The sequence below is a fragment of the Gemmatimonadota bacterium genome, assembly GCA_009841265.1.
Classification (GTDB): Bacteria; JAAXHH01; JAAXHH01; order JAAXHH01; family JAAXHH01; genus JAAXHH01.
The window spans coordinates 57,672-115,342 of the sequence record VXMB01000009.1 but is presented as its reverse complement, the minus strand read 5'-3'; the positions used below and the strand labels follow the sequence as shown (position 1 = coordinate 115,342).

The window sequence follows — 57,671 nt, the reverse complement described above, 5'->3', positions numbered from 1 at the left end:
CGGCGTCGAACCGTCGCTCGCGGTGCTGCTCGGACGCGGAACGTAGATGGTCAGGCTGCGGCCCGCGATGATATCTCCCGGGTTGTTCAGCTTGTTCCAGTCCTGCAGGTTGGCCATGGAGACGCCGTATCTCCTGCTGATGCGCGCCAGCGTATCGCCGCGCCTGATCCGGTAGGAGATGACCTGATGGGTCGCGAGATCGGGCGGCGGCACGTCCCGGGGCCTTCGGTTGGCAATGGATTGATTCGACGAACGGATCGATGACCCGAAAAGCGGTATGGCGAGCACCTGGCCGATCCTCAACCGGTTCGGTCGGCGTATGTTGTTCTCGGTGATGATATCCCCTGTGCGCACGCCGAACCGGCGGGAAATTCGCCCCAGCGTGTCTCCTCGCCGGACCCGGTAAAACGTCATTTCGGAAGGATCGGGTCCGGGCGGTTCGATACCGGCCCACGCGGCGTAGGCACGCTTGGTACCCAGCGGCACGTTGAGATCGAACCCCGGCACGGCCTTCCAGCGCCGCAATTCCGGATTCAGTTCACGCAGCTTCTCGACCTGGACTTTCATGCCCTCGGCCACTTCTTCCAGTACCATGGCGCGCTGCACCGGGACGGACTCGTGGATCACCGGCAGGCCGCCCAGGGGTTCGAATCCGTATACTTCAGGCGACTTGGAGATAATGGCCGATGCCATGACGAAGGCGACGAAGGGGATCGATCGGCCGGGCAGTCTCATGTTCCAGAGACTCAGGTTCCCCGCCCGCTGCACGGGTTCTGACCCGGCATGATGGGCCGCCAGAACGAGGTCCCAACTGCCCAACCGCAGGTAGAGGTCCTTGAACCTCGCCGCCGCCGCGCGTGTGGACTTCTCCGGATCGTAACGCTCGTCGATCTCATCGTTCCGGGTCAGTCCGTAACGTTCCGCGTCCGCCGGAGAAAGTTGCCACAGGCCCGCGCCGCCATCCCGGGAGCGAGCCCGGGGATCGAAACCGCTTTCGACCATGGCGACGTAGACCAGGTCGCCGGGCAGTCCGGACCTGGAGAGTATCGACTGGATCATGGCCCGGTAGCGGTTGGTCCGGCCCAGCCATCCGGCAAAAACGCCGGAAGCTTCGCCCCGCAGGACGTGGATCGCCTTTTTCACCCGGTCGTTGTAGCTGATTGGAACGTCGAAACGGCCGAAATCCGGCCACGGAGGTTCGGGGGCCTCGACGCGGTCGAATTCATCCAGGTAGGGGACGAGCAGAGAAAAACCGGCGGTGCCGGACTGTTCTTCGAGGTCGGTGTCCGCTACAGAAACCGCGTCCGGGACGGCGGAACCGGATGCGAGGCCCTTATCCTCCTCCGCCGAATCAATGGTGATCCCCAGATCGCCTTCAATGGCCGGGGTGTTGGTGTTGGCCGGGGCATTCGCCGTGGCAGTGGCCGTGGTCGCGCTCGTATCCGGGAACTGGAACGGCGCATAAATTAAAACCGACGCTGAAATCGAAGCAGCGTCGGTCGGAGTATCCTCGGCGTCAATGGGGGCCGCATGGAGCAATACGGGAGACGCGAGCAGTAAAAACAGGCAGATCGTCAGCCGGCCCAGGGTGTATAAACTGCTGGTCGGTATACTGCGATTAACTGTGCAGATGGTGCTGAGCATAGTGCGCGCTGTATACGAATAACCGACTGTGTTTGATGAATCACTTCAAATCGATGCGCTGGCCAAGCTGACCAAACTGGCCAAGCTGGCCGGGACCTCGATCAATCCACCAGGGACCGCCACTTAAGGATGAGGTCGCCACCAGCAGGCAGTGGAGCTGAGCGGGATCGAACCGCTGACCTCATGAATGCCATTCATGCGCTCTCCCAGCTGAGCTACAGCCCCTGACGCCGCACAAAATAGGAACGCTGAATGCGACTGTCAAGGGAAACGTTGCGCGGGCGCCAGTGCCGTGGATGGATACGTTTGCAAACAGCACAAGAAACACTGATACTTCTTGCGGTCGAAAGTACGCCGGGTTATCGTCGGGACGATGGTAATACGGTGCCTTCACGATGATTACCGAAAGGAAAGCGGTGCATGTCCAATGTAATAAAAACAAGCCGGACCCACCCGATCCGCGTCGACCCTATACGTCCGAAGGACGGCTACGGCCGCATCGGCGTCACCCTGTGCCCCGGCAAGAAGTACCCCTGGGGCCTCGCGGGGAACTGGGACCGCGACCTGGACCTGGACCTTGACCGGATCAGCAGGTGGGGCGCGACAGCAGTCGTCAGCCTGATTACCAGGGAAGAAGTCCGGGACCTGGAGGTTCAGGACCTCTCCAGGGTGGTCGCGGACCGGCACATGGAGTGGTGGCACCTGCCTATACCGGACGGGCAGCCGCCCGGACCGGAATTCGAAAAGGCCTGGGTACATGCGGGAGCATCCATCAGGGACCGGCTGCGGCTCGGTTTCGACGTGCTCGTCCACTGCAAAGGCGGCCTGGGCCGCGCTGGGACCGTCGCCGCGCGGTTGCTCGTGGAGTTCGGCGAACGACCCGACGTAGCAATACGGCGCGTTCGAGAGGCCCGTTCCATAAACGCCCTGGAAACACGTGAACAGGAGCGCCACGTGCACCAGTGCGAGGCGATGGACCCGGCACTGCCCTCCACGACCGCGGAGAGCATCCGGGACCGCGCGATCGGCGCCTTCCTGGGTCTCGCAGTAGGGGACGCGGTCGGCACGACGCTCGAGTTCAAATCCCGCGACGCGCAGCGTGTGGAAGACATGGTGGGCGGCGGTCCCTTCAGTCTGGCCGCGGGCGAATGGACCGACGACACCACGATGGCGCTGGCCCTGGCCGAAAGCCTCGCCGACTGCGGGGCACTCGACTGCCGGGACCTGATGGACCGGTTCGTCCGTTGGATGAGAAAGGGCGAATACTCCTGTACCGGCCATTGCTTCGACATTGGGAATACCACCCGCGCGGCCCTCACCCGATATGAGCGTACCGGCGATCCGCTTTCCGGTTCCACCGACCCGCACTCCGCGGGAAACGGCTCGCTGATGCGGCTCTCTCCCGTCGCGCTGCGCTACTGGGACGACCGCGCACTGCTCGACGCTACGGCGGCGGAACAGTCCCGGACGACGCACGGGGCCGAAACCGCGGTAGATGCCTGCCGGGGCTTCGCGGCACTGCTGGCGGATGCCATATCGGGAAGGGCGAGGGCGGACCTTCTCGCGCCGAGGCCTTTCGACGGGTCACCGGAGATCTCACGAATCCTGGCCGGAAGCTGGCGGGGAAAACCCCGGGAAGAGATCAGCTCGAGCGGTTACGTCGCCAGCACGATGGAAGCCGCCCTGTGGTCGGTGGCACGCACCTCTGATTTCCGGGGCGCCGTGCTGCTCGCAGCCAACCTGGCCGACGACGCCGACACGGTTGCCGCGGTGACGGGACAGCTCGCCGGAGCGCTGTACGGTCTTGGCGGCATCCCCGACGACTGGCTCGACCGGGTCGCCTGGAAGGATCGGCTGCTGGACGTGGCGGACCGGTTGATCAGTAGGGACGGTTGACGAGCAGGGATGGCTGGCCGGCCGCAAGATTTAACCATTATCCGCCCTCGGAGTCTGCCTCGAACGGCGGTAAATTATACTTGAACAGGGCGGCGTGGCGTGTTATAGTCCTGCATCTCATTCCAACCATTCCGCATACTACGATGTAAGCTCGATCGTTGAATCAGGACGACCATGGCGGAATCCCTGGCAATCGACGGCGGAACTCCTGTCCGCACGGAAAACTGGCCTCCGCTGATACCCGGTGGTGCGGTATACGGGGAAGAGGAAAAACAGGCCGCCATCGAGGTCATCGAAGCCCGTTCGCCCTTCCGATACTACGGCATCGAGCCCCTCGGCAAGGTCGACCGGTTCGAAGCGGCCTATGCCCGGTACGTCGGCACGCGTTTCGCCCTCGCCACCCACAGCGGGAGCACGGCGCTTTCCGTAGCCTTGGCCGCCCTCGACGCGGGTCCGGGCACGGAAGTCATCATGCCGGCCTTCATGTGGATCGCCGACGTCAACGCGGTCGTGCATCTGCGTGCCGTGCCGGTCCTCGCCGACATCGACGAAACGCTGAACCTGGACCCCGGCGACATCGAACGTCGCATCACGCCCCGCACGCGGGTCATCATCGCCGTACACATGGCCGGAACGGCCGCCGATATGCCCGCCATCCTGGAGGTGGCGGACCGGCATGGGATCCCGGTACTCGAGGACTGCTCCCAGGCCGCGGGCGCGCGCATCGGAGGGCGGCCCGTGGGATCCATGGGCACGGCGGGTGCGACCAGCCTCCAGTACAACAAGAACTTCACCACCGGCGAAGGCGGGATGATCACGACGGACGACGACGAGGTCTTCCGCCGGGCGGTTTGCTTCCACGACACGGGATTCGAGCGGGATCTCGAAGGGGTGTCGACCGGGGAGGACTCAGCGTTCGAGACCTTCGGCATGGGCGTCCGCATGGACGAACTCCGCGGTGCGGTCGGCCTGGTACAGTTGGAGAAACTGCCTTCCATCATTGAGGGCATGCAACGCCACCAGGTCAGGCTGCGGGAGACCCTCGGAAAGACGCCGGGCATCCAGCTTCGTCGCATCGTGGACCCCGAGGGCGACAGCGGCGCCTATTTCTCCTGGATCCACGACTCGGCGGAAGCGGCGGCCCGGTTCACCGCGGCGATACGGGCGGAAGGCATCCCGGCCGGCGAGCCCCACGGCGGCATTCACCAGTACCGGTACATGTCCAACCTTCTGAACAAGGCGCCGGTGACGACCGCTGGATGCCCCTGGACCTGCCCATTCAACGCCGAAAGCCCGATGGAATACCGCGCGGGCATGCTGCCGCGCAGCGACGATCTGCTCGACCAGGCGCGCATCCTGCCGCTGCCCGCCCAGTTGACCGATGAAGACGTGGACGACGTGATCCGGGCGTTCCGGAAGGTCGCGCGGGCCGTTCTTTAGCTCAGCCTCTTACCAGTAACAGTCACGGGAGAACCCGCATGAGCGAAGTTACATGTCCAGACCGGACCGATACGCTGCCGCCTCCGGACGACGCATTCTGGAAGGCGATTCGTCGCGACCAGTTCTACCTGGACTCCGAGGTCGCCTTTCTACAGGGCGGATCCGTCGGACCGTCGCCCAAACCGGTCGTAGACCGGGTGACCGAGGCCATCCGGGCCTTCGACAGCGATCCGTTGAAGCACCAACCGAAATACTGGCCGATCGTCGAGGAGTCGAGAGAGAAACTGGCCCGTTTCGTGGGGACAAGGCCGGAGCGTATTGCGCTGGTCCAGAACACCACCATGGCGCTCAGCGTCTTCGCCCAGGGCGTGACCTGGAAGGTGGGCGGCGAAATCCTGATGACGGACCAGGAATACGGGGCGGTCAACGCCTGCTTCGATTACGTGGCCGAACGGCACGGCATGACCGTTCGCAGGGTGCATCTACCCATGGAGATCACCGATACGCAGCAGATCATCGACGTGTTCAAGAGCGGTCTGAACGAAAAAACCGCCGCCATGGTCTTCGGCCACGTGTACTGGTCAACGGGACTGGTCACCCCCGTGAAGGAACTGACCGAAATCGGGCGGGACCGCGGCGTCTGGGTGGTCGTGGACGGCGCCCACGCCGTGAGCATGGTACCCCTGCACCTGGACGAATGGAATCCCCATTTCTACGCGTCCAGCCTCCACAAGTGGACGCTTTCCCCCAAGGGCACGGGCATGCTCTTCGTATCGGACGACGCCCACGACCGGGTCGAGCCGCTCATCCTGGGATCCAGCGCCCACCCAAACCCCAATGCCAGCCGGTTCGACATGATGGGCACCCGGGACCAGACGCCCTTCATCGGATTGGGCACGGCCCTCGACTTCCAGCAGGAGATCGGCTGGGATCATATCCGGACCTACTGCCGCGGCCTGGTCGACTACATGCGGGAACGCCTCGGCCGCATCCGCGGTGTGCGCTTCCTGACGCCGCGGGACCCCGAGATGTCCGGGTTCATCACGACCTTCACCATCGAGGGGGCCGACCTCCAGAAGATCCGGCAGGAACTGTGGGACGACGAGCAGATCGAGACCGTGGCCTTTCACATCAACGACGTGCCCGTGTTCCGGATTTCCACCCACTTCTACAACAGCCGGGAGGAAATCGACCGCATGGTCCGAGCCATCGAGCGGCGGCTGTAGAAACTTGCGGTACGCATGGTCCGGGCCATCGACGACGGCTGTAGGCGGCTGGGATCGGTCCGGGTAGGAGAGGACAGAGCAATGAACGAAGAGCAGGGATTCATCACACGCTCCATCCACGCGGGCGAGGCGGAGAACACGTCGGCGACGCCGATCTATCAGGCGGCCACAGTGGACGGTGCCTACCTACGGGGAAGCAATCCCACGTTCACGGCTTTCGAGGAGAAGATGTGCGCGCTCGAAGGCGGTGGCCGCAGTATCGCGACCGCCTGCGGCATGGCGTCGGTCACTCAGTCCGTGATGACGCTCATCAGAGCGGGTTCCAGGATCGTCAGCCACCAGACGACCTATGCCTGGACCCGGCGCTTCATGTCCGAAGAGTTGCCACGACTCGGGTTCGATGTCGAGATCATCGACATGCGCGTTCCGAGTCAGCTCGACGCAGCTCTCGAGAAACCCGCCGATGTCGTCTACTTCGAGCCGCTTGCCAATCCCACCCTGGACATCATCGACACGCCCACCGTAATCCGCAAGGCCCACGCGGCCGGCGCGAAGGTCGTGATCGACAACACGTTCCTTTCTCCCCATCTGTTCCGGCCGATGGACCACGGAGCCGACGTCGTGCTGCACAGCGCCACAAAATATCTCTGCGGTCACGGGGACGCCCTGGCCGGGATCATCACGACCCGTGACCCCGATCTCGGCGAAGAGATCGTGCGCACGCGGAACACCTACGGCGGCATCCTCAGCCCGCTAAACGCCTTCCTCCTGCTCAGGGGGATCAAGACGCTGTCCATCCGCATGGACCGGCACGTCGAGAACGCCGGGGCCGTGGCGGCCTTCCTGGAATCCCATCCTCGGATAAGACGGACCTGGTATCCCGGACTTCCCTCCACGCCCGGGCACGAGGTCGCGCGGTCGCAATGGACAGGCTACGGAGGGATGGTAAGCTTCGAGATTTCCGAGGGAACCGTCGATCGGTTCCTCGATCGAGTACGCCTGTGCCGGCCCTGGGTGAGCCTGGGGGACGTGGGCTCGCTGGTCACCGGAGACCGCGAGGGCCAGCGCGTCCGGATGTCCGTCGGCCTTGAAGATACCGATGACATCATCCGGGATCTCGAGCAGGCACTGGAGAGTTAGATTCCGATACCCGGTCATTCGTACACCGCATCCAGCACAGAGCACAGGAGCCGCATCATGTCGAGAAAGCGTGTTTTTATCGGAGACCTGACGCGCAAGGAGTTCAGGGAAGGGATTGATGGCGGCATCATCCAGGCGGCCATCGTGCCCACGGCGGCGACGGAGCAGCACCTCGAACACCTGGAGATGATCCACGACACGGCCAGCGTCGCCTACATGGCCGAGAACGCGGCGTTGAAGCTTTATCCTCACGTCGTGGTCGCTTCGCCCATCGCCATAGGGGTATCGGAGCACTGGATGGAGCACAGGGGCACATTGACCGTGCGCGCGGAGATATTCACCGAATACGTCTACGACGTGTGCGACGCCCTCAAGCGGGGCGGCATCACCAATATCCTCATCCTGAACGGACACGGCGGCAATGTAGTCCCCATGATGAACCGGATCGACGCGTTCAGGGAACGGCTCGGTGTCAACGTGCGTTTCAATTCATACTGGGACACCTACCCGGCCGAAGTCGTCTACCGGTATATGGAACAGGATCGGCTGCCGGGCCATGCCGACGAATACGAGACCTCTATGGCCATGGCCCTGTTCCCCCACCGTGTGCATGAAGACGACATGGAAATGGAGAGTTCCGCGAAATACGGGACCAAGGAGAAGGGCGAGGCTCTGGCGCCCGTGGCGGTGGACGGCGTAGCCGACCTGCTCCGGAAAATGATCGCGGGAGAGGACATCGACCTGGAGCCCCGCACGTTCCGGCCGGACGGCGCCATGTCCATGCTGCGGGATCATACAATCGAGGAGAGGGCAAATGACAAGGGATAGCGCACGCAAGTCGAGCATGTCGAACAAGATGAGCATGGAGAGTATGGCGAACATGGAGCGTACGGAGCGAACGGAGGTATATGAGCGCCTGGCACCCAGTATGCGTTCATTCTCAGTTACGCTGATCGCCTGGACCTCGGCGATAGGGTTCGCCGCGGTGATAGGCCTGGGTGCACTGAGCGGATGCGCAAACGACCGGAGCGACGGCGAAGATCACAGCGTGTCCGAAGAATCGGGTACAGAGCACGGCGGGACCGAAAACTTGGAGATCGAGTCGGACGACGGGGAAGAGTCGGGGGTTTCCTTGGCCCTGGACGACACCTATGATGTCATCCGTAAAGGCGCCCGGCTCATCCTGCGTTACGACGCCGAAAGCAATGCGTTCGTGGGAACCGTGCAGAATACCACGGAAAGCGTGCTGAACAGGGTCAGGGTCGAAGTACATCTCTCGAACGGCACCGAACTCGGTCCTACGACGCCGGTCGATCTCGCACCAGGCGAAACCACTGATGTCTCACTGGCCGCTACGGAAGAATCGTTCACCGGATGGACGCCTCACGCCGAAGTAGGAGAAGGCGAGCACGGGAGCGGTGGTGAAAGCGGCGAGGGTGGAGAGCACGGATCAGGTGGCAACGGCGGCGAGGCCGGTAGTGAGCACGGATCGGGAGGCGAGGGAGGCGGTGAACACGAGGGAGGCGGTGAAGACGGTGAGAGCAGTGTGGGCGGTGAGCATGGTTCCGGAGGATGACGGAAGTAGATGGAGGTAAAAAACCAATGCGACCAACGCCAGCCGAACCGGGCTTAAATCAAGTCCCGCTCCTGACCACGAGCCAGATCGCCCGCTTCAAGCGCGACGGTTTCCTCGTGCTGCCCGCCGTGCTCGACCTTGAACTATGCCGCCAGGCCAGGGAAGCACTGTGGGACGCAGTGGAGACACACCACCCCGCTATGAAACGCGGCGATCCCACCACCTGGGCGCCTTTCAACGACGAAGTAAGCGGTCAACTTAATGCGAAGCGGCCCGAGATCGGCGGCGACCCCTATTTCTTCACCGAAGGCCACCGCTTCTATGTCCGCAACGGCGCTGAGCCCTTCATGCTCGACCTGGCCCCCCGGGCTCTTTGGCAGGTGGCCGAGCAATTGCTGGGAAAGGGCACAGTGGTCTGGCCCGCCGGAGTGGATGACTCCGGCATGACGACGGGGCCGTGCTTCATGTCCGACGACATGGTGGGCGGGCTGGCCACCCACGGGATCGAAGAGACCGGGCGATGGCCCGAGAAGGGATCCTTCACCACGGAAGAAGCGCTGCTTCTGCCCAGGACGGGTCCGGTGTGGTCCACCGGGCAAGGGACGCGTGGCCTGTACTGCACCCTGCCGGGCAGCCCGTCTCCTGGTCCGGACTACCGCGGCGCCCATACGGACGGCGCCTGCTACGGACGCGTCCGGTTTCAGGTGACCGCCTATGTCGACGACCTGCCGCCCGACTCCGGCGGCTTCACGGTTTGGCCGGGAAGCCACAGCCGGATCTGGCGCGCGCAGTGGCAGGCCTTTCTCGAAGGCGCAAAGCATATGGACGAACACCTGGCGGGACGCAAACCCGGCTACAACGATCCCGTCATCCAGCGCATCAAGCGGGATACCCGGCCCGTCGATTGTCACGGTCCAGCCGGCACGGCGGTCCTGTGGCACACCAAGATCCTGCACATCGCCGGGCAGAATACGTCGGCCGACCTCATCCGCCAGGCGACCATCTACGGCTTCCTCAAAACGCCGGAATCCCTCCCGGATCCGCTCATGACGGACCCCACGAATATTGACATCTGGCGGGACTGGTCCGATGAGGTGCGTGGCGTTGACAGCTACTAGAGACGCACCAACGACCGTCAAGGAACCGACGTGTTATCGGTTATCATCCCGATATTCACAATACAGGTTCATGTACATTTTAGATAAACACAGCACGTTCCAGAAACTAATTGCGGTTTTTCTGATATGAGGCCGTAGATACCCAAATTACCTCTACGTAAGCACGATTCATTACCTTCGAGTTCCCTTCCGACCTCTTAAACGATCTCCAATCTCCTTTTCTCCTTGCCTCAGACAAGAAACACAGTATATTAATCTCTATAATTGACCAACTACGATTTTTTATTGACAAATCAACTCCGGTATATACATTCTGTATTCATGAAATATCATTTATTACATAAGCGCGTTGGCGATATTTGTTCCGTCCATAGCGGGTACACAGCCCGTGGCCGCCTTCAACCTGCAACACATAGCGGTTCGCTGGCAATACAACTGGGCGACTTTCCGCAAAACGGCAAGATAGCGCCCGCAAGATTGACCCGTGTCGAATTCAAAGGTCAAACGGACAGATTCTTAGTCGGTCAAGGCGACGTGCTGTTTCGATCCAGGGGTGATAGGAATATAGCTGTAGCGCTCGATGGACGATTCACCGAAAGGGCCGTGGCCGTGTTACCGCTTTACGTCTTGCGCCCTATAACAGACCTCATCCAACCCGAATACCTTGCATGGATCATCAACCTAACCCCATCCCAGCGATACTTCGATCGTGTCGCTTTGAAGACGACCATACGCATGGTGTCGCGGTCCAGCGTCGAGAGTCTGGAAATCAAAATCCCTTCGCTTGAATTGCAACGCAAGATTACGACCCTGGACGGTCTGGCAGAACGCGAACACGCGTTGACCGTACTCGCTGCGGACAGGCGAAGAGACTTAAACCGATTGCTTCTCAAAGGATGTATTGGAGATCAGATAGCAGATAACGAATCAGGCTTGATTGAGGAAAGGTAGAAAAAATGACAAACCAGACCATGCAGCAGCGGGTCAACCAGACCGCCTGGGCCGCCTGTGACACCTTTCGGGGCGTCGTCGATGCCGGTCAATACAAGGACTACATCCTCGTGACGCTGTTCCTCAAGTACATCTCGGACCTGTGGAACGACCATGTGGAAAGCTACCGCCAGCGATACGGGGACGACGAGGTTAGGATCCGTCGCAGACTGGAACGCGAGCGTTTCGTCCTGCCCGACGGCGCAAGTTTCTACGATTTGTATGAACGGCGCGGAGAAGCGAATATCGGCGAGTTGATTAACATCGCCCTGGAGAAGATCGAGGACGCGAATCGTTCGAAGCTCGAAGGCGTTTTCCGCAACATCGACTTCAACTCGGAAGCCAACCTCGGTCAGGTGAAGGACCGTAATCGGCGCCTCGTCAACCTCCTCGAGGATTTCGCCAATCCGGCTCTCGATCTGCGCCCGTCGAAGGTGTCCGAAGACGTAATAGGGGAGTGTTACCTCTACCTCATATCGCGCTTCGCTTCAGACGCCGGCAAGAAGGCCGGCGAATTCTACACGCCGGCCGCTATATCCCGGCTGCTCGCCGGTCTTGCTGCCCCGAAACCCGGCAACACGATATGCGACCCGGCCTGCGGTTCTGGTTCGCTGCTGATCCGCGCAGCCAACGAAGTCGATTCGGGCAACTACGCCCTCTTCGGTCAGGAAGTCAACGGGGCGACCTGGGCCCTGGCACGGATGAACATGTTCCTGCACGAGAAGGACGCCGCGCGCATCGAATGGTGCGACACGCTCAACAGCCCGGCCCTCGTCGAGGGAGATCACCTGATGAAGTTCGACGTAGTGGTGGCCAATCCCCCCTTCTCGCTGGACAAATGGGGTGCGGAGAATGCGCCGAACGATCCCTTCGCCCGGTACTGGCGCGGCGTGCCGCCCAAGTCGAAGGCTGACTTCGGCTTCATCACGCACATGATCGAGATCGCCAAGCGGGGCAGCGGCCGTGTCACAGTGATCGTTCCGCACGGCGTGCTGTTCCGGGGCGGCGCCGAAGGCCGGATCCGCCGGGCGCTGATCGAAGGAAACCTGCTCGACGCCGTGGTCAGCCTGCCCGCGAACCTCTTCACCACGACGGGCATTCCCGTGGCCATCCTGGTCTTCGACCGGTCGCGTGAGGAGGGCGGAAAAAACAAAGACCGGAAGGACGTGCTGTTCATAGACGCCAGCAAGGAATTCATCCCGGGCAAGACGCAGAACGTCATGGATGAAGGACATCTCGAAAGGGTCTTGGAGACGTTCCGGACGCGGACCGAAACCGAGAAATATGCCCACGTGGCCAGTCCGGAGGAAATTGTCGAAAACGATTTTAATCTCAATATCCCCCGCTACGTCGATACCTTCGAGCCGGAGGAAGAGATCGACGTAGCCGCTGTCCAGAAGGAGATCGACCAGATCGAAGCCGAACTGGTCGAAGTGCGCAAGCGGATGAAGCAATATCTCAAGGAGCTTGGTGTTGAGGTCTGAGGGCGAAGTAACCGAATGAGCAACTCGGTCGGAGATGCTTACAAGTTCGGATCGAGGCAGATGTAAAGGATTACCTGACAGCGCAAATCGAAGGGAAACTTAAGGTCGAATATGGAAAAGGTTCCAATACATCGAGAAGGTAGGATTTGCCTGTCAGACCTGGGCAAGTTCATCAAGGGACGCGGCATAACCAGAGCTGATCTGGTTCAATCTGGAATTCCCTGTCTGAGGTACGGCGATCTCTACACGACCTACGGCGACGTGACCGACGAACTTACCTCGTTCGTATCCGAGGATACGGCAAGAAGAGCGACGCAGTTGCACCACGGCGACATCATCTTCGCGTCTTCGGGAGAAACCGCCGGGGAAATCGGCAAGTCCGTCGCATGGTTGGGGAATGGTACCGCGGTTGCAGGAGGAGATACGATTATCCTACGCGGACATGGACAAGATCCGACCTTCCTGGCCCATGCGCTGAATGCGGATGACGCGGTCAGGCAGAAGTCGAGGTTGGGCAAGGGGCACTCTGTTGTTCACATCCACGAGGCGGAGCTCGCCAGGGTCTCGGTGTTTCTACCGCCAGTTTCCGAGCAACGTAAGATTGGGGAAATACTGCGAACGTGGGATGAGGCGACTGAGAAGTTGGAGGCATTGAGGCAGGCCAAGACAGTACAATACAGATTAGTCAGCCAAGGTTTTTTTGATCCCTGCCATCCTTCCTCTCCGGGGCACCCTAGAACTTGGCTTGAGGTAGAGTTGGGTGATCTGTTCCGTGAGCGCATTCAAACAGGTAATAGTTGGGATACGTTATTAAGCATCACTATGTCTGAAGGAGTTATTGACCGTAACGAGGTCGACCGGAAAGACACTTCTACCAAAGATAAGTCACGGTACAAACTGATTTTGCGGGGTGATCTCGGATATAACACTATGCGAATGTGGCAGGGAGTATCAGGTCTTTCAGCACTTCGTGGAATCGTCAGCCCTGCTTATACTGTCGTCACACCCGATCAGAGTAAGATTATAGCACGCTATGCTTCCCATCTGTTTAAAGCCCGTCGAATGGTATTCGATTTCCAACGGTATTCACAGGGCCTAACGAGTGATACATGGAATTTGAAATTCCCCGCATTTTCGAAAATCAGAATCTTCTTGCCACCTATTAAACTTCAGGAAAAGCAGGCTGACTTACTCGACGCTTTTAAGGATGAAATTAAGTGTGTGGATAAAGAGGTACGTGCTCTGAAGAATCAAAAACGCGGACTAATTCAGATATTGCTAAATGGGAACAATAGCAGGTAATGATGGATGATGGGTACGAACGATAAAGGGAGTTCTATCGTGGCAACAAAACAGATTGTAGGCTTCAAAGATCCGATCTGGATGATGACTGGGTTAGATACAGCTTTGGAGAAAGAGCAAGAAAAGTACAAGAAATGCCCTGTGACTCCTGATTTACTACCTAGTCATGAGGTGGCGCAGGCTTGGGGTTACGTTGTCGCTGGTTATTTCCTCGTTGAAGAGTCGTTCAAGGCACTTTTGTATGTACGTGGCAAAAAAAAGTACCACGTAAACACTCGTTGACTATCCTGTTCGATTTGTTCGAATCGGAAGACAAAGAAACGTTGCGTGAGTACTATTCCGATTACAAGGCATTTGTGGGGAAGACGTTTCCGTTTAAGACTTTGCAGGACTTCCTTACAAATCTGGATGGCGACCCAAACAAGATAGGTGATGATTACATTGGTTCGTTCGACTGGAGATACTTCCTAATCGAAGAACAACGAAGTTTTAAGATGCCCTTGGTAAGTGTGGAATTCTTGCACGAAATCGTATTTGGATGTGTCAGAATGATCGAGTTCGCGCATTATGGTAAATTTGAGCCATCGCGATATACATATAGTAAGCGACTTAGGTGGTAGTGCGAACGCAATCTCAATTCTTGATTCGTTTTTAAACGGGTGCGGTACCAGTCGATCTATGTCAACGAATGTCCTATCGTACCAGCAGATTGGAAAGTAATAGTTCGATATTACATCAAATATCCGCTGTTACGAAGTTATTACCTTAAGGAGGCAATATAGCGATTTGACCGTGGAAAGCCGACAGACTGGTTGCTTAGAAACCACGGCAAAACACTACCGTCTTTCTCAGCGCAATCGATCGGAATTTAGAAAGCCGTATTCAGCGGTTATTGTGACATAGGCAAGCTGATCTCAATTCGGTCCTAAGGGATAAAACACAATAAGCCAATTGAGAGTGCTAAACCATTCTAGTCGCTAGCGCACCTTTAAGGGCAAGTGGCATGCAACAGACTTTAAGACCAACCCTCAGGGACCTCGGAATGGAATGTGTCCTGATGCAGGCTTGGAAGAAAACATCTTCCTATCTGCGGTCTCATAGCTGGTACGCCGATACTCTTGGGATCGATATGCAATCATTGCGCGTATCCTCGTTCCTAGGTGAAGTACAGGCTCGTCTGCAGAAGCCAGATCAGTGGGAACCTCGACCCTTGAGGTTCGTACCCGCTCCAAAGAACCAACGATGGGAGATCGACGAGAACGAAAGATGGAGACCGGAAAGGGTAAAGAAGATAAGGTCAAAATCAAATCCTATGAGTCAGAAGGATCAGAGGAAAAAGGACTACATCCGTCCACTTGCGCACGTTGATCTGGGAGATCAGGTTGTGGCGACTGCTATTTTGCTCTGCCTTGCGGACCGAGTTGAGACTAGGCTTGGTGACCCCCGTCTGGACGTGACAAGGGGCAATAATCGAAAAAAGATCCTCGCGTACGGCCACAGGCTACTTTGCGATAAAGTCGGGGAATCCAACCTGAGGAACCGCTGGGGAAGTTCTAAACTGTACCGCGGCTATTTCCAAGACTATAGGAAGTTTCTGGAGCGACCAAGGCACGTAAAGAACGAATTGAAGTCGCGTGAAAACAAGGACTTGGATGTCGCGGTAGTTCAATCCGATTTATCGAAATTCTATGATCGGGTGCGTCCCTCAATGTTGCACCCAAAACTACGAGAGTTTCAAGAATCATCGGATGAAAGTTCTTTCTTCGATCTTGCTGAACGTGTTTTGAATTGGCGCTGGCATTTCTCGGATCGAGACAGAGCACTAAGGTATGCCGAAGCGAATGACATCGATGATGGATTTATGGAGGTGGTTCTTCCGCAGGGACTCGTGGCCAGTGGGTTCTTCGCGAACATCGCACTTATCGATTTGGATCAAATACTTAAAAAGAAACTCGTTCAACAGAAACTAGGTGATGTAACTGAATTGGAACAATTGTATCTGGAAGATATCTGTTACTACGTGGACGATTTTCGACTGGTCATGAGTTTTCCTACGAGTTTGTCAATTAACGAAGAAGATGTACGACAACACGTAATCAGGACGATGAATGATCTTCTTTCTTCGGAGGCACACGGTCTTGAAATTCCGGACGATGAAAAGACTACCGCAACAATCGAGACCAGAGAAAATCGTCTGCTCGTTAAACAATCGCAAGAAGCTGCGCGGATTCAGAAACGGGCTTCCGGTGTATTTGACGCAACCCTCGGAACCGAATTAATCGGTGCCATAGAAAGCTTCTTCTACAGACAGCAGCACTACGCTACTTCGGAAATAGGTAAACTCGATGAAACTCTGGACGGGGTTCCCGACATGCCGGATGAAACGGTAGCGCGCTTCGCCGCCGGGAGGATGAGACGCACGTTTCGCTCCCTGCGGCCGCTTTTACCGGATGAGGAAATTCCTGAATCCATGGATGAAGACCAGGATACCACGGAATCTGTCCCGAACTTTGCACTTACGAAATCTCAATTGGATGAAAGGGGGAAAGCCTTTTCATCTCTACTCATTGGTGAGTGGATAAGGAATCCAGGGCATGTACGCTTACTTCGTATTGCTCTTGATTTCTATCCAAGTCACCAGTTCTTGGATAAAGTACTACAATTGCTCCGACAAGGCTGGAAATCGCCAGAAACTCGAGGGTCGAGACGGGAGATCATGCTTTATTGCCTTGCGGAACTCTTTCGAGTAGGAGCGACGGAAACCGGTATGGTCCCAGATGTAGAAGTTGATTCTCTGCCAAGCGAGGTTTCCATTGAGAAATACCATGAAAGGCTTGTCAGAGAAGCAAAGTCTATAGTCTCTGCATTCATTACGAAATCTAGGTCCGGTACACGATTTCCTTGGTATTTAATGCAGCAGGTATTTCTCTATCTCGCTACAAGAAATCAAATTCCAGAGACCGTGCCCACAACAGATACCCGAAAAGGGGGAGTCTTACTAAGCGACTATTGGAGACTTCTCAAGTTCATTCGCAGCAGTGTTTCCTACGACCTAGAGCAGCGTTCGATATTCCTGGTAGAGACTATCACGGCATTTGGAATCCAAGAACCTGATAAACTTGTGTCTACCAGTCGGGTTTCTCGAGATTATCTGTTGAAAGTGAATTCGATTTCACCCTCGGTCGCGAAGAAGCTCTGGACAACAGCCAGCCATGGATCAGGGAAAGATGTTAGACGACTTGCCATTCACCTTGGGCTCGAACCGTCTGAAAACAACGGTCAGTCTATAATCCCACTTGATGGAGAATCTCCGAAGAAGCAGACATTATCCGATCTCTCCCCCGATGCTGAAAACCCTTTTCATGAGGAGGAGAATCTCCTGTTACTGGCGGAATACCTACTCGGTCAAGATTCGACTATATTCGCTGAGCCGTTAGTTCCTGCCGGTATTTGGTTCTCTCTGAAGCATCCAAAACCTAAAGGCTATGAATTCGGTAAGATTGAAGATGATTCGATTGAACATAAGTCGATCATTGAATATATGACTCCGTTCTTCAATTCACCCGATTGGTGTGTAAACACAGAAGATCGCCAACGATTCAATACAGGACTCCTTCTTCGTTACGCTCTTCGAGGTTCGAACGAATTTCTTTTCAATATATCTAAAACTCGCAGCAGAAGCTATCCGAGATATACCAAGCCAGTCTCGCACTGGGAACAGCAAAGATATGCCGGCTATCAAGGACGAGATGCGTTTGGTCCAGATTGGCTACCAATCTCGCAGTTCACAGAGAATCTGCTCTTCGATCTGTTGCGCTGGCCAGGGGCGGGGGTGGGACACGATATCGTCCCGGTCCACGAACTACTTAGTACAGTGTCATCCCAACTGGAACACATCAGGAAAAAAAGGGGCCAGTATACATCCACAACGATTCTGGAACAGTCAGCACCATTGCCACACCGTCCCCATGAAATTAGACGCGATCGCGCCCTCCGCATAGGGATCGTTCAGTCTGTGGTTCCCAGTTTCGAACATTACAACCTGCACAGCGATAAACCGGAACTCTGTGCGCATGAGATACGGTCCGAGTGCCGGAAACATCTATCTGCGATAATGGCAGGTGTCTACCAACAGTTACGTGTACGCGAGTCACATATAAGCAGCCCTAATGAAAGGGGCATCAACCTTCTTGTGTTCCCCGAACTTTCCATTCATCCTCAAGATATAGATACGTATCTACGGCCATTTGTGCAGCAGTACCGGTGTATTGTGTTATTAGGTCAAGTTTATCACCACAGAGAACAACATCCAGGTTCTCCGATAATAAACAGTGCTCTCTGGTTAATTCCTGACAAGAGCAGATCAGATGGACTCCAAATCAAACGAATCGAACAGGGAAAAGCACATATTACGGAGGCTGAACGTAACCTAAATCCTAAACCAGTGGGATTTAGGCCTGCGCAATGGCTGATCAACTACCATTGGCAGAAAGAGGCCGAAGAAGAACAACCACTTCGTCTGACAGCCTCAATCTGCTACGATGCGACCGACCTAGCGCTTGCCGCGGATCTCCGTACGAGAAGCGACCTTTATATCATCTGTGCGCTAAACAAAGATGTTGGCACGTTCGACCGAATGGCTGAAGCGATTCATTACCACATGTTCCAAGGATTTATCCTGGTAAACAACGGTCAGTTTGGCGGAAGTAGTTTCTTTATGCCGTTCAAGAAACCTTATGAGCGAGAAGTATTCCACCTGCACGGACAACCGCAGGCTTCGATAGCATTTGCCGAAATCGATCCTCTAAAACTGATAAAACGTCCAAGCCAAGACTTTCGCGACAAACCACCCAAAGGAAAATGGAAAACACCGCCAGCAGGCCTTTATAACTGCGAGCGTACGGACAGTTCTAGTAACGATCTCTTCAAGGAATAGTGGTATGTTGATATATCTATTAGTAGACCCCGATCTTCTCGAACAGGCGATGCGCGTCAGTGGTGGGCAGACGAAGACACGACTCTCGAAAAGGCCTTGCGGGAATTCATTACACGTCGAGAGCAAAAACGGATTCTTGATCTGTTCGGCAAACTCGAATGGGACGAAGGATACGATTATAAGACTGATCACATGCGACGGTAGATCTTTCATAGTCGCTGCTACGACAGGATTCCTTCCATGGTTACACACGATATTCTGTATATCAAGTAGCTCGATGCTAGCATAAGAACTTAGAACCGATTGTCTCGGTTTTCAAACTGCTAGTAGGTCGTACGACACCCCAACTGTTGACTCCCCCATGATCTTTGACGCCACTGAAAAACACCAGTCCCAGATACCGGCCCTGCATCTTCTGGTTGCGATGGGTTTTACGCCACTTTCTCCAGAAGAAGCGTTGCGGTTACGCGGAGACAGGTTGCGCAACGTCACGCTCGATGACGTACTGGCTGATCAACTTCTGAAGCTCAACCGCTTTACCCACCGGGGCAAGGAGTATCCCTTCAATCTCGAAGATGCCCACGAGGCGATGCGACGACTGAAACCGACGCCGGACCGGCTCAAGGGGCTGCGCGGAACCAATCAGGACGTATACGATACGCTGGTACTCGGCACGACGATCACCAAGACCATCGACGGCGATTCGAAATCCTATTCCTTCCGCTACGTCGACTGGGAGAATCCGGACAACAACACCTATCACGTGACGGCTGAAATGACGGTGGAGCGGACCAGCAGTACCAGGACCCGCCGATGCGATATCGTCGCCTTCGTCAACGGGATCCCCTTCATCGTAATCGAGAACAAGCGGCCGACGGAGCGTCTGAAGAAGGCCGACAGCCAGTTGATCGGATACCAGAGAGAAGACGAGATTCCACACCTGTTCCACTTCGCGCAGCTTCTGTTGTCCATGAACCGACGGGAGGCCCGTTATGCGACGGTGGGCACGCAGAGTAGGTTCTGGCAGACCTGGCGGGAGGAGGAGACTACCGTTGAGGGATCGCATGCTACCCTGCAGAACGAATTGGAGGATACTGAAATACTGCCACCGGATGTAGTGTTCGATCCGGACGAACAGGCGGAGTATCCGCCCCGGGATCCCCTTCGAGATCTCGTCGATCGACCCCTGGCTGTGGCCGAAGCCGAAGCGGTCTACTCGGGCAATCTCGCCTCTGCGCGGTCGCACTACGAGGCTGCTATCGCCGGAGAAGGACGGCAGGTCACCGAGCAGGACGAAGCGCTTTACGCCCTGTGCCGACGCGAGCGCCTGCTGGACCTTGTGCGGCGTTTCACCGTGTTCGATGGCGGTGAACGTAAGATAGCCAGGCACCAGCAGTACTTTGCCGTGCGCAGAGCCGTGGAACGGGTCAGGCAGTTCGATTTGCAGGATGTCCGCAGGGGCGGTGTGATATGGCACACGCCCGGGACCGGTAAGTCGCTTACCATGGTCATGTTGGGCAAAGCGCTGGCCCTGGAAGAGACGATCTCCAACCCGCGCATTGTCATTGTTACGGACCGTGACGATCTAGACCGGCAGATCAAGGACACCTTCAAGTCGTGCGAAATGGAACCCGTTCGGGCCACGACCGGCACACACCTGATCTCCCTGATTCAGAACAAGACGCCGCTGGTTACGACAATCATCAACAAGTTCGACACGGCTTCGCGCGTCGGCCAGGTGATCGATGAGGATCCCAACGTATTCGTACTGGTAGACGAAAGCCACCGTACGCAGACGGGATCGCACGGTGGGTTCGGACAGTTGGCCGGCAAGATGCGACGTATTCTTGGAAAGGCCTGTTACCTTGGTTTCACGGGAACGCCTCTTCTGCAGAGGGAGAAGAACACCCTGACCACCTTCGGAGGACTGATACACAGATACGCGATCGACCAAGCGGTCCGGGACGAGGCGGTCGTCTCCCTGCTTTACGAAGGAAGGATCGTCGAACAGCAAATCAACCCAGAAACCATCGACTCCTGGTTCGACAAACTGAGCGAAGGCCTGAGCGAGCAACAGCGGGCGGATCTGAAGCAGAAGTACTCCCGCTTGAACGCGCTGGCACGCACCGAACAGGCGATACACGCCAGGGCGTTCGACATCTCCGAACATTACCGGCAACACTGGCAGGGCAGTGGGTTCAAGGCGCAACTCGTCGCACCATCAAAGGCAGCTGCGTGCCGGTACAAGGAGATCCTCGACGAGATCGGCCATGTGACTAGCGAGATCGTCATCTCGCCTCCCGACGACCACGAGGGCAACGAGGACGTGGATCACGACTCCAAGAGCGTGGTCGGCGCGTTCTGGGAGCGCATGATGGACCGGTACGGGACGGAGGGCGAATACAACCGTCAGATCATCGACGCGTTCAAGCACTCGGAGCATCCGGAGATCCTCATTGTCGTCTCAAAGCTCCTGACCGGCTTCGACGCACCTCGGAACACGGTGCTGTACCTCTGCCGCTCGATCCGAGAGCACAACCTTCTGCAGGCGATCATGCGCGTGAACCGGCTCTTCGAGGAGGACGGCATCGAGAAGGAGCACGGATTCATCATCGACTACGAAGGTCTGCTCGGAGAGTTGGACGGTGCGCTAAACGCCTATAGCGCCCTCGAGGGCTTCGAATCATCCGACTTAACCGGCACGATGGCAAACGTCAAGGAAGAGATCGATAGGCTTCAGCACTTGCACGAACGCCTTTGGGATGTGTTTAAATCCATCCGGAACAAAAGGGATATGGAAGAGTTTGAGCAGTTCCTGGCCGACGAGGCCAAGCGCCAGGACTTCTACGAAAGGCTGAGAGTATTCGGCCGGTGCCTGCGGGTATCCTTGTCCTTTGAAAAGATCCACGCCGTGTACGACGATGCGAAGATCGACGAGATGAAACGCGACTGGTTGACATTCTCCGAACTCCGGCGCTCGGTCCGCCTACGCTTTCAGGAGACGATCGACGTCAGGGAATTCGAGCCGCAGATCAGAAAGCTCCTCGACGATCATGTGGTCGCCATGCCCGCGGAGACCGTCATCGAGCCCGTCAACATCAACAACCCCGACGCGCTGAAGGCTATCGCCGAAGAGTCGGGAGTTACCGAAGCGTCCAAGGCCGACCGAATTGCCAGCGCTACGCGCCGCACCGTCACGGAGAAAATGGATGAAGACCCCACCTTCTACCGGCGATTTTCGGTACTATTAGAGGAGACGATCCGTGATTACCGGGAGCGCCGGATTTCCGAGCGGGTATACCTGCAGCAAGTTCTGGATCTCGCCGGGAAGGTGTCGCGCAAGGAAGACCGCGGCCAAGAGATGCCCGAACCGGTCAGGGGCAACGATGACGGCGAGGCTTTCTATGGCGTACTTGGAGAATCGCTTGCGGAAGCGAATGGCCAGGCTGACGCCAAAACCCTCGACGAGTTGGAGATTGCCAATGCTGCTCTCGACATCATCGAGATCATCAAGAAGCACCACATAGTCGACGTATGGTCAAACGAGATCGCACAGAACGAGATGCGTAACGCCATTGACGACTACTACTATGACGTGCTTCGGGAGCAGAAGGGGCTCATCCTTACGGACGCGCAGTTGAATGATCTCGAAAACAAGGTCATGAATCTGGCCAGAGCGAGGTTTCCGGATTGACGATGGAACGGTACTGGATTCAATACGGCGAGCATCGCATAACGTTCTCCGTTGTGCGCCGTGAACGGAAGACGCTGGAGATTGGCGTCGAACCAGACACTACTGTCGTCGTCGCTGCACCTCGTGACGCGTCGATAAAGGTCATCTCCGAAAAAGTTCGCAGACGCGCGGCCTGGGTGCGCCGTCAACAGCGGTTCTTCTCACAGTTTCTACCGAGGATGCCCGAACGACGCTTCATCTCTGGAGAAACGCATCTCTACCTCGGCAGACAATACCGACTCAAGGTGATTGCTTGCGAGAAACCCGGCGTCAAGTCGATCCGGGGCTTCATCGTTGTGCGAAGCCGCGAACCCGGTCGTAGCGAGTTGACCCGTAGCCTCGTTGAAAAATGGTACCGGGACCGGGCGCGGGTCAAGTTCACCGAAAGGATCGAAGTCAACCTGCTGCGGTTCGCGGATCCGGAATCATTCCGACCTCGGGGACTGATCATCCGCACCATGCGTCGCCGTTGGGGATCCCTGTCGGCCTCTTCGCGGCTGGTTCTAAATCGTCGGTTGATCGAGGCGGCCGTCAATGGGATCGACTACGTGATCACCCACGAACTTTGCCACATCGCCGAGCCTCATCACGGATCTCGATTCTATGTGTTGCTGGATGGAATTATGCCGGACTGGCGGAGGAGGAAGGAACAGTTGGAGCGGAGTGTTGGTGGGCGAATGTGACGGCAGCTGTTGTCATTTCTGCAGCCTGCCAGGTGGCCGGAAGGGTAAGTAAAGCGATTCACACTTCTGTGCATTGTCCGTTCAAGGAGTATGTTTTCTTTTTTTTACGAGAAAACTGAGATTGACTGCGACTGAACTGAAATGTTGGTGTGGAGGTTCGGAGATGTCAGGGGATGCGTTACAAAGACCGAACTCTATGCATGCTCGTCCTACGGAGTTCCATTTCGTCAGAATCGCAAACCTTCTTGATGAAATCAAAATGCTCAAACGCGAAAATCGGTAACCAGACCCGCCTGTCGAATGATGCGACAGGGAGACTGTCCATGGGGATACAGATTAACTGGAACGCCGTAACGGCTGTATGCGCGATTGGCGTGACGCTATACACGGCAAGCGGATGGTTGACCGACGGGTTAAGCGAGGATATCAGGGACCTGCGCCTGGAGATGCACGAGGGGTTCACCGCAATGCGCGAGGAGATCTCCGAGATACGCGTGGACATCAAGGAGCTGCAACAGGACGTGGCTTATATAAAAGACCGAAACCTGCCGGATCAGATGATAGACGGTAATGTGCAGCGTCCAGATTCGGGGAAACAACGGAACCCATCTTGAACCTGATTTCCTAAGGGGGTTTGCTGTTGAGGTAATTCAAGATGGCTACCTTGGATCTCGGTCCGTATAGTATACGCGAGCGTCTTCAATCGCACGCAGGATATCCTCGGCAACTTCATTCACCTCAGCCGCAACACGTGCGTCCAACCCTTTTCGTTTTTGCAAAGCTACAACGAGAGGACTAAGCACTTCAGCCTTCTTTTCGTCACTTAACAAGATATCCAGCACATCAGTCTCAGAAGCTCCAGTCGTGATTAATTGCACGACACTCCAGATCATCTCATGCAACTTAGCTTGGTCGTCAAGGTCGGCGGAAGCATACAAAGAGTGGAACAATTTCATAGCAGCGGTATGGTCCTTTTGAATCAACATTACACTTATTCTGATCCAATGCAGTTGCCGTCTTGTTTCCTTGGCCACGTCAGTTTCCAGATTGTCCAATGATTCTTGAATCGCTTCGTAAGCACACTGTGCTTCTTCCGCACTTCCGTTTCTGATATGGATATATGCCAGGCTGACCCATGCTTTGGCGACTATTCCCTTGAACCATGGGCCTTCAAAAGCACCCGCGCGTTCAATTACCGCGTTATAGGTCGTCATACTCTCCGATTGATTATCAAGTTCAAGTTGGTAAACCGCTTTGTTTAGCATCGCCATCAACACGACTTGTTGAAACTCCACCGTTCTGTTATCCCCGAAACAATCTACAATACGATCATAGGTTTCTATGGATCCTGCGTAGTCACTGTGGTTTCGCAGCGCGACACCTTTATTGATCAATGTCTTGGCAATCCATAACTGAACTCGGGAATCGTTGTTACTTCCAAAGCGGTCTATCACTTCATCATACGTTGCGATCTCCGTTTCAGAGCGCCCGTTTTGTCCTTGCACCATTCCTTTATTCAGAAAGGACTTAACGACAACCTCCTGAAGTTCCGCCAATTCACTGGATCCAAATCGTTCTATTACCAGATCGTAACTTGAGATTGACTCAGTCAGGTTATCAAGATTCCATTGAGCAACTCCCCGGTTGATCATCGCAGTGGCGACCTGTACCTGACGGTTCAATCTGTGGTCATTGTCGACCAAGGCAATAAACTCATCGTAGGTTCTAACTGAAGCCTCTACATTGCCTACTTCATACAGCGTCTCTGCTTTGTAGAATAACACGTCGACTACCATATTCTTCAGTGGCAATTCATCAAAAGCACCAAAGCGTTCTACAAACTCATCGTAAGTCACAATCGCCGACTTTGTATCAAGTTCACGTTGTGTCATCGCCTTGCTAAACAATGCTCTCGCGACCCATTCCCGGACATTCATATCTGAGAGCGGATCGAATCGCACGATAGCGTCTTCGAATGCCTCTACCGCTTTTTCTAAATCACCTAGCTTAAAGTAAATCATTCCTTTTTCGACTAATGCTCTGGCAGTTGGGATTATCAGCTTTGCATCTTTGTTCGAATCATAACGTTCTACAATCTCATCAAATGTGCCGATAGCTGCCAAAGAATGGTCTAGTTCAACTTGTACATTCGCTTTGAGGATTAGCGCGTCAGCGACTATTTTCCGGATCTTAGGCGTGTCAGAGTCTGAGAACCGTACAGTAATAGATTCTAATGTAGAATTCGCGTCGCTGAGTTGGCCGAGTTCCCTCTGTACAAATCCTTTATTTACCAATGACTCGGCCAGCAACAACTCGATCTGTGGTATTTCGCTTGTATGAAAGCGGTCTTCGATCAAATTGAAGGTTGTAAGCGCCTCAGAAAGTCTACCCATCCCGCCTAGTACCATACCCTTTAGAACCATAGCTTTGGCAACCGAAAATTGGATTCTGGGAGATTCTCGACCTGAGAACCGATCTACGACCGAATCAAATATCGAAGTAGCCGCTTCAGGTTCTCCGCTTCGGACTTTGTCGTCTGCTTTTCTTATTAAGTCTTCGGCGGCCTTCGCTAATTCATTCAGTTCTGCTTCTATATGTTGGGAACTGGTCGGCTTACGGCTGAATGTTACAGGTTCCATACTTGAATCGGTAAACTGACTGAACAACTGTTCAATCTGTGGTACATCTAACCTCGCCCGCTTGAACCCTTCACGTATTGATTGGAACCGCGTTGCCTCCACGCTGAACATTTTTGACATCTCCGTCAGTTCGTCCTCGCTGTAGAAAACCGCCATAAAATGGATTAGATTGTGCACGACTGCCGCCTCATCCCGTTCACGTCTCATTTTATAGTATATGCTGTACAGCCGCTCTGCCGCTGCGTACTCACGTTTCCTGGATGTTCCGTCGTAAGTAACGGCTCCACGATCAATCAGTCTGCCAAGCAGGCTGGACACGCTTCGGACATCCATACGTGCTCTGGCTGCAATCTCGCCAGTGGTCGAAGGTTGCCAGAGGTCAATAACCGCGAGATAGACCCGACGTTCCGTTGGCGCTAAAGCTTCTAAATGTCCGCGGAAGTACTCGGTATGTTCATCGACGAGCGTCACCAATTCTTCCATCAACTGGTGTAACGACCGGTGGCGGGCGAATTCCGCGATGATGACCAACAGTCGGGGATTGCCGCCGGTCAGTATCTGAAGGGGTCTGATGCGGCGTTCCTGAAAATCATCACCGCTTACCACCTGCCAGAGCCGTCGGCAGGCTTCGGTGTCTAACGGTTTGAGATCAAGTATCCGGAACAGTTCGAAGAAGGGTTCTCTTACGTCATCCAGACGTTCGAAACGACTAGTGGCTGTGCCAATCAGGATGATCTGGGGCTCGGTCTGCAACGTCTCCCGCAACTGCCAGCCGAAGTTTTCGTCTACATCATCGAATAACGTCTGCATGTTCTCGATCATGAGCACGAGTTTTTTACCCAGACGGTCGGACGCGTCCAGCACCGTAGCTCTGGCTCGTTCCGCCAGGAATCCATCCCTCCATTGACCCGTCAGATCGGCATGGACGGCCTGTAATTCCCGTGCGAGGTCTGGATCAGGACGCACAATCTCTTTTGAAAGATAGAAAAGCGTTTCAAGCCAGAAGTCGGCGATGTCGAATACTTCGTGGCTTTCTTCCATGAATCGCACAGGAAGCATGCTCTGTGACAGTTCGTTTTCGTTTCGCAGTTCAGCAGCGACGCGGGCCAACAACATGGTCTTGCCCCTGCCTCGGGGCGCTACCAGAAGGACATGCTGGCAAGAAGGGGTTTCGATATTTTCGTGTAGGACATCAAGTACGAGTCCCAGTTCGCGTTTCCGTACCACGAATTGCCGGACCACCTCTTTATCAGACTGGAAGGTACCGGGATTGAACTTTCGTATCGTAGGAGCATTGAACTCAGATGCGTCCATGATTCTCTCCTCACTCGTTTCGGACTGCGAAACCTAAACTCTGTTCGTTTCGGACGGGGCTGCGCTGTTCAATGGGTGAGTAATGGTTACCAAATCGCGCAGCCCACCAATCCTTCAGCAGATTCGAGGGAAATCGGTATTCAGCGTCACACGTGTCGAGATACCCGTCATGAACGAGGATACCGAGGACTTCGGAAATTCGGCCGGCGACATTACCGATTCTGGGCGCGTAAATTTGCTCTAGACCTCGCCGAGCTAGGGGGCCGAATACATCCTGCGTGGCAGCCTCTGACAGGATGTCCTTGGCTATGGAATAGTCCAATTCGTCGGCCAGCCCGTCCTCGAGACGCGTTTCGTAATGCGCCAGATCGCTCTGGCCCACCGGCCCCAGCAGTACACTATGGTAGACTTCATCCACGTCCGACACAGCCACCCCTTCTTTGTCGTGCATGTGTGCGTGCTCAGTAAGTCGGGCGAAGAAGTACTGCACGTGATGTGGAATACCCATACCGAGCTTGTCGTACACCGCCTCGGCAACTCCACTTTCTACCTGGACTTCAGAACTCAGAACGAGTCGATCGAAACATTCGATGCAGATTTCGCGGTTCCAGGGACCGAGCCGAAACGGATAGAGGTAGTTGATTCGGTCGGGGATTCCCAACCGTCGTACAAGCGGAGCAAGACCTATACTGCCGGATACCATAAGGACTGGAGTACTTCCGTCGTGTCGTTGTAGAGCGCCACGCAGCCAACTCAGAAACTCGTCTACCTTTTTATGTCCCTCGTCGTCACTGAGCATCCGTTTCAGGAAGATCGGCAGTTCATCAATGACAAGCAGGACAGGTTGATCGTGGTCGGCGCAGTCGCGAATCAGCTTTTCGCCGAACCGACGCCAGTTGCCTATATTCAGCTCTGCCCTGAAACTCACTCGGAACTGCCTTGGACCTATTCCCTTGATTCTGTGTGAAAGTCGGTTCAGTAGACTTAGAGTCCCGGTGGTGATCCGGGATTTCAGGGTTCTAACCTGATTTGCAGCCTCTGCGACGTCTGCGATCACATCTTCCGGACAGGTAGCGTCTTCGACGTCTACGAAGAGGAACACCCACTCTTGGGCCTTGAGTCGGCAGCCTAGCTCTCGAGCCACGCTGGTCTTGCCCATGCGGCGCTGGCCTGTCAGAAGCACGTGGTTACCATTTCGGATTCGCCGCTCCAGTATGTCCAGTTCGGATTCACGGTCGAAGAAGTCGTCGCCGCTCACCCAGGGACCAGTAACTGATCTCATTATGGCTCCTGTGAAATCGGGTTGATAGTGACCTTGAAATCTGTTGTTGCTATGACTAAAATAGTATTCAACAAGCTTGTTGTCAACAGATTTGTTGTAAAATTGCGATAGGTTGATTGTTATGTGTTTTCTCGATAGATGGCCTGCGTAACAAGGCCATCATATATAAAAGAAAGTTTGTAGATTTGAACTTGACAACCAGACGAAATGCGGGCAATTGTTAGGCGACATCGCTTCACGATACTGATTCCGACAGATCCTATTTCAAGCACTCGTATTCAGGCGCATTTCAAGCTGAACGATCGGAGTCAAAATGTCTACCGAGCAAGCCACGGATACCGACACGGACAAAGGGGACGCGTCGACAATGGCCGTCGAGCATTCCACCACTTCCAGCCCCACCCCCTCCCCCATGACCGAAGAGCAGAAGTTCTTCTTCGACCTGAAGGGCTGGATCCTCGTGCCTTCCGTGCTGTCGGAGACCGAGATCGAGGAGATGAAGGCCGAGGTGTATGCCGCGGTTGAGCCGGACAACAAGGGCAAGAACAGCGGTTTTAAAAGGGGTTTCCAGGGCAGGCTGGCCGATCTGCTGGATCACCCCGCGGTCGTGGGCATTCTCAACGAGATCCTGACCGAGCCGCCCTTCGTGGGGGACGACTACTACGGATTCCGCTGCGAAAACTCCTTCCTCATGGTGCGGGAACCCGGCTGGGAATCGACGGTGCAGGGTACGGGCCTGCCCCACGTCGTGCGTCCTCCCCAGCAGGCCAACGCCATGCGTTACCAGGTGCAGGGTGGCAAGATCTTCGCAGGACTCACCCGGGTGGTCTGGGAGTTGGAGGAGGTCAGGGCGGGGTACGGCGGCACTTCCTTTCTGAGCGGCTCGCACAAGGCCCATTTCAACTACGGCGGTCCGGACCGGTACCGCCCCAATATCAGCGAATCTCCCTGGGAGGAAAGTCTCTACGCCGCCATGGAAGATTACAGTTGTCCGCCAGGATCGATGCTGGTCTTCACCGAGAGCCTCATCCACGCGGCGAACGACTGGACCAATCCGGACAACCGGCGATGCGCCGTGTTCAACTGCTACAACTCGATCTGGGCGCAGTGGCACCGGCTCAACCTCGACCATCAGATCATCGACCAGATGCCGCCAAAACGGCAGTCCCTGTTTCGCGGCACGTGGCAGCTAGGGGGCGATGGAAACCGAACCTACTCGCTGGACAACCGGTCGGTGTAAAGAGGATGGGCAGATGACCGAAATCCCCGGTGGCCTGGACGCCGTCTCGCCACACCCCCCTTCCGTCCCGCGAAGTTCCGACCTGAAGATCACGGCCGTGGAGACCCTCATCCCCGACGACGTCATGCCGGGGTTGATCCTGCTGCGGATCCACACCGACGCGGGCGCTGTCGGCCAAGGCGAGTCCTACTACGTCCCCCAGGCGGTGGCCGCAGTCGTCCATGACTGGCTAGCCCGCCGGCTGCTGGGCAGCGACCCTCTGTCTATCGAGCACCACTGGCGGTTCTTCTACGAACGGTTCAGCGCCTTCGGCTCGCGAGGCGCCGAAATGCGGGCCCTCAGCGCCGTCGACCTGGCCCTCTGGGACCTTCTGGGACAGGCGAGCGGACTTCCCGTCTGGCAACTGCTGGGCGGAAAGGCCCGCGAGACTGTCCGGGTCTACAACAGCTGCGGCGGTCCGACCTATGGACGCCGTCCGCCGGGCGCGCCTGCCCAACAAGGCTGGCCTGGCCACGGCGACATCGGCAAACCCGGTCCGCTGGAAGACAACTGGGCCGCCCACCACGCCGCGGGCGACCTGGCGGAGGAACTGGTGGCGGAAGGCTACACGGGCATGAAGTTCTGGACCTTCGACCGCGCCTACCGGGCCCACGGCTCAAGCTATCTGCCCATGTCCACGGTCCGGGAATGCGTCAAGCCCCTGGAGGAGGTGCGCAAGCGCGTGGGCGACCGGATCGAGATCCTCCTGGACGGACACGGATTCTTTCAGCTTCCCGCCGCCCTGCGCATCGCCGAGGCCGTGCGGGACCTGAACCCGATGTGGCTCGAGGACGTCATGCGCCTGGACAACGTGGACACGCTCAGGGACTTCCGCGAACAGTCGGGCGTGCCTCTGGCGGTCAGCGAAATGTACATCAGCAGGGAGGACTACCGCCATGTACTGGAGAGAAACGCCGCCGACTACCTCATGGTCGATCCCACCTGGGTGGGCGGCATCAGCGAGACGCGGCGGCTGGCCGAGATGGCCCAGGGCTACAACATTCCGGCGGCCATGCATGACTGTACGGGTCCGCTTACGCTGATTGCCGGCATCCACGTCGCCACGGCCGTGCCCAACGTCGTCATCCAGGAGTCCGTCCGGGCCCACATCAGGACCTTCTACGATCTGCTCATCGAGCCCAACATCGTCGTGGATCACGGATTTGCGCGACCGCCGGAAGGACCGGGCCTGGGTACCCGCCTGCGGCCGGAGCTCTTCGATTCCAGTCACCCGGGTTATCGAATCAGCAAGGCGTAGGCGGGCGGCTTGCTGCCCGGACCCCAGGTCAGCAGGGCATAGGCCTGGCCGGGCGTAGGCGGCCTGGCCGGGCGTAGGCGGCCTGGCCGGGCTTATTCCAACTGTACCACTTCACCATCTGTAAATAGCGAGATCATGTTAAAAGTCGACCTACTTGAAGCGAACGAGATCGAGCGCGCCGCCGCGATTTTCCACCGGGACGGCTTCGTCTGCGTGGCGAATCCCCTGGACGCGGAGCAATTCGCCCTTAACCGGTCGGGCGCCGAGCGCGTGATGGCGGAGCAGGAAGCCGAGTTCGGGCGCGAGAAAATGAACCGGGGCTACGCGCGCCACTCCTTCGGCAGCCAGATGCACAACTGGGAATGGTGCATCCTGATCGACCTGCCCACGATCCTGCCGATTATAGACGCGATCTGGGGGAGCGACGACTATACCTGCACGGGCGCGGGCGGCGACTATTCCCTGCCCGGCGCGAAGATCCAGCACCTGCACTCCGATCGGAACGCCGACCTCTTCAACGATCCCCTGGGCCGGGTAACCCACCGGGACGTCCCGGCACCGTTCATCGTCATCAACTTCACTATGGTGGACTTCACCGTGGAGAACGGCGCCATCCGGTTCATTCCCGGCACCCACCGGTCCCGCGCGCCGATCCCTTCGCTCGAAGAGGAACCGGAATGGATGCGCACGAACCATCTCTGCGCGCCGGCGAATACGGCCGTCATCCGCGACGTGCGCTGCTGGCACGGGGGCACGGCGAATCAATCGGACATGAAGCGGCCCATGACAAGCGTGGGCTTCCACGCGCCGTGGCACCGGGCCGTCGAAGAGAAGTCTCTGCCGCGGGGGCATTACGACCGGCTGACCGCGCGGGGCCAGCGGCTGTGCAGGCATCTCGCGGCGGGGTGAGTATGATTACCGGTCTCGTCCTTATCCTTATCCTTCGGTATCCTTTTGTGAATGTAACGCCCGACCCATGAAAACCCGCGGCTGGGGTGTGTGGAAACTGTTGACAAAATGCATACATTGTACGATAATTGACGTATGGACATTGGCTTCGACTGGAGCACCGAAAAGAACCGGCGGCTCATTGAACAGCGGGGAATCTCGTTCGAGCGCGTTGTCGTTGCCATAGAACAAGGCGGTCTGGTGGACGTGCTCGAACACCCAAACCGGGACAGCTACCCGGACCAGTTAATCTACGCCGTGGAAATCGATAAATACATTCACCTCGTGCCTTTCGTGAAGCAGGCCGACGGCACTCACTTTCTGAAGACGATCATTCCCAGCCGGAAGGCAACGAGGGACTACAGAAGGAGACAGAAATCGTGAAGGACGAATTGAGTGCAGAAGAGCGCGATGTTCTTGATCGATTCGAAAGGGACGAGTTGCGCACCGCCCCCGATGCCGAACGGGAGATCAAGGCCGCCCGGCAGGCGGCTCGCAATACGTTCAATAAAACCAAACGGGTGAATCTCCGGGTGACCGAGCGTGACTTCAATCTTGCACACGCGCGGGCCAGGGAAGAGGGGATACCCTATCAGACGCTGCTGTCCAGCGTCATCCACAAATACCTGTCCGGACGCCTTACAGAGAAGAAGTAGGGTGACAGGGCTGTGTCCGCATTTACCCTCGACCAGCTTAAACACCGATTCCCGTCACCTGTGAATAACGAGGCATTTTCATGTCCGGCCTTTCTCTCGTCCGGCCGTCCTTATTCGCCAGCCAATTTCCTATTCGTTATTACTAATTTATATCTATTGGTATTAAATTACGTAGTTAGATACACCGTCACGATTCTCTGATGTGGTCATTATCGAACCGGACCAATAAAACATGACGGAAGCTACTAAAACCACATTCTCTACGTTGCTATGCTGCCTGTGAACATTATATTACGGTATCGACGATATTACGCCGTCGATACCTCAGCCGACACCGTGGATGAACTCATGGGACGGGACCCCAGGATAGTTCACCGATGACAAAGACCCTGTGGATGGCCACTGCGGCAGCGTGGTGGTGCCTGGTAGCAGCAGCGATACATTCCCCGCCAGCAGCCAACGCACAAGAAGTCGCCCAGACCAACGCCCGGGCTGTCCATCAGACCGACCCCCAAATCAACGCCCAGGTTGACACCCAATCCGATGCCGTGGCCACCGCCCTGGTCGACCCCCAAATCAACGCCCAGGTGACCGAGCATCGGCTTACCCTTTTCCACACCAACGATCTGCGGGGTGAAATCTACAACGAGGAAGGCTTTGACGAGGCGGATCTGGCGGAGAATCAGGGTCCTGAAAACGCAGCAGACCGAGGCGGCCTGGCCGCACTCGTATCGATGATCCGTGCCCATGAAGGGACCAGTGGCGTTTCGACCCTGGTCCTGGACGGCGGGAACGCAATGGGCGCGACGCCCGCCTGCGACGTGGATGGCTGCCGCACGTTGATTCAACTCATGGACATGGCGGGATTCGATGCCATGGTCGTGGGCGGACACGAGTTCGCCTACGGGCTCGACACGCTCTTAACCCGCGCAGGCCAGTCAGACTTCCCACTGTTGGGCGCCAACCTGGAGATCGGTGACACGGTCCATGGGACTGACGAAACGGTCCATGGGACTGACGAAACGGTCCATGGGACTGACGACTCGGTCCAGGAGGCCATCGCTCCGTTCCTGCTGACCGAAAGAAGCGGATTGCAGATCGCCGTCATGGGGCTCGTTTCGTCCCGGATGGCTGACGATCTTTCATCTGTGGACCCCGCGGCCCTGGATATCCAGGGTCCGCGCGAGACGCTCGAATCGCTCCTGGCCGGTCCCGCGGGCCGCGCGGACGTACGCATCGCCCTGGTCAACATGAGCATGGACGAGGCAAGGGACCTCGCGCTGGCCTTTCCCCAGGTACAGCTGTTCATCGCGGGAGGCACGGCTGCCGGTCCCGAACCGCGCCCGACGGAACACGTGGTCCGATTCGTCGATGGCAGATACCTGGTGACAACGCCGGGACGGGGGACCCATCTGGGAAGGCTCGAAATCACCTTCCGCAGGGAAGGCGGCATGACGGCCATTTCCCGCCTTAGTCCGGTCCTGGTACCTGCCGGTTCGTCCCTGCTGCCGAACCTCGCGACCACGACCGATTCGCCCGTTCCGATGGATCCCGTGGTATCAGCTGTCGTCGCCGGACACAGGGAAATCGTGCACAGGATCTACGACGTCCGGATTGGCAAGACGCTGGAACCCATCGAGGATACGGGATCCTGGATCGCCGACCTGGCGCGCACGAAATTGGCGGCCGACCTCGCCGCGATCGACCGGCACGCCTTGAGGCCCATGCGTCTGGACGGAGAGGTCCGCTTGAGAACGGTTACGCGGCTGATCCGCGACAACGACGTGCTCGTACGCGTTTCCGTATCGGGCCGTCAGTTGCGGGCATGGGCCGGCAGGCTGCCGCGGGAACACGACGTAGTCTTCGCGGGGTACGATGCGAAATCCGGCGCGGTCGACGGTCAGCCGCTGAATCAGGCCAGGACGTACGTGATGGCCATCCCGATGATCCTGGCGGATCCGGCCCTGATCCGGGAAGCCAGAGATTTCCGAATGTCGCGCGATTCCGGTACACGTATCGGACTGAGGGAATTGGTGACGGACCATGTACGGGGTAACGGTACCCTCGACCGATGGGAGGGCATCCGGCGCGGTCCGCGCAGTGCAATGGAGGGCAGCACGCGGTTCAACGGCTCCCTGTCGCAGACCACACTGGAAGGACCTGCCGAAGAGTACAGCCGCGATCCGTTCCTGAGTGGCGAGGAATCTCTGACCTGGCTCGTTCGCGTTGCGCACCAGTCTACCCGGTACACCCCGGTGGGATCGATTTCGGCCCAGCTGAGGACGGGCTACGGCAGGTTGAACAATAACGGAAGCCAACGGGAGGCCGTGGACCGGATCGACGGCGAGTTGCTCTACTCGCTGCCGTACGCGCAACTGTCCCAGTTCGTCGGACTGGACGTCAACACGGTATGGACGGGTGACGAAGGACAGAAACACCCCGTCGTGTTTCGGTTCAAGGGAGGCCTTCGGACGGAACTGGGTTCACAGGCGAACGTACGGGTCGGCCTTGCCCTGGAAAGAGACCGGATCACCGCGATAAACGTCGTAGGCGTCGAGGTGGCGCCCGAGTTCCGGACATCTCTTCTACCAGGCAATTCGCTGTCGTCGCAGGCCCGGGTTTTCTGGGGCACCGGACAACGCCAGACCATGTCAGTCCAGCACTTCAACCACCTGCGTTTCCGCTTGCTGGACGATCTTGCCGCCACGCTCGACGCGAACCTCTTCCTACACCGGGACAGCGACATCGACCGGGCGGCCGTCAAGTTTGAACTGCAGGTCGGCCTCGGCTACGATTGGCGTTACTACCGGTGAGTGTGGAAGCACCTGCCCCCCCTTACCGCTCCCACGTCCTCTTCATATCATCTGCGCAGGTAATGGTCAGCGCGGGTCCCAGCTTGTCGATACTCAGGCGCAGACTGTCGCCGTCCTGCACGGGACTCAGGGCGTAGTGGTGCGTGCCTGTGGAGACGACATCGCCGGGCTCGAGGGTGACCACGGCGGTCACTTCGGCCAGGAGTTCGGGGATGTGCCGGGCCATCTCGCCGGTGGAGAAGTCGTGCTTGAGGTTGCCGTTGATCCACATCTTCGCGGGCAGGTCGTTGGCGTCGCCCACCTCGTCGGCCGTGACCAGGGCGGGACCCATCGGGCCGAAGGTGTGCCAGCTCTTGCCGAGGAAGAAGCCGCCGGGCAGGCCGCGGGCCGAGACGTCGATGAACTGGGTGTAGCCGAAGATGTGGTCCAGGGCCTCGTCCGCGCTGAGCTTGCTGGCCCGCTTGCCGATGACGATGGCGAGTTCGGGCTCGAAGTGAAAGACCGAGGCGTCCGTGTCGGGCAGTTCCACGACCGCGTCCTGGCCCATTACGGACGTGTTGGATTTCAGGAAGGCGTTGAAGGTTTCCTTGGTGGGGTGATCGGGTTCGATGTAGTTCCCCGCCAGGCAGAGCAACTGTCCCGGTCGCGGTAACGGCGCCCTCAGGCTGACCGCGGAGAGCGGCGTTCCGGCCTGTCCCTGCACGGCCTCTGCGATGCGGCCGCCGTAGGTATCCCAGCCGCTGATGACCGCTTCGATCTGAGCCTGGGGACTGGACGTCCCGGTATCCTTCGCGGCGGCCGATACGTCGATGATCGTGTCGTTCTCGATGACGCCCAGGGTGTAATTATCGTAGTATGCCAGCTTCACGTCGTCCTCCCGTCTGCGGGTGAATGCGCAATCTCATTTGAAATAGCGTACATAACTATCGTGTTTATAGATAAAACAACGTTTTTAGTCCAGAAATGGACGAACTAATATAAACGGACCCGGTGTTCCGTCAACTCCATTAAAACGTATACCTCACCCCGGCCTGCACCTGCCAGCGGGACGAGAGGTTGGTGGTCTGGAACACGTCCTCGCGGTCTACCCTTCCGTCTTCGTTGGCGTCCCGGACCCGGAGGTCCAGGTCCGGCCTGCCCTCTTCGTCGTACCCGTCGAAATTGAACAGGCCGGCGGCGTCGAACCGCACGTACCGGCTCTGTCCCCAGTCGCTGTTGATCAGGTTGGTCAGGTTCAATACGTCCAGCGTCAGCTCGAAGTGCTGGTCTCGTAAGGTGGGAAGTTGCTGGATCAGGCGCAGGTCCAGCCGGTTCCGCCAGGGCGAACGGCTCGCGTTACGCCGCACAATGCCGCCCCGGGCCGCGCGCAGCGTGGGGTCGGAATCGATGAAGGCGTCGATCGCCCGCCACTCGTTGTCGGCGACCTCCGCGCTCACGTCGCTCCTGCTCGCCGGGATGTAGGCGAGGTCGTTACCCCGGATGCCGTCGCCGTTCACGTCGTCGCTATACATGTAGCTGTAAGGATCTCCCGCGCTGCCTTCGTAGAAGACGGAGACCGTCGTTGCCAGGCCCTGTCCGATCTCGAACTTCCAGGACCCGCTGGCCAGGACCCGGTGCCGGACCTCGAAATCGGACGTGGCGGTCGTCTCTCCGTTGGGGTCGTCGGTCTCGTTGTACTGCCAGTTGGAGATGGCGCGGCTCGACCTGCCGCTGTTGATGTCCTCCGCGTCCTGGAACACGTACGCCACGCTGCCGAAGAGTCCGGGCAGGAAGGTCGTGTTCTGTCCTTTGCGCAGCCGCAACGTCAGGTTGAACTGGCGGCCCCTGTCCGTGTTCTCCAGGAGGATGACGTTGGTGAAATCCCCGCTGACCTTCCTGCCGCCGTAGTCGGGCCTTCCGTCCGGCGTCACACCGGTCGGCCTGCCGGCGTCCCCGATGTTGAGGTTGCGGAACCGGACGTCGTCGAGGTTTCGGGCCAGCAGGACTTCCACGGTACCGACCAGATCCAGGGGCAGCCTGCGGTCGAGGGCGAGGTTGGTGCGGAAGACCCGGGGCAGCCGGAACGCCGGATCGATGACGTTGACCTCCGTGGTCTGCGGCGCGGAGAGATCTGCTCCCAGCGGTAGCGGTTGCGCGAAGGGGTCGGCTACGAACGCGGGGACGTCCTGGTCCCGAAAGGTCGCGAGATCGATGCGGGTGAAGTCCACGCCGCTGTTGCTGTATGCGTTGGAAAGCCAGACGGCGGGCGGCAGTCCCGCGAAGACGCCGGCGCCACCCCGGATCTGGGTCCCGCGGTCCCCTCCGGCGTCGAGATTGAACCCGAAGCGGGGAGACCAGAGTACTTGACCGCCCGGGGTCCGGTCCGTCCGGTGGCCGGCGAACTGGCGGGCGAAGCGGTCGTTGGCCAGGGGCTCGTCCGGAAGGATCGGCACGTCGGCCCGCAGCCCGAAGTTCAGGCTGAGCCGCGGGCTGACTTTCCAGTTGTCCTGGGCGTAGAATCCCAGCTGCACGTAGTCCCATGCGGCGCGAGGCTGTTCGACGCCGGGTACGCTGGACCGGCTCAGGAGGTAGCGGGTGGGGGTGCCCCGTTCGAAAGCCTCGATACTGTCGAACTCGTAGGCTCCGTAGTAGTCCTGGATGAACAGGTTGTCGAAAGAGACGAATTCGTTGTGGGTGCCGATCGTAAAGGTGTGATCTGCTCGGAACAGATGGAGGTCGTTGGTGAACTCGAAGGTGTCCTGGTCCAGCGAGTTGGCCTGGGAGAACCGCTCCACGCCGAGCCGGACCTCGCCGAGGAACGCGCCGCCCGGTTCCTCGAGATCGATCCGGACCTGGGGAAAGGAAGCAGACAGCGGCGACCGCTTGTCCCGCACGCGGCTGTAGGATATCCGCGCTTCATTGGCCAGGCTGCCGGAGAAGGTGCTGTTGAGCTGTACGACCGACGACTGGGTGACGTTGTCGCGCTTGAACTGGTTGCTGGTAAGCGTGAAGAGGGTACGTCCCCGGCTCAGTCCGTCGTCGAGGTCGCCGTTCACCAGGTTGTGGCGCAGGGTGAGACGGTGCCCGGGCGACAGGTTGACGTCCAGCCGAGTGAAGATCTTCTCGTTCCTCGTATCCCGTGAGAAAGGGTCGTATCCGCCGGCGTCGTAACCGTATCGGTCGCGGGCGACGTCCACGATCCGCTGCAGATCGGCCGAGCCCGCCCCGAAACGGATGGGCTGGTCCGAGTCCGCCGGGCCCGCGCTCGAAGGGCTGGAACGGCGCCGCAGCTCTCCGTTGACAAAGAAGAATGCGCGGTTCCTGGCCACGGGGCCTCCGAGCCTGAATCCGAGCTGGTAGTCGGTGAAATCCCCGAATTCGTCCCCGTCCAGGTCGCCCACCAGGGATTCGTTCCGGCCGAACCAGTACAGGGAACCCCGGAAACGGTTCGTTCCACTGCGCGTCACTGCGTTGATGAGCCCTCCCGCGAAACCGCCGGAGCGCACGTCAAAGGGCGCCACCTGCACCTGGAATTCCTCGATGGCGTCCAGGCTGATCGGCTGGGCGTCCACCTGGCCCGTGGGCAGCCCCTCGCCCGTCAGGCCGAAGGCGTCGTTCAGCACCGCGCCGTCCACCTGGAAGTTGTTCAGGCGGTTGTTCTTGCCCGCGATACTCTGTCCGCCCGCCTTCGACGCCGCCTCGGGCGCCAGCCGCGTGTAGTCCTGTATGCTCCGCGCGATCGAGGGCAGACGGGCGATCTCGATCGCCGAAACGTGGGTCTCGGTACCGGTGTTCGACGCGTTTAACACCTCGTCCCGGTGGGCCGTGACGGTGATCTCCCCCGCCTCGATGAGGTCCCTGTCCAGCCGGAAATCCGCCCGCAGGCTTTGGCCCATGGTCAGCAAAATGTCCTGACTGACAGCGGTGCGGTACCCGATGTAGCTGACCCGGATCTCGTACGGTCCGCCGGTCCTCAAGCCCGCGATGTTGTACCGCCCGTCGGCACGGGAAAAGACACCCGAGGTGACGCCCGTGGGCTCATGTAAGGCAACCACGGTGGCGTCGGGAAGCGGCGTACCGGTGTCGTCCAGAATCCTGCCGTAGAGGGCCGCGGTCGTAATGCCCTGTGCGTAAGACGGGACCGGCTGAATCAGGACGGCGCACAGGACGAGGATCAGAGCGAGGATGGGAACCGGCCGGATCAGGATGCGCATGGACCACAAACTCCTTTTCGATAAATCGTTTCACAATCCCGGGAACGTCGAATATAATACCCCACAAGTCCGAATACGAAACGGAAACTTTCATCTAGGAGCCTCCCATGGCGCTCATGGAAATAGAACCCGGTCTCAAGATCGCAGGACAGATGTCTCCCGAACCCACGCAGGAGGACCTGCAGTTCGCCCGGCAACTGGGTATCGAATACGTCTGCCTCTGGACGGACGGCGAACACGCCAACTACGACTATTTCATGAGCCGCCGGGAGATCTACGAGAAAGCCGGCATAAAGATCTACGGTTTCGGGAACAGCGACGTGCACAACCAGGACGCCATCGTACTCAACCTGCCGAACCGGGACGCGAAGGTGGAACAGTACAAGCGCTACATACGCGACCTCGGCAGGGCCGGCATTCCCTATACGACGTACGCTCACATGGGGAACGGGATCTGGAGCACGGAGCGGGAAACGACCCGCGGCGGTGCGCCGGCCCGGGGATTCGACCTCGCAAAAGCCGAGGAAGGCCACTGGGGCGGGCGGATGTTCAGGATGCCGCTTACCCACGGGCGGGAGTACAGCGAGGACGAAATCTGGGACAATTTCGCCCATTTCATCGGAGAAGTCGCGCCGGTCGCGGAGGAAGCGGGCGTCCGGATCGGCATCCATCCGGACGATCCTCCCCAGCCGGAACTCGGCGGCATCCCGCGTTGTATCTTCAGCAGTTTCGACGGATACTACCGGGCCATGGAAATCGCCGACAGCCCGAACGTGGGGCTCTGCTTCTGCATCGGCTGCTGGCTCGAGGGCGGATCGCTGATGGGCAAGAATGTGGAGGACTCGCTGCGCCATTTCGGCGAACAGGGCAAGGTCTTCAAGGTCCACTACCGGAACGTAGACCAGCCCCTGCCCCATTTCGTGGAGACCTTCATCGACAACGGGTACTTCGACATGTACCAGGCCGCGCGGGTCCTGGAGGAAACCGGCTTCTACGGGGTCATGATCCCCGACCACATCCCCGAGATGGCGGGAGACGGCCGGATCGGTTACGCCTACTCCATCGCGTACATGAAAGCCCATGCCGACCGGGCACGGGCGGAGTGCGCCGCCGCGTAGGCACACAGGCCGGCGGGACGTGTTGACCGTGCAAGTGAGATGCCTCGTTCCTGGCCTTGTCCGGGGAAGGACCGCCGCGCGTCATGAATGAACTGAACGATTTCCTCACCCACCTGCTCATCGAACGGGGGCTGTCGCCGAACAGCCACGAGGCGTACCGCCGCGACCTGACCTCCTACAAGAACCACCTCGACCGGCGGGGGATCGCTGCCTTTTCGGACGCCACGCGCCAGGACGTCCAGGGGTTCATCGCGTACCTGCGCCGGCGCGGGCTCGCGCCTTCGAGCATCGCGCGGCACGTATCGGCGGTACGGATCTTCCACCGATTCCTCATCGGCGAGGGACTGGCCACGGCCGATCCCACCGAGCACGTCCGCGTCCCCAAGCAGCCCCGCCGCCTTCCGGTCGTCCTGAGCCGGGAGGAGATCAGGACGCTGCTCGAGCAACCCGATCATACGACGTCGCTGGGACTGCGCGACCGGGCGATCCTCGAGTTCATGTACGCCACCGGCCTGCGCGCGTCCGAACTGCTGGATTTCAGGCGGCCCGATCTCCTCTTCGAAACCGGGTTGGCACGCATCTTCGGGAAGGGCGGCAAAGAACGCCTGGTCCCCGTGGGCCGCCAGGCGATCAACGTGATCCGAAACTACCTGCACAAGGTTCGGCCCGCACTGGCTTCATCGAAGAGCGGCGAATTGCTCTTCCTGAACGCCCGCGGCGGCCGGCTGTCCCGCATGGGCCTGTGGAAGATCATGGATACCTACGTGGAACTGGCCGGGCTCGAAAAGAAAGTCAGTCCCCATACTCTGCGCCATTCCTTCGCCACCCATCTCCTGGAAGGGGGCGCCGATCTCCGTGCCGTCCAGGAAATGCTGGGCCACGTGGACATCGCCACGACGCAGATCTACACCCACGTGGACCGCGAATACCTCAAGGACGTGTACACCCGGTACCATCCGCGAGGGTGATTTGCGGCCCGGTAGTCTGGCCGGTCCGGACAGCCCAATTATCTGGATTTGCTTCTGAGGAGAATGACGGTCCTGCTGCCCGCCAGGGCTGCCGCGACGACGGCCAGCACGCAGCAGAGGAGGGCGAACACGTCGCCGTAACGGGTGTAGAACGTGAGCCCGCCCCGGTTCGGATGCACGTTCTCGACGGTGGTCGTGGCAACCAACATGGGTGTGGTGCCGTAAACGGCGCCTGTAGCGGAGATGAACCCCGATATTCCCGTGTTCGCGGCGCGGATGATCGGCGTGCCGTTTTCCACAGCGCGCAGCACCGCCATGGAGAAATGCTGGGCGGGCGCCGATGAGGTTCCGAACCAGGCGTCGTTGGTCATGACCACGAGCACGTCGGCGCCGTTCAGCGGGAATCTACGGACCAGATCCGGGAAAATGGATTCGTAGCAGATGACCGTGCCGACACGCATATCCTGCCCGGTGAGCGGCATCACGGTCAGTTCGTCCCCGGGCGTGAGATTGCCGATCGCGCCGGTCAATCCGGATAGAAAGGAGAACAGACTCGGAAACGGCAGATATTCGCCGAAGGGCACCAGGTGCATCTTGCTGTAGGAACTCACGATCCCCCGGTCGGGTAGCAGAAGGAAGGCACTGTTGTAAACATCCACTTCGCCGGATCGGTAACCCAGCGCGCCGGTAAGCAGCGGAACGCCCGCTTCCTCGGTCAACGCGTGCACCTGTTCGTTGTATTCTTCATCTGCCGGGCTTTCCAAATAGAAAGTCATCGCCGTTTCGGGAAACACGATGAACTCGGGTTCCTGGGGCAGTATCGACCGTGTCAGATCCCGGTAGACGTTCACGGTCCGTTGAAGCTCCTCCGGCGACCATTTTATGCCTTGTTCCTTGCTGCCCTGGACGACCGCCACCTTCACCGGGGGGGTCATCCGCTCCAGGTCGTGTGCCTGGGAAATTGACCACCATCCGTATCCCGTCGCACCGATCAGGACCAGCCAGGACAGCATCATGGCGAACACCGGCGCGCGCCAGGCGTTACGCTCGCGAAGGGCGATGAAGACCATGGCCAGCGTCGCGTTCAATAGCATGACCAGGAAGGTCACGCCGTAGACGCCCGTGAAATTCGAAATCTGTATGACGGGAAGGACCAGGTACTGCGAGTATCCCAGCAGTTCCCAGGGGAACCCCGTGAAAACATAGGTCTGGATGTATTCCAGCGCCGTCCAAAGGGCGGCCGCGAACAACGGGAAAAGGGGGGACTTCCAGTCGGCCCGTGCCGCGTACAATCCGAAAATGAAGGCGTACAGGGCGACGACAAACGCAACGCCCGCCATACTGACCAGGCCCAGCGCCAGGTTCAGGCCGCCGTAATTCATGACGGTTTCGCGGATCCAGTACACCTTGGCGACGCCGGAAACGAAGGCGAAAACCAGGGAAATCAAGGCCACCCTGGTCAAGGACCCGTTTCGCCCGGCGTCGTGCAACGCGACCATGACCGGCACGAAAGCGACCCAGGCCAGGGGCCACCAGTCGAACTTGGGTATGCTCAGGTAAATGAACAGGGCAGAGCAGAGGGCGAGCCCGAACCCGGCGATCGGCGATGTGACGTGAAGCCGTTGCAGCAGGACCATGGAGGTCGTCTCAAGTGGGATACACAGATCGTTTTACGTGACTGAAATCAACACGCATTCCGGGAGACTGTCAACTTAAAGAAGAGGCGCAAAGCCGGTATGCCGGAGCCAAAGAGGTTGACCGTTCGCCGGGCCGGCATCTACATTCCAGCCGTCTCTCGGCCGGCGTCTCCCGGCCGGAACCAACCGCTGCCGTGCAGGCCTTGCCGGCTTTCCAGCGGCGGGCACCGAATCGACACTTGAACAGCAGGCAGGCTAACAGACACCACACAGGATGACAGGGAGTCTCCGCACTTGGACGACTTGCGAATGGCCGTAATCGGCGTTGGACGGCTCGGTGAAGCCCACGCCCGGGTGCTTTCGGGCATGCCCGGCGTGCGGCTTTCCGGTGTGTACGACATACGCGAAGAACGGGCGGAAGAGGTTGCCCGCCGCTACGATACGACAGCACTCGGTAGCCTGTCACGCGTCGTGGAAGAAGCCGATGCGGCCACCGTGGTCGTACCCACCACCGCGCATTGCGAGGTGGCGTCGTTCACCCTTGCAGAAGGTCTGCACACCTTCGTGGAGAAACCGATCGCCGCGACCGTAGCGGAAGCCGACCGGCTCATCGATCTGTCGGAATCCCGGGGCCTCGTGCTTCAAGTCGGACACATCGAACGGTTCAACGGCGCCTTCCGCGCCCTCGAAGGCATGGACATTGCCCCCGGATTCATCGAAGCACACCGCCTGGCCTCCTTCGACCCCAGGGGAACGGACGTGTCCGTCGTCCACGACCTTATGATCCACGACATCGATCTCATCCTGCGACTCGTCCGATCGGACCTGGAGTCGGTGGACGCCACGGGCGTCGCCGTGATTTCCGACCAGGTGGACATCGCCAATGCCCGAATGCGGTTCGCCGATGGATGCGTGGCCAACGTCACGGCCAGCCGCATCTCGCTGAAGAAAATGCGCAAACTGCGGATCTTTCAGCGCGACCATTACGTTTCGATGGACTTCCTGGCGGGCGAGAGCGAGATTTACCGGCTGATCGACGATCCCGGTCAGGCCGGAGCACGGGGATTGAAAATACCGGTAAACACCGGCGATGGACGCGTCCGCCATATCACGCGGCAGAAGACCTCGAAGGACCGGAGCGAGCCGCTCGAATCCGAACTCGCCTCCTTCGTCGCGGCGGTGCGCGGTGATGCGCCGACGCCGGTGACCGGCTTCGACGGCCGCGAAGCCCTTCGCGTCTCACTGGCGGTCATCGAACAGATCGAAACCAACAGCCGGTAACGCCGGTAGACCGGCCGGCAGGCCGACCGAGCAACACCGAGGAGGTCCAGCTTCAACATGGATATCCGCGCCGCCGTCTTCGCGGCCCGAAGCTATACGCCGATCCCGCTCCTGATCGCGGTCCTGATCATGGCCGAACCCGGTCCGAAGACCTTCATTACCGGCGGGCTGCTGGTGCTGATCGGGGAATCCATACGCCTGTGGGCGGTCGGTTACGCGGGCTCCGCCACCCGCACCCGCCACGTCGGAGCGCCAGCGCTCATCACCAACGGGCCCTATGGCCGGGTACGAAACCCGCTGTATGTCGGTAACTTCGTGCTGAGTCTCGGCCTGTGTGTCATGGCCTGGGCCTGGATGCCTTACATGATCGGGATCTTCGTGGCCGCCTTCGGAGTACAGTACGGCCTCATCGTATCGCTGGAGGAGGAAAGCCTGCGGAAAACCTTCGGCGCGCAATACGAAGCATACCTCGCGGCGGTACCTCGTTTTCTGCCCCGATTCACCGAATACACCGCGGGGAAACCGGCGCCTTATGATTTCGGCGCCGCCCTGCGCAGCGAAAGACGCACCTTTCAGTCCACGGCCGTGGTTGTGGTCGCCATCGCTATGCGCTGGTACTGGGGCTAGTCCGGATCGGACCAGGCGGATGTTAAGGGTTCGTTTCCACGCGGCTCATGCCGTTCAGGGACCGTTCGTGCATCGTGCACCGAAGGGGATCGCCGTTTTTCCCGGACGGTCCGGGCGGACCGGACGGCCCTGTTGACGTCGGAGGTGCCGACGGCTCAGAAGGTGCGGACGGTTCGGGTGGTTCGGGTGGCTCGGCAGCGGCGCCCGCGCCTTTCTGCTTGTCGGGCAGCTTCTGGACGCTTACGCCCGTGGTCCCGTGCAGCAGGCTGAGCAATGCGACGAGTGCCACGAGGAGGACGACCGGCCACCAGGGCACGTTGGACAGCATCCGCACCGAGTCCGGTCCGGACTGGAACAGCAGTCCGTAGAGCAGGATAGGACCGAGGATAATCAGCAAGGCAACTCCCACAACGCATACCACCTGGGACCAGCCCGGGTTGCGTTGAAGAAACTGCGATATGCTCGATACTCCGTGTGCTCTTTTCATGGGTCGTTCCCGTGTAGCAAAGGTGTATATTGGCATCCCTTTCCCATCTCTCACCGGGGTGGATGCACATAGGTTTAAAAAGACAATCGTTAAGACCGGATGAAGGTTCGCTGGGCCCTGAAAGCACGGCGGTTCGCAGACCGGAACCTCTTGACAATCCAGATCCCCGCGTCTACTGTAACAGGTCGAACCTGACGCCAATCGATTGAACGACTTTCGGCGACTCGCCATCGCATAGAGGAATACGTGCCTCGCACCGCCACGGTAACGCGCGAAACCCTGGAAACCCGCATCGAACTGACCCTGACCCTCGAGGGCGTAGGAAACCTCGCCGGAGAAACCGGCATCGGTTTCTTCGACCACATGCTGGGCAGCTTCGTCAAGCACGGCGGGTTCAACCTCGATCTCGCCTGCACCGGCGACTTGCATATTGACGATCATCACACGGTGGAAGACGTAGGGATCTGCCTGGGTCAGGCCATCTCCCGGGCGGTCGGCGACGGATCGGGCATTACACGGTTCGGCCACGCCTACGCACCCCTGGACGAGGCGCTGGCACGGGCCGTCTTCGACGTAAGCGGTCGCGCCCACCTGGAGTTCGACGCCGATTTCTCGCGTTCCTCGGTCGGCGATTTCAGCACGGAAATGGTGCGGGAGTTCTTCGGAGCCCTCGTGCATCACGGTCGCGTCACCCTGCACGTTGCGCTGCTCTCCGGCGTGAACGCCCATCACCAGGTCGAGGCTATCTTCAAGGCGGCGGCCAGGGCCCTGCGCCAGGCCGTGGCCATGGATGAACGGGTATCCGGCGTGCCGTCCACCAAGGGCAGCCTCTAGTCCCCATAGCATACACGGGTAACCATGCACATCGACGAGCTGGACACCCCGGCCTACGTGGCCGATCTGGACCTGATGGAACGGAACATCGCGTCCATGGCGGAGCACTGCCGGAATCTCGACATCGGCCTTCGATGCCATACCAAGAGCCATAAAATCCCGGAAATCGCCCACCGGCAGGTCAAGGCCGGCGCGATCGGCATCTGCTGCCAGAAACTCGGTGAGGCCGAAGTCATGGCCGCCGCCGGCATCGAGAACATCCTGATCCCCTACAACATCGTCGGTCCCCGCAAGGTGGAACGTCTGACGCGTGTCGCAAAGCGGACCGAGATCATCGTGGCCGTCGATGACGAGATCACGGCACAGGGCATTTCGGACCAGGCCGAAAAAGACGGCTGCCGGGTCAACGTGATCATCGAGCTGGATACGGGCACGCAGCGTTGCGGCGTGCAGTCGCCCGAAGCGGCGGCGACGTTGGCCGAACGCATCACGGACTTGCGCGGACTCGTTTTCAAAGGCGTCATGATCTTCCCCAGCCATCCCGAGGCCAGGGATTTCCTGGCGGAAACGATAAAACGGATCACCGGGAAGGGCATCCCCGTCGAGATCATCAGCGGGGGCGGTACAGGCGGCGAAGAAAACTCCAAAGCCATGGGCTGCACCGAGACCCGTAGCGGTTCCTACATCTGGGAGGGCATGGAGCGTCTCAGCACTTCCGCCATGCTAGATCCCCAACGCTGCCCTTGCCGCATGATCTGCACAGTGGTGAGCGCACCGACCCCGGACCGCATCATCATCGACGGCGGCATGAAGACCTTCGCCAGCTATCCGCCCACACCCTACGGCCATATCATCGAACATCCCGAGGCGCAGATCTACGGCATGTCCGTGGAACACGGCCACGTGGACGTGTCCCGCTGCGCGCACCGGTTCAAGGTGGGCGAGCGCCTGTCGGTCATCCCCCTGCACCAGGAGATGGCCCTCAACCTGCACGACGAGCTCAACGGCGTACGGGGCGACCAGGTGGAAGTCATCTGGCCGGTGGCCGGGCGGGGCCGGGTCAAATAGACCCTGTCCGTCTGGAAACACACGGTCCGTCTGGATAAACTCTGTCAGACTGGAAGGAGTGCCGGATGTCCTTGAATAACGTAAGGGAAGTCTGGAAAAGCCGCCTGGGACTGATCATGGCCATGGCCGGCAACGCCATCGGCCTGGGCAATTTCCTGCGGTTTCCCGTGCAGGCGGCCGCCAACGGCGGCGGCGCCTTCATGATCCCCTATTTCGTCGCCTTCCTGGTCGTGGGCATCCCCATGATGTGGGTGGAATGGAGCGTGGGACGGTTCGGCGGGAAGCACGGACATGGTACGACACCTGGCATCCTGTACCGCCTTTGGAAACACCCGGCGGCCAAGTACATCGGCGTGCTCGGCATCGCGGCGCCGGTCGCCTTCGCCCTGTACTACTCTTACGTGCAGTCGTGGACCCTGGCCTACAGCTTCTTCTCCCTGACCGGCCAGTACTTCGGTATAGAAACCCAGGCGGAGATGGGCGCGTTCCTGAGTAGCTTCCAGGGCGTCACTGAGAGTTCCTACTTCAGCAGTGTCGCCACCGCCTACATCTTCTTCCTCATCAACCTCGGCATCGTATTCTGGGTACTGAGCCGCGGCGTGGTGCGGGGCATCGAGACCCTGGCCAAGTTCGCCATGCCCATGCTGTTGATATTCGCCATCGTGCTCGTGGCCCGTGTACTGACCCTGGGCACGCCCGATCCGGCCTTCCCGGATCGCAGCGTCATGGCCGGTTTCGCCTGGATCTGGAACCCGGACCTCAGCCGTCTGTCCGAGGGCAGTGTGTGGCTCGCGGCCGCGGGGCAGATCTTCTTCTCCCTCGGCATCGGCATCGGCAGCATGCAGTGCTACGCGAGCTATGTCCGCGCCCGTCAGGACGTCGCCCTGACCGGGTTGACGACCTCCATGAGCAACGGGTTCGCCGAAGTGGTGCTGGGCAGTTCCATCGCCATACCGGTGGCCGTGGCTTTCTTCGGCGTAACCGCTACCGAGGCGATCGCGACGGGAGGCTCCTTCGACCTGGGCTTCCAGTCCATGCCGCTGATCTTCCAGCAACTCCCACTTGGTCAATTCATCGGCACGCTGTGGTTCGGTCTGCTCTTCTTCGCGGGGATTACGTCGACAGTGGCCCTTACGCAGCCGCCCATGGCCTTCCTGCAGGACGAAATGGGATGGCCGCGGAAGAAAGCGGCCCTCTTCGTGATCTCTTTCCTGTTCATATTCGGCAACTTTATTGTCTTCAACATCGAACACGGCGTCATCGACGAGCTGGACTTCTGGATTGGGACCGTGGGGCTGGTCGTCTTCTCCTTCCTCGAGATCATCATTTTCGCCTGGATCTTCGGGATGGACAAGGCCTGGGAGGAGATCAACGAAGGCGCGGCCATCCGGATACCTCGGATCTTCTACTACATGATCAAGTACGTTACGCCCGTATCGCTGGCGATCCTGCTCGTCGTGTGGACCTACCAGGCTGGATTCGACCTTCTACTGCTGCGCAACGCCAATCCCGAAGACATTCCCTACCTGCTGCTCACCCGGGGAATCATCGTGTTATTGATCCTGGTCGGCGTGTTGCAGGTAAGACGGGTTTCGAAGAACTGGAAATGAGATCGAAATCGTGGTATTGACGGTGTAACGCCGCTATGAGCACGGACAACGAAGCCTATCGGAGCATCGGTCTTCCTCCCGGCATCATCCGCCTGAGCCGGAACGAGAACCCCATCGGGCCTTCCCCGTCCGTCATCGAAGCCGTCAAGGCGCGGTGCGCCCGGATCAACCGGTACGAGGACCCCGACCAGATTGCCCTCTTCCGCAAACTGGCCGAACTGCACGGCGTTCCCCACGATGAGAAGCTCGCCCTCCACGGGGCTGGTTCGGACGGCGCCTGGATCCGTGTGGGCGACGGTTCCGAGCACCTGATGCACGCCATGGCCCGTGCTTTTCTTTCCCCGGGAGACGAACTCATCGAACCCCAGCCATCTTTCGGGTTGATGTCCCGGTACGCGGAGGAATCGGGTGCCCGCGCCGTGCGGACGCCTTTGACGGCCGATTACGTTTACGATCTGGAAGCCATGACCGCGGCCGTCAATGAGCGGACCCGCATGGCCGTCGTCACCAATCCCAACAATCCCACGGGTACCATCGTCACCCACGACGCGCTGTCACGCTTCGTCGCCGGCCTGCCGGAACGGGTGATCGTCCTGGTGGACGAGGCCTACGCGGACCTGGCGGAGGACGAGGCCTGCGCCGACGGCGCCGGGCTCGCGCGGGAGTTCGAGAACGTCCTGGTGGTCCGCACCTTTTCCAAGGGTTACGGCCTGGCGGGATTCCGCTTCGGCTACGGCGTTGCCCAGCCTCGAATGATGAAGCGTGTCCGCGCGTTTCACGGCGGATCGCCCAGCGCCATGGTCCTGACCGCGGCCATCGCCGCCCTCGACGACCCGGATCACGTAATACGCACCCGGAACACGGCGAGCGCGTCCAAGGCGACCTATTACGCGGCCTGCGAGGAACTCGGCCTCGAGTATATCCGCAGCGAGGCGGCCTTCGTCCTGATTGAGGTGGACGACGCCGCGGCCATTGCCGACGGCTTGGCCGAACGCGGCATACTCGTCATCAACGCCGAGGCTTCCTGGGGTCTGAAGGGCATGATCCGGGTCTCCTACGGCAACGAGCAGGAAAGCCGGATTTTCGTCGAGGCCCTGCGGGAAATCCTTAGCTGAAAGGCACGCAATGCCCGCATCCGAACTGTGCTTCACTCCCGCGACCGATCTGGTCCGCATGATCCGCCGCAAGGACGTGTCCGTGACAGAGGTCATGGAGGCCCACCTGGCCCAGGTCGACCGGGTGAATCCCGCCGTGAACGCCATCGTCACCTATCATCCCGACCAGGCGCTGGACGGCGCCCGGAAGGCCGACGAGGCCATCGCGCGAAACGAAGCGCGTGGACCCCTCTTCGGCCTGCCCATCGCCCACAAGGACCTGGTATTGACCAAGGGCGTCCGGACGACCTACGGCTCGCCGATTTTCCGCGATTTCGTCCCGGGACAGGACGAGCTGATCGTGGAGCGGCTGAAGAAGGCGGGGGCGATCTCCTTCGGCAAGACCAACGTGCCGGAGTTCGGCGCGGGATCCCAGACCTTCAACCCGGTATTCGGCGCGACGCTGAACCCATACGACACGGACCGGACCTGCGGCGGCAGCAGCGGAGGCGCCGCCGTGGCCCTGGCCTGCGGCATGCTGCCCATCGCCGACGGCAGCGACATGGGCGGCTCGTTGCGCAACCCGGCCAACTTCTGCAACGTGGTGGGGCTGCGGTCCGCGCCGGGACGCGTGCCGAGATGGCCGTCCGTCAACGCCTGGGGCAGGCTCAGCGTCCAGGGTCCCATGGCCCGGACGGTGGCGGACGCCGCGCTCATGCTCAGCGCCATAGCGGGTCCCGATCCCCGTGCGCCCCTGGCCATTCGGGAGCCGGGACAGCCCTTCGCCATGCCGCTGGAACGCGACTTCAAGGGCGTGAGCGTTGCCTGGAGCATGGACTTCGGCGGGCTGCCCGTGGATCCCGAGGTCACCACGGCCATCGAGGCAAAACGCGGGGTATTCGAGGACCTGGGCATGACCGTAAAGCCGAACCAGCCCGATTTCGCCGAGGCCGACGAGGCGTTCAAGACGCTGCGGGCGTGGAGCTTCATCCAGGGATACGGCGACCTCCTCGAGACCCACCGCGATCAGATCAAGGACACGGTAATCTGGAACCTCGAAGCCGGATTCGCCCTTACGGGGCCGCAAATCGCCCGCGCGGAGGTGGACCGGACCACCCTGTACCACCGGGTCCGCAGCTTCATGGAACAACACGATTTCATGGTCTTCCCCGTCAGCCAGGTCCCGCCCTTCGACGTGAACACGCCCTACCCCACGGAAATCGACGGCGTGCAGATGGAGACCTACATCGACTGGATGAAGTCGTGCTACTACGTCACCGTCACAGGCCTGCCCGCCATTTCCGTGCCTTGTGGATTCACGTCCTCGGGCCTGCCCGTGGGACTGCAGATCGTCGGACGGCACGAGGACGAACTCGGCGTACTTCAACTCGCCCACGCCTTCGAGCAGGCGACTGGAACCTGGAAGAGGCGCCCGTCCGTAGTCGAGGCATGAGCATGTTGGCGCCACCCGCTGCCGAGGCATGAGCACGCTGGCGCCGAGCGCGGCCGAGGCATGAGCGCGCCGATCGGCTATACCTCGGCAGCCAGGCCCGCCTGACGCCCTTACCCGAAGAGAACATCCATGTCCACCAGGGCGGAAATCGTCATCTGCGGTGCGGGCGTGGCCGGCGTGTCCGCCGCGTATCATCTCGTCGTTCGCCGCGGCGTGCGGAACGTCGTGCTCGTCGACGAAAGACCGCCGCTTTCCCTGACCAGCGCGTACGGGACCGAAGCCTACCGCAACTGGTGGCCCGACCTGCCCATGTTCCGGTTCATCAGCCGGAGCATCGACCTGCTGGAGGAAGTGGCGGCGGAAAGCGGGAACGCGGTCCGGATGAACCGAAGGGGCTACGTCTTCCTGACCGGTGACCGGCGCCGCATCCCGGAGCTCGAAAAAGAGGCGGAAGCGGTGACCGGCCTGGGTGGCGGTGCCCTGCGTATTCATCGCGACGGCGGGTCCTACATGCCTTCGCAGCCGGAAGGATTGCAACCGGATCTGACGGGCGCGGACCTCGTACTGGATACGGAGACGATCGGAAGGCTGTTTCCCTTTCTCACGGACGATACCGCCGCCATGTTGCACGTGCGCCGCTGCGGCTGGATTGACGTCCCCTCGCTGGGACGGTGGATGCTCGACTGCATCGCCTCCGGGGGCGGCCGGATCGTCAGGGACAGGATCACGAGCTTCGACACGAGGAACAACCGGATCACGGGTGTTGGACTGGAATGCGGATCAACGATCGAAACCGGCAAACTCGTCCTCGCCGCGGGACCACTTGTCGGGGAGGCCGGCCGGCTGCTGGACCTGGATATACCGGTCTTCATGGAACTGCACGGCAAGATCATCGTGGAGGACACGGCCGGCGTCCTGCCGCCCGATGCGCCCATGTTGGTCTGGACGGATCCGGTCGAGCTGGTCTGGGACGAAGAAGAAAGACGGCGGCTTTCCTCCAGCGCCGACACCCGCTACCTGATCGAGCCCTTTGCCGCGGGGCTCCACATTCGTCCCCGCTTCCGGGACGGAAAACAGACTTTCCTGGGCATCTGGACCTATGACGTCGCGCCAAGAGAGGCGGTGTTCCCGCTCGTGTTCGATCAGGCCTACCCGATGATCGTACTACGCGGGCTCGCCCGGATGGTCCCCGGCATGAGGGCGTATTTTGATACGTCGGACGCACTGCCGGTCGACGGCGGCTACTACTGCAAGACCCCGGACAACCGGCCGTTGATCGGACCGTTGCCCGTCGAAGGCGCATACATCGCCGGAGCGTTGTCCGGCTACGGCGTGATGGGTTCGCAGGCGGCGGGGGAACTGGTCGCGGCCCATGTCACCGGCGCCTCGTTGCCGGACTACGCGCAGAACTTCTCTTTCGATCGTTTCGACGGTCTATCGGCCGCCGATTTGGCCGACATGCGGGATGCGACGAGCGGGCAGTTGTGACGGATCGGTGTGACGACACCTGCGGACCGTGTGACGGACAAACGTAAGGCCAACCACGGACCGTTGCAAGCAGACCGGTATGACGCCGCCCGCGCACCGTAGGCGGTAGGTAAGCTCGGAACGGGTATGCGCTGTTTACCTCGGAATGGCGGATCGCGGCGCATGTACCATTGGAATCCCGATGAACGCTTTGATGATCCAGGGCACGGCCTCGGGCGTAGGCAAATCGCTGCTGACTGCGGGGTTATGCCGGTTGCTCGCCCGTTCCGGTGTGAAAGTGGCTCCTTTCAAACCGCAGAACATGAGCAACGCGTCTTCCGCCTGTCCCTCCGGCGGCGAAATCGGGCGTGCGCAGGCCCTGCAGGCCTTCGCATCCGGTATCGAACCCACCGTGGACATGAACCCCGTCCTGATCAAGCCGGAGGCTGACAACGTGGCGCAGCTTGTCGTGTGCGGCGAGGTACGGGGCAAGCTCATGGCTGGTCGGTTCAAGGAAGACCGGGGCAAGTTGATGCCCGAGGTGCTGGCGGCGTTCGACCGGCTTCGCCATTCCCATGATTGGGTCGTCGTGGAAGGCGCGGGATCGCCGGCGGAACCCAATCTCCGCGAAGGAGACATCGCCAACATGGGTTTCGCCCGGGCGGCCGGTATCCCGGTATGGCTGGTCGGAGACATCGACCGCGGGGGCGTTTTCGCCGCGCTGCTCGGTACGATGACGGCCCTGGAAGCGGAGGACCGCAGGCTCGTGGAGGCGATGATCGTCAATCGATTCCGGGGCGAAGCGTCCCTGCTGGGCGACGTATTCCAATGGCTCGAAACCCGGGCGGGTACGCCCGTACTCGGCTGGTTGCCGTATTTTCAAGATCTGGGACTCCCGGAAGAAGACACCCCCTACACGGGCATGGATCGCTCGCGGCGTGCCGCGAATCCCGGCGATGGCCTCAAGTTGCGCGTCGCCGGCATCCACTATCCGAGAGCGAGCAATACGACCGACCTGGATCCCTTCCTGCACGACCCGAGGGTGGATTTTGCCTGGCTGCGCGACCCCTCGGAACTGACCGGGCCGCATGGATGGGACCTGGTCGTCCTGCCCGGCTCGAAGTCCACTTCCGCCGATCTCGCATGGCTGAGGGAGCGCGGCTGGACACCGGCCCTCGAACGGCACCTTCGATACGGGGGATGCTTACTGGGAATCTGCGGCGGGGCGCAGATGCTCGGGAGACGTATTCTGGATCCCAGGGAGATAGAAGGACCCGCCGAAACGGAAGGACTGGCCTGGCTGCCGATCGAAACCGAGATGCAACCGGACAAGCGGGTTCATCCGTTGACGGCCCGGGCGAAATGGCCTGCTGATTTGCCGTTCACCGGGTACGAGATCCGGCACGGACGCAGCAGCGAGGATCCCGACCTGTTCCCCTTCTTCGCACGCTCAAACGACGGCAGGATACTGGGCACGTTCATCCATGGACTCTTCGATGATGGGAAGTACCGTGGCGCGGTACTCGAATCCTGGCTGAACTGGACGAGCAGTTCCGAAGAGCATGTCACGGCCCGGTGGATCCGCGACCTGGACCGGATCGCCGACGCCATGGTTGAAAACCTGAACCTTTCGCTCCTCGCGGGCAGGATCGGGATCAGTCTGGGTTGAAGGGTTCCTACCGGATGATTTTGTATTGGTCCAGTATCGGGCCGATGGTATAATCTCTCAGTTCGGACTACATGCCATGTCCGATTTGAATGCCATGTATAATGTAAACGCCGCACCCATACCCCGACGATGGTGAAACTCGTCCAAAACGAGAACTGAGGCCCCATGTCGACGTATGACTACGACCTGCTCATCCGGGCGGGCCGCGTATTCTGCGCGGAAACCGGCCTGGACGGACCAGGCGCCGTGGCGTTGAAAGACGGGCGCATCGCTGCGTCCGGTCCCGGAGTCGAGGGTTCCGCCGCCATGACGTTCGACTTCCCCGACGCTGTGGCGATGCCGGGACTGGTGGACCTGCACGCCCATCCGGCCAAGGGCGGTTCGCGTTACGGTGTCGACCCCGACGTCCACTTCTTGTCCCGTGGCGTTACGACCGTCATGTCCCAGGGCGACGCCGGCGCCAACAACTGGCCGGCCTACCGGGACCGAGTGATCCGGGCATGCAGGACGCGGGTGATCCTCGCCATCAACCTCTCGATGCACGGTGAATCCCATCCGGATGCCTGCTTTCCGGACCTGGAGGCCGCGGATGTGGAGGCCTGCGTTTCGGCCATCGAATCAGGAGGAGACGCCATCTGGGGCATCGCGGCCAATACAGGCCCCAGCAATCCCACGCCGCCGAGGGAGATCATGAACCGAGCGCTGGCAGCCTCCGAACGGACCGGAAAACCCCTGCTGGTCGGAACGCGCCTGTCCAGTGACTGGTCCCTCGACGACCAGCTGCCGCTGCTGCGCGCCGGAGACGTGGTCACCTACTGTTTCAATGATTTCCCCGAGAGCGTCGTGAAGGACGGCAGGATCCGGCCCAGCGTCCGCGACGCCCGCGAACGGGGCGTCCTCTTCGATATCGGCCACGGCATGCGGTCCTTCAGCTTCCCGGTCGCCGAGGCAGCCATCGCCGACGGATTCCTGCCTGATACCATATCCACCGACCAGTATAGCCGCCACGTGGGGAGCGACCCGCAGCACAACCTGCCCCGGACGCTGTCCAAGCTGATCGCGGCCGGCATGCCGGAACGCGACGCTTTCCTCCGGGTGACGAGCCGTCCCGCGGAAGTCCTGGGTTTGCAGGGCGAAGTCGGCACCCTGCGCGCCGGCGCCTGCGGCGACGTGGCGGTGCTGCGTTGGAACGGTGACGCGCCGCCGCTGCGCGACGTGGACGGGGTGCAGCGGCCCGGCGGCTGCTGGGAACCCGTCCTCACGGCCCGGGCGGGCATCGTATGAAATCGAGCGACGAGGTACAGATCCAGCGATTCCAAGCGGATCGGTTGGCGGTCTGAAACCGGTTACGCGGTTCAGGTCCATGTTCAACCCGGGAGACTTCAACATGGTATACGGATCGGGAGACTACACCTACGAACTTGTCGAGGGCTGGGGAGGCGGACCCGCCGGCCGGGACCTCGGCGTGGTATCTTCCATGGCCGTGGACTCGCAGGACCGCGTGCACGTCATCGACCGGGAACCCCATCCCGCCATCGTCGTCTACGACCGCGACGGCCGGTTCCTGTACGACTGGGGTCAGGACCTCTTCAAGGTGCCCCACTCTATTTGGATCAGCGAAGACGATATCATCTACATTACCGAAGTAGAACTGCATACGGTCATGACCTTCACCCTCGATGGCAAGATGCTCTCCATGCTCGGCACGCCCGGCAGGCCGGGTGAATTGGGCCAGCCCTTCAACAGCCCCACTTGGGCGGTACTCGGCCTTGACGACGACCTGTACGTGACCGACGGCTACGGCCAGCACTACGCGCACCGCTTCACGACGGATGGAGAGCTGCTTTGTACCTGGGGCGGTCACGGCAGCGAGGCGGGACAGTTCGATACGCCCCACTGCGTCCGCGTCGACAAGGACGGCCGGGTCCTGATCGTGGACCGGGGGAACGCACGAGTGCAGATTTTCGATGCCGAAGGCCGGTATCACGAGTCATGGGATCATCTGCTGGCCGCCAACGACCTGTATATCGATCCGGATGATGTGGTGTATCTTGCTGAGGCACCGGGAAGGGTCAGCATCCTCAACCTGGACGGCGAGGTACTGTCGCAATGGGGTAACCGGGACGAAAAAGACGGGGTGTTTGTGGACGCACCCCACGGGATCTGGGTAGATTCCCACGGGGACGTCTACGTGTGCGAAGTACCCTTCGCGCACAACCGTATTCAGAAGTTCCGGCGGGTGTAGCGTGTATAACGATCGTGCGTGTTGGCGGCGGGCTCGCAAACTTCATGCTGCGAGATCGCAAACTTCGCGCAGCAGTTCAGTGGAAGGAACATCGATATGAAGGACCTCGGTCTCCTTCTGCTGGTCTTGTTAGTCACTTTTGCGGCGGCCTGTGGCAACGACGAAGACAGTCCCGTTTCCACGACACCTGATCATGGCCCGTTCAACGACGCCCCGACGACCGGCAACGTCGTCTTCGTTCCCAGCGACGTCCGTTCCACCAACCAGTGGGGCACCGATGACTATGAACTGAAAGCGGCCGCCGTCAGGGGAGATACGCTCGCGGTTTCCGTGTCGTACAGCGGTGGATGCAGAACGCACCGGTTCACGCTGGTCGCAGCCGAGGTCTTCAAGGAATCGGATCCCGTACAGCTCGATGTCGCCATTGCCCACGACGCCGACGGTGACCCGTGCGAGGCCTACCCTACGGAAGACTACCACTTCATCCTCGACCCGATCAAGGCGCGGTACAAGGCGTCGTATGGCACCGGGCCGGGCACCATCGTCCTCGGGCTCGATCGCAC

General features: G+C 59.4%; 42 protein-coding genes, 1 tRNA gene and 1 pseudogene (2 of these 44 cut by a window edge). 36 read left to right on the top strand and 8 right to left on the bottom strand.

Annotation, left to right across the window (positions count from 1 at the left end):
- Together F4X08_05495 and F4X08_05490 are read right to left on the bottom strand one after the other, a co-directional pair.
- Positions 1-1,644 carry the 5' portion of a LysM peptidoglycan-binding domain-containing protein gene (locus F4X08_05495; GenBank protein MYD25246.1) on the bottom strand. The gene continues 216 nt to the left of window position 1, outside the view, so the window shows 1,644 of its 1,860 coding nt (coding positions 1-1,644); the start codon lies at positions 1,642-1,644; the stop codon falls past the left edge of the window.
- A 152-nt stretch (positions 1,645-1,796) separates the two neighbouring features.
- Positions 1,797-1,869 (bottom strand) — tRNA-Ala (locus F4X08_05490).
- Positions 1,870-2,076: 207 nt separating this feature from the next.
- Between F4X08_05490 and F4X08_05485 the strand changes: the two genes are divergently transcribed.
- The 16 genes and pseudogenes from F4X08_05485 (at position 2,077) to F4X08_05410 (ending at position 23,782) form a co-directional block, all read left to right on the top strand.
- The gene (locus F4X08_05485) at positions 2,077-3,540 is read left to right on the top strand and encodes a hypothetical protein (protein MYD25245.1); all 1,464 of its coding nucleotides are present in this window, start codon (positions 2,077-2,079) and stop codon (positions 3,538-3,540) included.
- 174 nt (positions 3,541-3,714) lie between these two features.
- Entirely contained in the window at positions 3,715-4,980 is a 1,266-nt protein-coding gene (locus F4X08_05480; GenBank protein ID MYD25244.1) for a DegT/DnrJ/EryC1/StrS family aminotransferase, read from the top strand.
- A gap of 38 nt (positions 4,981-5,018) precedes the next feature.
- Complete coding sequence (locus F4X08_05475; GenBank protein MYD25243.1) at positions 5,019-6,206, top strand: aminotransferase class V-fold PLP-dependent enzyme; 1,188 nt, start codon at positions 5,019-5,021, stop codon at positions 6,204-6,206.
- Positions 6,207-6,221: 15 nt separating this feature from the next.
- On the top strand, positions 6,222-7,346 hold the full coding sequence (locus tag F4X08_05470; protein MYD25242.1) for a PLP-dependent transferase: 1,125 nt from the start codon (positions 6,222-6,224) through the stop codon (positions 7,344-7,346).
- A gap of 57 nt (positions 7,347-7,403) precedes the next feature.
- Positions 7,404-8,174 (top strand): creatininase family protein, encoded by a 771-nt coding sequence (locus tag F4X08_05465; GenBank protein MYD25241.1) that lies wholly within the window; start codon positions 7,404-7,406, stop codon positions 8,172-8,174.
- 88 nt (positions 8,175-8,262) lie between these two features.
- Positions 8,263-8,922, top strand: a complete 660-nt coding sequence (locus F4X08_05460; protein ID MYD25240.1) for a hypothetical protein — start codon at positions 8,263-8,265, stop codon at positions 8,920-8,922.
- Entirely contained in the window at positions 8,919-10,040 is a 1,122-nt protein-coding gene (locus F4X08_05455) for a phytanoyl-CoA dioxygenase family protein (GenBank protein MYD25239.1), read from the top strand. Before F4X08_05460 ends, F4X08_05455 begins: the two co-directional genes overlap by 4 nt.
- A 321-nt stretch (positions 10,041-10,361) precedes the next feature.
- Positions 10,362-10,991: a restriction endonuclease subunit S gene (locus F4X08_05450; GenBank protein MYD25238.1), complete on the top strand. Its 630-nt coding sequence runs from the start codon at positions 10,362-10,364 to the stop codon at positions 10,989-10,991.
- 5 nt (positions 10,992-10,996) lie between these two features.
- The gene (locus F4X08_05445; GenBank protein ID MYD25237.1) at positions 10,997-12,514 is read left to right on the top strand and encodes a type I restriction-modification system subunit M; all 1,518 of its coding nucleotides are present in this window, start codon (positions 10,997-10,999) and stop codon (positions 12,512-12,514) included.
- A gap of 111 nt (positions 12,515-12,625) precedes the next feature.
- Entirely contained in the window at positions 12,626-13,816 is a 1,191-nt protein-coding gene (locus F4X08_05440) for a restriction endonuclease subunit S (protein MYD25236.1), read from the top strand.
- Positions 13,817-13,855: 39 nt separating this feature from the next.
- On the top strand, positions 13,856-14,098 hold the full coding sequence (locus F4X08_05435; protein MYD25235.1) for a hypothetical protein: 243 nt from the start codon (positions 13,856-13,858) through the stop codon (positions 14,096-14,098).
- A gap of 721 nt (positions 14,099-14,819) precedes the next feature.
- Complete coding sequence (locus F4X08_05430; protein ID MYD25234.1) at positions 14,820-18,752, top strand: RNA-directed DNA polymerase; 3,933 nt, start codon at positions 14,820-14,822, stop codon at positions 18,750-18,752.
- A 4-nt stretch (positions 18,753-18,756) separates the two neighbouring features.
- Positions 18,757-18,956: pseudogene (locus F4X08_05425) on the top strand (type II toxin-antitoxin system VapB family antitoxin).
- 157 nt (positions 18,957-19,113) lie between these two features.
- Positions 19,114-22,446 carry a type I restriction endonuclease subunit R gene (locus F4X08_05420; protein MYD25233.1) on the top strand — a complete coding sequence of 1,111 codons (3,333 nt, stop codon included), beginning with the start codon at positions 19,114-19,116 and terminating at the stop codon, positions 22,444-22,446.
- The gene (locus F4X08_05415) at positions 22,443-23,168 is read left to right on the top strand and encodes a M48 family metallopeptidase (GenBank protein MYD25232.1); all 726 of its coding nucleotides are present in this window, start codon (positions 22,443-22,445) and stop codon (positions 23,166-23,168) included. The genes F4X08_05420 and F4X08_05415 overlap by 4 nt, the downstream gene beginning before the upstream one ends.
- Before the next feature lie 323 nt (positions 23,169-23,491).
- Complete coding sequence (locus F4X08_05410) at positions 23,492-23,782, top strand: hypothetical protein (GenBank protein MYD25231.1); 291 nt, start codon at positions 23,492-23,494, stop codon at positions 23,780-23,782.
- A 45-nt stretch (positions 23,783-23,827) separates the two neighbouring features.
- On the opposite strand, the gene F4X08_05405 is transcribed toward F4X08_05410, so the two are convergent.
- Together F4X08_05405 and F4X08_05400 are read right to left on the bottom strand one after the other, a co-directional pair.
- Positions 23,828-27,121 (bottom strand): tetratricopeptide repeat protein, encoded by a 3,294-nt coding sequence (locus tag F4X08_05405; protein ID MYD25230.1) that lies wholly within the window; start codon positions 27,119-27,121, stop codon positions 23,828-23,830.
- A gap of 10 nt (positions 27,122-27,131) precedes the next feature.
- On the bottom strand, positions 27,132-28,403 hold the full coding sequence (locus tag F4X08_05400; protein ID MYD25229.1) for an AAA family ATPase: 1,272 nt from the start codon (positions 28,401-28,403) through the stop codon (positions 27,132-27,134).
- A gap of 313 nt (positions 28,404-28,716) precedes the next feature.
- Between F4X08_05400 and F4X08_05395 the strand changes: the two genes are divergently transcribed.
- From F4X08_05395 to F4X08_05370, 6 genes are all read left to right on the top strand, one after another.
- Entirely contained in the window at positions 28,717-29,643 is a 927-nt protein-coding gene (locus F4X08_05395; GenBank protein ID MYD25228.1) for a phytanoyl-CoA dioxygenase family protein, read from the top strand.
- Positions 29,644-29,656: 13 nt separating this feature from the next.
- Positions 29,657-30,940, top strand: coding sequence for a mandelate racemase/muconate lactonizing enzyme family protein (locus F4X08_05390; protein ID MYD25227.1), 1,284 nt, complete (start codon positions 29,657-29,659; stop codon positions 30,938-30,940).
- A gap of 135 nt (positions 30,941-31,075) precedes the next feature.
- A complete protein-coding gene (locus F4X08_05385; protein ID MYD25226.1) occupies positions 31,076-31,849 on the top strand; it encodes a phytanoyl-CoA dioxygenase family protein in 774 nt (257 codons plus the stop codon).
- 141 nt (positions 31,850-31,990) lie between these two features.
- Positions 31,991-32,272, top strand: a complete 282-nt coding sequence (locus F4X08_05380) for a BrnT family toxin (GenBank protein ID MYD25225.1) — start codon at positions 31,991-31,993, stop codon at positions 32,270-32,272.
- Positions 32,266-32,544, top strand: coding sequence for an antitoxin (locus F4X08_05375; protein ID MYD25224.1), 279 nt, complete (start codon positions 32,266-32,268; stop codon positions 32,542-32,544). The genes F4X08_05380 and F4X08_05375 overlap by 7 nt, the downstream gene beginning before the upstream one ends.
- A 377-nt stretch (positions 32,545-32,921) precedes the next feature.
- Positions 32,922-35,357 carry a hypothetical protein gene (locus F4X08_05370; protein MYD25223.1) on the top strand — a complete coding sequence of 812 codons (2,436 nt, stop codon included), beginning with the start codon at positions 32,922-32,924 and terminating at the stop codon, positions 35,355-35,357.
- A gap of 22 nt (positions 35,358-35,379) precedes the next feature.
- On the opposite strand, the gene F4X08_05365 is transcribed toward F4X08_05370, so the two are convergent.
- Positions 35,380-36,225: a fumarylacetoacetate hydrolase family protein gene (locus F4X08_05365; GenBank protein MYD25222.1), complete on the bottom strand. Its 846-nt coding sequence runs from the start codon at positions 36,223-36,225 to the stop codon at positions 35,380-35,382.
- A 139-nt stretch (positions 36,226-36,364) separates the two neighbouring features.
- A complete protein-coding gene (locus tag F4X08_05360) occupies positions 36,365-39,523 on the bottom strand; it encodes a TonB-dependent receptor (GenBank protein MYD25221.1) in 3,159 nt (1,052 codons plus the stop codon).
- Positions 39,524-39,657: 134 nt separating this feature from the next.
- Here F4X08_05360 and F4X08_05355 point away from each other — a divergent pair, with 134 nt between their 5' ends.
- Positions 39,658-40,668, top strand: a complete 1,011-nt coding sequence (locus F4X08_05355) for a TIM barrel protein (protein MYD25220.1) — start codon at positions 39,658-39,660, stop codon at positions 40,666-40,668.
- A gap of 83 nt (positions 40,669-40,751) precedes the next feature.
- Complete coding sequence (xerD, locus tag F4X08_05350) at positions 40,752-41,636, top strand: site-specific tyrosine recombinase XerD (protein ID MYD25219.1); 885 nt, start codon at positions 40,752-40,754, stop codon at positions 41,634-41,636.
- A gap of 38 nt (positions 41,637-41,674) precedes the next feature.
- On the opposite strand, the gene lnt is transcribed toward xerD, so the two are convergent.
- Positions 41,675-43,273, bottom strand: a complete 1,599-nt coding sequence (lnt, locus tag F4X08_05345) for an apolipoprotein N-acyltransferase (GenBank protein MYD25218.1) — start codon at positions 43,271-43,273, stop codon at positions 41,675-41,677.
- A 294-nt stretch (positions 43,274-43,567) separates the two neighbouring features.
- Here lnt and F4X08_05340 point away from each other — a divergent pair, with 294 nt between their 5' ends.
- The gene (locus tag F4X08_05340) at positions 43,568-44,554 is read left to right on the top strand and encodes a Gfo/Idh/MocA family oxidoreductase (GenBank protein MYD25217.1); all 987 of its coding nucleotides are present in this window, start codon (positions 43,568-43,570) and stop codon (positions 44,552-44,554) included.
- A 57-nt stretch (positions 44,555-44,611) separates the two neighbouring features.
- A complete protein-coding gene (locus tag F4X08_05335) occupies positions 44,612-45,181 on the top strand; it encodes an isoprenylcysteine carboxylmethyltransferase family protein (protein MYD25216.1) in 570 nt (189 codons plus the stop codon).
- A 22-nt stretch (positions 45,182-45,203) separates the two neighbouring features.
- Here the strand turns inward: F4X08_05335 and F4X08_05330 are convergent, their stop codons facing one another.
- Complete coding sequence (locus tag F4X08_05330) at positions 45,204-45,578, bottom strand: hypothetical protein (protein ID MYD25215.1); 375 nt, start codon at positions 45,576-45,578, stop codon at positions 45,204-45,206.
- A gap of 336 nt (positions 45,579-45,914) precedes the next feature.
- Between F4X08_05330 and hisB the strand changes: the two genes are divergently transcribed.
- The 10 genes from hisB to F4X08_05280 form a co-directional block, all read left to right on the top strand.
- Positions 45,915-46,502, top strand: coding sequence for an imidazoleglycerol-phosphate dehydratase HisB (gene hisB, locus F4X08_05325; GenBank protein MYD25214.1), 588 nt, complete (start codon positions 45,915-45,917; stop codon positions 46,500-46,502).
- Between the two features lie 24 nt (positions 46,503-46,526).
- On the top strand, positions 46,527-47,570 hold the full coding sequence (locus F4X08_05320) for a D-TA family PLP-dependent enzyme (protein MYD25213.1): 1,044 nt from the start codon (positions 46,527-46,529) through the stop codon (positions 47,568-47,570).
- A 65-nt stretch (positions 47,571-47,635) separates the two neighbouring features.
- A complete protein-coding gene (locus tag F4X08_05315; GenBank protein MYD25212.1) occupies positions 47,636-49,180 on the top strand; it encodes a sodium:calcium symporter in 1,545 nt (514 codons plus the stop codon).
- A gap of 35 nt (positions 49,181-49,215) precedes the next feature.
- On the top strand, positions 49,216-50,295 hold the full coding sequence (locus F4X08_05310; protein ID MYD25211.1) for an aminotransferase class I/II-fold pyridoxal phosphate-dependent enzyme: 1,080 nt from the start codon (positions 49,216-49,218) through the stop codon (positions 50,293-50,295).
- 10 nt (positions 50,296-50,305) lie between these two features.
- A complete protein-coding gene (locus F4X08_05305) occupies positions 50,306-51,727 on the top strand; it encodes an amidase (protein ID MYD25210.1) in 1,422 nt (473 codons plus the stop codon).
- Positions 51,728-51,856: 129 nt separating this feature from the next.
- Positions 51,857-53,215, top strand: a complete 1,359-nt coding sequence (locus tag F4X08_05300; GenBank protein MYD25209.1) for an FAD-binding oxidoreductase — start codon at positions 51,857-51,859, stop codon at positions 53,213-53,215.
- 181 nt (positions 53,216-53,396) lie between these two features.
- Entirely contained in the window at positions 53,397-54,863 is a 1,467-nt protein-coding gene (locus F4X08_05295) for a cobyric acid synthase (protein MYD25208.1), read from the top strand.
- Between the two features lie 165 nt (positions 54,864-55,028).
- Entirely contained in the window at positions 55,029-56,147 is a 1,119-nt protein-coding gene (locus F4X08_05290) for a hypothetical protein (protein MYD25207.1), read from the top strand.
- Between the two features lie 79 nt (positions 56,148-56,226).
- Positions 56,227-57,108, top strand: coding sequence for a hypothetical protein (locus F4X08_05285; GenBank protein ID MYD25206.1), 882 nt, complete (start codon positions 56,227-56,229; stop codon positions 57,106-57,108).
- Between the two features lie 96 nt (positions 57,109-57,204).
- Positions 57,205-57,671 carry the 5' portion of a hypothetical protein gene (locus F4X08_05280; GenBank protein MYD25205.1) on the top strand. 34 nt of this gene lie beyond the right edge of the window, so the window shows 467 of its 501 coding nt (coding positions 1-467); the start codon lies at positions 57,205-57,207; the stop codon falls past the right edge of the window.

Coding starts and splice junctions, on each gene's coding strand:
- F4X08_05390 (MYD25227.1), top strand. CDS start 29,657: ATGACCGAAATCCCCGGTGGCCTGGACGCCGTCTCGCCACACCCCCCT.
- F4X08_05355 (MYD25220.1), top strand. CDS start 39,658: ATGGCGCTCATGGAAATAGAACCCGGTCTCAAGATCGCAGGACAGATG.
- F4X08_05285 (MYD25206.1), top strand. CDS start 56,227: ATGTTCAACCCGGGAGACTTCAACATGGTATACGGATCGGGAGACTAC.
- F4X08_05315 (MYD25212.1), top strand. CDS start 47,636: ATGTCCTTGAATAACGTAAGGGAAGTCTGGAAAAGCCGCCTGGGACTG.
- F4X08_05385 (MYD25226.1), top strand. CDS start 31,076: ATGTTAAAAGTCGACCTACTTGAAGCGAACGAGATCGAGCGCGCCGCC.
- F4X08_05410 (MYD25231.1), top strand. CDS start 23,492: ATGGGGATACAGATTAACTGGAACGCCGTAACGGCTGTATGCGCGATT.
- F4X08_05445 (MYD25237.1), top strand. CDS start 10,997: ATGACAAACCAGACCATGCAGCAGCGGGTCAACCAGACCGCCTGGGCC.
- F4X08_05335 (MYD25216.1), top strand. CDS start 44,612: ATGGATATCCGCGCCGCCGTCTTCGCGGCCCGAAGCTATACGCCGATC.
- F4X08_05480 (MYD25244.1), top strand. CDS start 3,715: ATGGCGGAATCCCTGGCAATCGACGGCGGAACTCCTGTCCGCACGGAA.
- F4X08_05405 (MYD25230.1), bottom strand. CDS start 27,121: ATGGACGCATCTGAGTTCAATGCTCCTACGATACGAAAGTTCAATCCC.
- F4X08_05305 (MYD25210.1), top strand. CDS start 50,306: ATGCCCGCATCCGAACTGTGCTTCACTCCCGCGACCGATCTGGTCCGC.
- xerD (MYD25219.1), top strand. CDS start 40,752: ATGAATGAACTGAACGATTTCCTCACCCACCTGCTCATCGAACGGGGG.
- F4X08_05475 (MYD25243.1), top strand. CDS start 5,019: ATGAGCGAAGTTACATGTCCAGACCGGACCGATACGCTGCCGCCTCCG.
- F4X08_05400 (MYD25229.1), bottom strand. CDS start 28,403: ATGAGATCAGTTACTGGTCCCTGGGTGAGCGGCGACGACTTCTTCGAC.
- F4X08_05320 (MYD25213.1), top strand. CDS start 46,527: ATGCACATCGACGAGCTGGACACCCCGGCCTACGTGGCCGATCTGGAC.
- F4X08_05310 (MYD25211.1), top strand. CDS start 49,216: ATGAGCACGGACAACGAAGCCTATCGGAGCATCGGTCTTCCTCCCGGC.
- F4X08_05395 (MYD25228.1), top strand. CDS start 28,717: ATGTCTACCGAGCAAGCCACGGATACCGACACGGACAAAGGGGACGCG.
- F4X08_05450 (MYD25238.1), top strand. CDS start 10,362: ATGAAATATCATTTATTACATAAGCGCGTTGGCGATATTTGTTCCGTC.
- F4X08_05300 (MYD25209.1), top strand. CDS start 51,857: ATGTCCACCAGGGCGGAAATCGTCATCTGCGGTGCGGGCGTGGCCGGC.
- F4X08_05290 (MYD25207.1), top strand. CDS start 55,029: ATGTCGACGTATGACTACGACCTGCTCATCCGGGCGGGCCGCGTATTC.
- F4X08_05430 (MYD25234.1), top strand. CDS start 14,820: ATGCAACAGACTTTAAGACCAACCCTCAGGGACCTCGGAATGGAATGT.
- F4X08_05440 (MYD25236.1), top strand. CDS start 12,626: ATGGAAAAGGTTCCAATACATCGAGAAGGTAGGATTTGCCTGTCAGAC.
- F4X08_05470 (MYD25242.1), top strand. CDS start 6,222: ATGGTCCGGGCCATCGACGACGGCTGTAGGCGGCTGGGATCGGTCCGG.
- F4X08_05455 (MYD25239.1), top strand. CDS start 8,919: ATGACGGAAGTAGATGGAGGTAAAAAACCAATGCGACCAACGCCAGCC.
- F4X08_05465 (MYD25241.1), top strand. CDS start 7,404: ATGTCGAGAAAGCGTGTTTTTATCGGAGACCTGACGCGCAAGGAGTTC.
- F4X08_05295 (MYD25208.1), top strand. CDS start 53,397: ATGAACGCTTTGATGATCCAGGGCACGGCCTCGGGCGTAGGCAAATCG.
- F4X08_05370 (MYD25223.1), top strand. CDS start 32,922: ATGACAAAGACCCTGTGGATGGCCACTGCGGCAGCGTGGTGGTGCCTG.
- F4X08_05420 (MYD25233.1), top strand. CDS start 19,114: ATGATCTTTGACGCCACTGAAAAACACCAGTCCCAGATACCGGCCCTG.
- lnt (MYD25218.1), bottom strand. CDS start 43,273: ATGGTCCTGCTGCAACGGCTTCACGTCACATCGCCGATCGCCGGGTTC.